56 protein-coding genes and 3 tRNA genes are annotated in these 54,336 nt (G+C 63.5%); 22 read left to right on the top strand and 37 right to left on the bottom strand.

Annotated elements, in window-relative coordinates:
* Positions 1 to 101 precede the first annotated feature (101 nt).
* Together AC4OR5_RS23745 and bamJ are read left to right on the top strand one after the other, a co-directional pair.
* Entirely contained in the window at positions 102 to 407 is a 306-nt protein-coding gene (locus AC4OR5_RS23745; protein WP_003094771.1) for a DUF6482 family protein, read from the top strand.
* Between the two features lie 84 nt (positions 408 to 491).
* Complete coding sequence (gene bamJ, locus AC4OR5_RS23740; protein ID WP_003094769.1) at positions 492 to 1,109, top strand: BamJ family beta-barrel-assembly machinery protein; 618 nt, start codon at positions 492 to 494, stop codon at positions 1,107 to 1,109.
* Between the two features lie 69 nt (positions 1,110 to 1,178).
* Here bamJ and AC4OR5_RS23735 read toward each other — a convergent pair whose 3' ends face one another.
* The 3 genes from AC4OR5_RS23735 to AC4OR5_RS23725 all read right to left on the bottom strand — a co-directional run bounded on the left by AC4OR5_RS23735 (position 1,179) and on the right by AC4OR5_RS23725 (position 4,879).
* Positions 1,179 to 3,206 (bottom strand): c-type cytochrome, encoded by a 2,028-nt coding sequence (locus tag AC4OR5_RS23735; RefSeq protein WP_021264110.1) that lies wholly within the window; start codon positions 3,204 to 3,206, stop codon positions 1,179 to 1,181.
* A 342-nt stretch (positions 3,207 to 3,548) separates the two neighbouring features.
* Entirely contained in the window at positions 3,549 to 3,773 is a 225-nt protein-coding gene (locus tag AC4OR5_RS23730) for a PA4570 family protein (protein ID WP_003094765.1), read from the bottom strand.
* A gap of 137 nt (positions 3,774 to 3,910) precedes the next feature.
* Positions 3,911 to 4,879, bottom strand: a complete 969-nt coding sequence (locus AC4OR5_RS23725; RefSeq protein WP_003094763.1) for a polyprenyl synthetase family protein — start codon at positions 4,877 to 4,879, stop codon at positions 3,911 to 3,913.
* Between the two features lie 240 nt (positions 4,880 to 5,119).
* On the opposite strand from AC4OR5_RS23725, the gene rplU reads away from it, so the two are divergent.
* The 5 genes from rplU to AC4OR5_RS23700 all read left to right on the top strand — a co-directional run bounded on the left by rplU (position 5,120) and on the right by AC4OR5_RS23700 (position 8,739).
* Positions 5,120 to 5,431, top strand: a complete 312-nt coding sequence (gene rplU / locus AC4OR5_RS23720) for a 50S ribosomal protein L21 (RefSeq protein WP_003094761.1) — start codon at positions 5,120 to 5,122, stop codon at positions 5,429 to 5,431.
* A 23-nt stretch (positions 5,432 to 5,454) separates the two neighbouring features.
* On the top strand, positions 5,455 to 5,712 hold the full coding sequence (rpmA, locus tag AC4OR5_RS23715; RefSeq protein ID WP_003094760.1) for a 50S ribosomal protein L27: 258 nt from the start codon (positions 5,455 to 5,457) through the stop codon (positions 5,710 to 5,712).
* A 141-nt stretch (positions 5,713 to 5,853) separates the two neighbouring features.
* Positions 5,854 to 7,074, top strand: a complete 1,221-nt coding sequence (gene cgtA / locus AC4OR5_RS23710; protein WP_003094758.1) for an Obg family GTPase CgtA — start codon at positions 5,854 to 5,856, stop codon at positions 7,072 to 7,074.
* Positions 7,075 to 7,144: 70 nt separating this feature from the next.
* On the top strand, positions 7,145 to 8,263 hold the full coding sequence (gene proB / locus AC4OR5_RS23705; protein WP_003094756.1) for a glutamate 5-kinase: 1,119 nt from the start codon (positions 7,145 to 7,147) through the stop codon (positions 8,261 to 8,263).
* Positions 8,264 to 8,274: 11 nt separating this feature from the next.
* Positions 8,275 to 8,739 carry a CreA family protein gene (locus AC4OR5_RS23700; protein WP_003094746.1) on the top strand — a complete coding sequence of 155 codons (465 nt, stop codon included), beginning with the start codon at positions 8,275 to 8,277 and terminating at the stop codon, positions 8,737 to 8,739.
* Between the two features lie 66 nt (positions 8,740 to 8,805).
* Here AC4OR5_RS23700 and rpsT read toward each other — a convergent pair whose 3' ends face one another.
* Positions 8,806 to 9,081 (bottom strand): 30S ribosomal protein S20, encoded by a 276-nt coding sequence (gene rpsT, locus AC4OR5_RS23695; RefSeq protein WP_003094744.1) that lies wholly within the window; start codon positions 9,079 to 9,081, stop codon positions 8,806 to 8,808.
* Between the two features lie 283 nt (positions 9,082 to 9,364).
* Here rpsT and murJ point away from each other — a divergent pair, with 283 nt between their 5' ends.
* The 6 genes from murJ to ispH all read left to right on the top strand — a co-directional run bounded on the left by murJ (position 9,365) and on the right by ispH (position 16,758).
* Positions 9,365 to 10,903: a murein biosynthesis integral membrane protein MurJ gene (murJ, locus tag AC4OR5_RS23690; protein WP_023435611.1), complete on the top strand. Its 1,539-nt coding sequence runs from the start codon at positions 9,365 to 9,367 to the stop codon at positions 10,901 to 10,903.
* Positions 10,904 to 10,999: 96 nt separating this feature from the next.
* Positions 11,000 to 11,938, top strand: coding sequence for a bifunctional riboflavin kinase/FAD synthetase (ribF, locus tag AC4OR5_RS23685; protein ID WP_003094732.1), 939 nt, complete (start codon positions 11,000 to 11,002; stop codon positions 11,936 to 11,938).
* 23 nt (positions 11,939 to 11,961) lie between these two features.
* The gene (ileS, locus tag AC4OR5_RS23680; protein WP_003094730.1) at positions 11,962 to 14,793 is read left to right on the top strand and encodes an isoleucine--tRNA ligase; all 2,832 of its coding nucleotides are present in this window, start codon (positions 11,962 to 11,964) and stop codon (positions 14,791 to 14,793) included.
* Positions 14,786 to 15,295, top strand: a complete 510-nt coding sequence (lspA, locus tag AC4OR5_RS23675) for a signal peptidase II (protein ID WP_003094728.1) — start codon at positions 14,786 to 14,788, stop codon at positions 15,293 to 15,295. Before ileS ends, lspA begins: the two co-directional genes overlap by 8 nt.
* Positions 15,288 to 15,728 carry an FKBP-type peptidyl-prolyl cis-trans isomerase gene (gene fkpB / locus AC4OR5_RS23670; protein ID WP_003094726.1) on the top strand — a complete coding sequence of 147 codons (441 nt, stop codon included), beginning with the start codon at positions 15,288 to 15,290 and terminating at the stop codon, positions 15,726 to 15,728. The genes lspA and fkpB overlap by 8 nt, the downstream gene beginning before the upstream one ends.
* A gap of 85 nt (positions 15,729 to 15,813) precedes the next feature.
* Complete coding sequence (ispH, locus tag AC4OR5_RS23665) at positions 15,814 to 16,758, top strand: 4-hydroxy-3-methylbut-2-enyl diphosphate reductase (protein ID WP_003134939.1); 945 nt, start codon at positions 15,814 to 15,816, stop codon at positions 16,756 to 16,758.
* 50 nt (positions 16,759 to 16,808) lie between these two features.
* On the opposite strand, the gene pilE is transcribed toward ispH, so the two are convergent.
* The 8 genes from pilE to AC4OR5_RS23625 form a co-directional block, all read right to left on the bottom strand.
* A complete protein-coding gene (gene pilE, locus AC4OR5_RS23660; RefSeq protein ID WP_003094721.1) occupies positions 16,809 to 17,234 on the bottom strand; it encodes a type 4a pilus minor pilin PilE in 426 nt (141 codons plus the stop codon).
* The gene (pilY2, locus tag AC4OR5_RS23655; RefSeq protein ID WP_021264112.1) at positions 17,231 to 17,578 is read right to left on the bottom strand and encodes a type 4a fimbrial biogenesis protein PilY2; all 348 of its coding nucleotides are present in this window, start codon (positions 17,576 to 17,578) and stop codon (positions 17,231 to 17,233) included. Before pilY2 ends, pilE begins: the two co-directional genes overlap by 4 nt.
* A gap of 1 nt (position 17,579) precedes the next feature.
* Positions 17,580 to 21,071 (bottom strand): type 4a pilus biogenesis protein PilY1, encoded by a 3,492-nt coding sequence (gene pilY1 / locus AC4OR5_RS23650; protein ID WP_033956576.1) that lies wholly within the window; start codon positions 21,069 to 21,071, stop codon positions 17,580 to 17,582.
* An 11-nt stretch (positions 21,072 to 21,082) separates the two neighbouring features.
* Positions 21,083 to 21,670, bottom strand: coding sequence for a type 4a pilus minor pilin PilX (gene pilX, locus AC4OR5_RS23645; RefSeq protein ID WP_003094700.1), 588 nt, complete (start codon positions 21,668 to 21,670; stop codon positions 21,083 to 21,085).
* A complete protein-coding gene (gene pilW / locus AC4OR5_RS23640) occupies positions 21,667 to 22,491 on the bottom strand; it encodes a type 4a pilus minor pilin PilW (RefSeq protein ID WP_058160261.1) in 825 nt (274 codons plus the stop codon). Before pilW ends, pilX begins: the two co-directional genes overlap by 4 nt.
* Entirely contained in the window at positions 22,488 to 23,045 is a 558-nt protein-coding gene (pilV, locus tag AC4OR5_RS23635; RefSeq protein WP_003094697.1) for a type 4a pilus minor pilin PilV, read from the bottom strand. Before pilV ends, pilW begins: the two co-directional genes overlap by 4 nt.
* The gene (locus AC4OR5_RS23630; RefSeq protein WP_003110423.1) at positions 23,036 to 23,542 is read right to left on the bottom strand and encodes a GspH/FimT family pseudopilin; all 507 of its coding nucleotides are present in this window, start codon (positions 23,540 to 23,542) and stop codon (positions 23,036 to 23,038) included. The genes pilV and AC4OR5_RS23630 overlap by 10 nt, the downstream gene beginning before the upstream one ends.
* 105 nt (positions 23,543 to 23,647) lie before the next feature.
* Positions 23,648 to 24,157 (bottom strand): GspH/FimT family pseudopilin, encoded by a 510-nt coding sequence (locus tag AC4OR5_RS23625; RefSeq protein ID WP_015503652.1) that lies wholly within the window; start codon positions 24,155 to 24,157, stop codon positions 23,648 to 23,650.
* A 134-nt stretch (positions 24,158 to 24,291) separates the two neighbouring features.
* Here AC4OR5_RS23625 and thiO point away from each other — a divergent pair, with 134 nt between their 5' ends.
* Entirely contained in the window at positions 24,292 to 25,386 is a 1,095-nt protein-coding gene (gene thiO / locus AC4OR5_RS23620; RefSeq protein WP_058160265.1) for a glycine oxidase ThiO, read from the top strand.
* 45 nt (positions 25,387 to 25,431) lie between these two features.
* On the opposite strand, the gene pilR is transcribed toward thiO, so the two are convergent.
* From pilR to AC4OR5_RS23600, 4 genes are all read right to left on the bottom strand, one after another.
* On the bottom strand, positions 25,432 to 26,769 hold the full coding sequence (pilR, locus tag AC4OR5_RS23615; RefSeq protein WP_003094694.1) for a two-component system response regulator PilR: 1,338 nt from the start codon (positions 26,767 to 26,769) through the stop codon (positions 25,432 to 25,434).
* A gap of 14 nt (positions 26,770 to 26,783) precedes the next feature.
* On the bottom strand, positions 26,784 to 28,376 hold the full coding sequence (gene pilS / locus AC4OR5_RS23610; RefSeq protein WP_058160260.1) for a two-component system sensor histidine kinase PilS: 1,593 nt from the start codon (positions 28,374 to 28,376) through the stop codon (positions 26,784 to 26,786).
* On the bottom strand, positions 28,366 to 28,611 hold the full coding sequence (locus tag AC4OR5_RS23605; RefSeq protein WP_014603563.1) for a PP0621 family protein: 246 nt from the start codon (positions 28,609 to 28,611) through the stop codon (positions 28,366 to 28,368). Before AC4OR5_RS23605 ends, pilS begins: the two co-directional genes overlap by 11 nt.
* A gap of 156 nt (positions 28,612 to 28,767) precedes the next feature.
* On the bottom strand, positions 28,768 to 29,793 hold the full coding sequence (locus AC4OR5_RS23600; RefSeq protein WP_003102590.1) for an outer membrane protein assembly factor BamD: 1,026 nt from the start codon (positions 29,791 to 29,793) through the stop codon (positions 28,768 to 28,770).
* Positions 29,794 to 29,938: 145 nt separating this feature from the next.
* Here AC4OR5_RS23600 and rluD point away from each other — a divergent pair, with 145 nt between their 5' ends.
* The 6 genes from rluD (at position 29,939) to AC4OR5_RS23570 (ending at position 34,828) form a co-directional block, all read left to right on the top strand.
* Positions 29,939 to 30,901 (top strand): 23S rRNA pseudouridine(1911/1915/1917) synthase RluD, encoded by a 963-nt coding sequence (gene rluD / locus AC4OR5_RS23595; protein WP_003094686.1) that lies wholly within the window; start codon positions 29,939 to 29,941, stop codon positions 30,899 to 30,901.
* Positions 30,898 to 31,626, top strand: a complete 729-nt coding sequence (pgeF, locus tag AC4OR5_RS23590) for a peptidoglycan editing factor PgeF (RefSeq protein WP_023435616.1) — start codon at positions 30,898 to 30,900, stop codon at positions 31,624 to 31,626. The genes rluD and pgeF overlap by 4 nt, the downstream gene beginning before the upstream one ends.
* A gap of 155 nt (positions 31,627 to 31,781) precedes the next feature.
* Entirely contained in the window at positions 31,782 to 34,346 is a 2,565-nt protein-coding gene (gene clpB / locus AC4OR5_RS23585) for an ATP-dependent chaperone ClpB (RefSeq protein WP_003094682.1), read from the top strand.
* Between the two features lie 234 nt (positions 34,347 to 34,580).
* Positions 34,581 to 34,656, top strand: a tRNA-Asn gene (locus tag AC4OR5_RS23580).
* Between the two features lie 9 nt (positions 34,657 to 34,665).
* Positions 34,666 to 34,742 (top strand) — tRNA-Pro (locus AC4OR5_RS23575).
* Positions 34,743 to 34,752: 10 nt separating this feature from the next.
* Positions 34,753 to 34,828, top strand: a tRNA-Lys gene (locus AC4OR5_RS23570).
* Positions 34,829 to 35,182: 354 nt separating this feature from the next.
* Here the strand turns inward: AC4OR5_RS23570 and AC4OR5_RS23565 are convergent.
* From AC4OR5_RS23565 to AC4OR5_RS23550, 4 genes are all read right to left on the bottom strand, one after another.
* Positions 35,183 to 36,532, bottom strand: a complete 1,350-nt coding sequence (locus AC4OR5_RS23565; RefSeq protein ID WP_012076887.1) for a site-specific integrase — start codon at positions 36,530 to 36,532, stop codon at positions 35,183 to 35,185.
* On the bottom strand, positions 36,529 to 38,448 hold the full coding sequence (gene mobH / locus AC4OR5_RS23560; protein WP_023110953.1) for a MobH family relaxase: 1,920 nt from the start codon (positions 38,446 to 38,448) through the stop codon (positions 36,529 to 36,531). Before mobH ends, AC4OR5_RS23565 begins: the two co-directional genes overlap by 4 nt.
* A gap of 328 nt (positions 38,449 to 38,776) precedes the next feature.
* On the bottom strand, positions 38,777 to 39,127 hold the full coding sequence (locus AC4OR5_RS23555; protein WP_003117088.1) for a type II toxin-antitoxin system RelE/ParE family toxin: 351 nt from the start codon (positions 39,125 to 39,127) through the stop codon (positions 38,777 to 38,779).
* Between the two features lie 3 nt (positions 39,128 to 39,130).
* Positions 39,131 to 39,403 (bottom strand): type II toxin-antitoxin system ParD family antitoxin, encoded by a 273-nt coding sequence (locus AC4OR5_RS23550; protein ID WP_003086148.1) that lies wholly within the window; start codon positions 39,401 to 39,403, stop codon positions 39,131 to 39,133.
* Positions 39,404 to 39,521: 118 nt separating this feature from the next.
* Here AC4OR5_RS23550 and AC4OR5_RS23545 point away from each other — a divergent pair, with 118 nt between their 5' ends.
* Entirely contained in the window at positions 39,522 to 39,872 is a 351-nt protein-coding gene (locus AC4OR5_RS23545) for a DUF3742 family protein (RefSeq protein WP_023110952.1), read from the top strand.
* Positions 39,873 to 39,906: 34 nt separating this feature from the next.
* Here AC4OR5_RS23545 and AC4OR5_RS23540 read toward each other — a convergent pair whose 3' ends face one another.
* The 5 genes from AC4OR5_RS23540 to AC4OR5_RS23520 are packed head-to-tail and all read right to left on the bottom strand — an operon-like array spanning position 39,907 to position 44,573.
* The gene (locus AC4OR5_RS23540) at positions 39,907 to 41,451 is read right to left on the bottom strand and encodes a conjugal transfer protein TraG N-terminal domain-containing protein (protein WP_023110951.1); all 1,545 of its coding nucleotides are present in this window, start codon (positions 41,449 to 41,451) and stop codon (positions 39,907 to 39,909) included.
* A complete protein-coding gene (locus AC4OR5_RS23535) occupies positions 41,448 to 41,804 on the bottom strand; it encodes a hypothetical protein (RefSeq protein ID WP_023110950.1) in 357 nt (118 codons plus the stop codon). Before AC4OR5_RS23535 ends, AC4OR5_RS23540 begins: the two co-directional genes overlap by 4 nt.
* Positions 41,804 to 43,186, bottom strand: a complete 1,383-nt coding sequence (locus AC4OR5_RS23530; RefSeq protein WP_033987979.1) for an integrating conjugative element protein — start codon at positions 43,184 to 43,186, stop codon at positions 41,804 to 41,806. Before AC4OR5_RS23530 ends, AC4OR5_RS23535 begins: the two co-directional genes overlap by 1 nt.
* A gap of 17 nt (positions 43,187 to 43,203) precedes the next feature.
* Complete coding sequence (locus AC4OR5_RS23525; RefSeq protein ID WP_023110947.1) at positions 43,204 to 44,142, bottom strand: TIGR03756 family integrating conjugative element protein; 939 nt, start codon at positions 44,140 to 44,142, stop codon at positions 43,204 to 43,206.
* Positions 44,142 to 44,573, bottom strand: a complete 432-nt coding sequence (locus AC4OR5_RS23520) for a TIGR03757 family integrating conjugative element protein (RefSeq protein WP_015503381.1) — start codon at positions 44,571 to 44,573, stop codon at positions 44,142 to 44,144. The genes AC4OR5_RS23525 and AC4OR5_RS23520 overlap by 1 nt, the downstream gene beginning before the upstream one ends.
* Before the next feature lie 208 nt (positions 44,574 to 44,781).
* Between AC4OR5_RS23520 and AC4OR5_RS23515 the strand changes: the two genes are divergently transcribed.
* Positions 44,782 to 45,000, top strand: a complete 219-nt coding sequence (locus AC4OR5_RS23515) for a hypothetical protein (RefSeq protein ID WP_004347910.1) — start codon at positions 44,782 to 44,784, stop codon at positions 44,998 to 45,000.
* On the opposite strand, the gene AC4OR5_RS23510 is transcribed toward AC4OR5_RS23515, so the two are convergent.
* From AC4OR5_RS23510 to AC4OR5_RS23455, 12 genes are all read right to left on the bottom strand, one after another.
* Entirely contained in the window at positions 44,997 to 45,656 is a 660-nt protein-coding gene (locus AC4OR5_RS23510; protein WP_011666760.1) for a DsbA family protein, read from the bottom strand. The genes AC4OR5_RS23515 and AC4OR5_RS23510 overlap by 4 nt on opposite strands.
* Positions 45,653 to 45,937 carry a hypothetical protein gene (locus AC4OR5_RS23505; protein WP_003086159.1) on the bottom strand — a complete coding sequence of 95 codons (285 nt, stop codon included), beginning with the start codon at positions 45,935 to 45,937 and terminating at the stop codon, positions 45,653 to 45,655. The genes AC4OR5_RS23510 and AC4OR5_RS23505 overlap by 4 nt, the downstream gene beginning before the upstream one ends.
* Positions 45,934 to 48,876, bottom strand: a complete 2,943-nt coding sequence (locus tag AC4OR5_RS23500; RefSeq protein ID WP_020751100.1) for a conjugative transfer ATPase — start codon at positions 48,874 to 48,876, stop codon at positions 45,934 to 45,936. The genes AC4OR5_RS23505 and AC4OR5_RS23500 overlap by 4 nt, the downstream gene beginning before the upstream one ends.
* Positions 48,876 to 49,319 carry a TIGR03751 family conjugal transfer lipoprotein gene (locus AC4OR5_RS23495; protein ID WP_020751099.1) on the bottom strand — a complete coding sequence of 148 codons (444 nt, stop codon included), beginning with the start codon at positions 49,317 to 49,319 and terminating at the stop codon, positions 48,876 to 48,878. The genes AC4OR5_RS23500 and AC4OR5_RS23495 overlap by 1 nt, the downstream gene beginning before the upstream one ends.
* Positions 49,297 to 50,802 (bottom strand): TIGR03752 family integrating conjugative element protein, encoded by a 1,506-nt coding sequence (locus AC4OR5_RS23490; RefSeq protein ID WP_020751098.1) that lies wholly within the window; start codon positions 50,800 to 50,802, stop codon positions 49,297 to 49,299. The genes AC4OR5_RS23495 and AC4OR5_RS23490 overlap by 23 nt, the downstream gene beginning before the upstream one ends.
* Positions 50,786 to 51,670, bottom strand: coding sequence for a TIGR03749 family integrating conjugative element protein (locus AC4OR5_RS23485; RefSeq protein ID WP_003109401.1), 885 nt, complete (start codon positions 51,668 to 51,670; stop codon positions 50,786 to 50,788). Before AC4OR5_RS23485 ends, AC4OR5_RS23490 begins: the two co-directional genes overlap by 17 nt.
* Positions 51,667 to 52,326, bottom strand: coding sequence for a PFL_4703 family integrating conjugative element protein (locus AC4OR5_RS23480; protein WP_003109400.1), 660 nt, complete (start codon positions 52,324 to 52,326; stop codon positions 51,667 to 51,669). Before AC4OR5_RS23480 ends, AC4OR5_RS23485 begins: the two co-directional genes overlap by 4 nt.
* Positions 52,323 to 52,709, bottom strand: coding sequence for a TIGR03750 family conjugal transfer protein (locus AC4OR5_RS23475; protein ID WP_003109399.1), 387 nt, complete (start codon positions 52,707 to 52,709; stop codon positions 52,323 to 52,325). Before AC4OR5_RS23475 ends, AC4OR5_RS23480 begins: the two co-directional genes overlap by 4 nt.
* 10 nt (positions 52,710 to 52,719) lie before the next feature.
* On the bottom strand, positions 52,720 to 53,076 hold the full coding sequence (locus tag AC4OR5_RS23470) for a TIGR03745 family integrating conjugative element membrane protein (RefSeq protein ID WP_003109398.1): 357 nt from the start codon (positions 53,074 to 53,076) through the stop codon (positions 52,720 to 52,722).
* 17 nt (positions 53,077 to 53,093) lie between these two features.
* A complete protein-coding gene (locus AC4OR5_RS23465) occupies positions 53,094 to 53,333 on the bottom strand; it encodes a TIGR03758 family integrating conjugative element protein (protein ID WP_023443559.1) in 240 nt (79 codons plus the stop codon).
* On the bottom strand, positions 53,330 to 53,668 hold the full coding sequence (locus AC4OR5_RS23460; RefSeq protein WP_020751097.1) for an integrative conjugative element protein, RAQPRD family: 339 nt from the start codon (positions 53,666 to 53,668) through the stop codon (positions 53,330 to 53,332). The genes AC4OR5_RS23465 and AC4OR5_RS23460 overlap by 4 nt, the downstream gene beginning before the upstream one ends.
* Positions 53,669 to 53,760: 92 nt before the next feature.
* The gene (locus AC4OR5_RS23455) at positions 53,761 to 54,060 is read right to left on the bottom strand and encodes a DUF4177 domain-containing protein (RefSeq protein WP_003109393.1); all 300 of its coding nucleotides are present in this window, start codon (positions 54,058 to 54,060) and stop codon (positions 53,761 to 53,763) included.
* Positions 54,061 to 54,336 lie beyond the last annotated feature (276 nt).

Raw genomic sequence — 54,336 nt, 5'->3', positions numbered from 1 at the left:
CGGCCGGACGATGCCGGGAATCGGGCCGGCGCTGTCGGGACCGAGGCGGTTGGCGGAAAGCTGGAGGCTTCCGCTGCCTGCGCAACCTCGAGAGGTTCGCGATGAACATGCAGGATCTCGCCGGCCGGGTCCAGGCCGGACATATCGACGCCTTGCACCTGGTGTCGCTGGAGGGTGGCATCTATGTCCTGGAGGCGCAGATGGGCGGCCGCGCCTATCCGGTGGAGGACGATCTCGGCCAGCCGGTCAGCCTGCGCTCCGTGGAGCATGCGCGCCAGGTACTGCGCGGGCTGGACAGGGTTCCGGTGGAGTTGGTGTGCGCCGATGTCGATGACGAGATGTGTGGCCTCCTGGCCGAGTCGGGTTCGTTTATCGGCGGGCTGCCGCTGTCGATCCGCCAGGGTTGAGCACAAGCGGCTGCGCCGGTAGGGGGGAAGGGCCTTCTGTGCTAGGCTGGCCGCCCTTTTTCGACCCCACAGCGGAGCACCGCCATGAGCGAACTCAACCTGACCACTGACGAAGCCCGTGTCAGCTACGGCATCGGCCGTCAACTGGGCGACCAACTGCGCGAGAATCCGGTTCCAGGCATGACCCTGGACGCAGTCCTGGCCGGCCTGTCCGATGCGTTCGCAGGTATCGACAGCCGGGTTTCCGGCGAGGCGCTGTCGGCCAGCTTCCAGGTGATCCGCGAACGCATGCAGGCCGAAGCCCAGGCCAAGGCCGAAGCCGCCGCTGGCGAAGGCCGCGCCTACCTGGCCGAGAACGCCAAGCGCGAAGGCGTGACCGTGCTGCCGTCGGGCCTGCAGTTCGAGGTGCTGAGCACTGGCGAGGGCGCCAAGCCTTCCCGCGAGGATACCGTGCGCACCCACTACCACGGCACCCTGATCGACGGCACCGTATTCGACAGCTCCTACCAGCGCGGCCAGCCGGCCGAGTTCCCGGTGGGCGGCGTGATCGCCGGCTGGGTCGAAGCGCTGCAACTGATGAACGCCGGCTCCAAGTGGCGCCTGCACGTACCGAGCGAACTGGCCTATGGCGGCCAGGCCGTCGGCAGCATTCCCCCGCACAGCGTGCTGGTGTTCGACGTCGAACTGCTGGAAATCCTCTGAGGCGCATCGGCCCCAGGAAGGAGTGAAACGCCCCGTCGACGCATCGACGGGGCGTTTTTCATTGCGGCATCAGTAGCGGGCATCCAGCGGACGCTTGTCCTTCGGCCAGTCCTTGATCTTGTCCGGGAAGTCCGGGCGTGGCTGGTGCGAAAAGTACTCCGCGACGTCCACTGCGTCCTGGTCGCTGAGGCCGCCCTGGCCGAGCGGGAAGCGTTCCTGGAAGCCGATCGGCATGTTGTGCTTGACGAAGGCGGCAGCGGTGAAGGTCCGCGCCATGCCGGCGCCGATATTGAACGACTCGTCGCCCCACAGCGGTGGGAAGAGCATCTCGCCGGCGCTGTTCCTCAGCCCCTCGCCATTCTCGCCATGACACACCGCGCATTGTCGGGCGTAGACCTTGCGGCCGTTCTCCGGGTCGGGCTTCAGCGCCGGGTCGACCTTGCCGACGCCGCGGCCGGCGACCTTGTCCTGCGGCCGGGTGTTGTTCTTCATCCAGTCGAAGTAGGCCACCATCGCCTGCATGTCGGCAGAGTCCGGCGGCAGAGGCTTACCGTTCATCGAGCGCCGGAAGCAGCCGTTGATGCGCTCCTCCAGGCCGATGACCTTGCCCGCCCGGGGCGCGTAGCTGGGGAAGAACGCCGAGACGCCGACGAAGGGCGAGCCGTCGGCTACGGTTCCGGCGTTCAGGTGGCAACTGGTGCAGTTCAACTGGTTGCCGACGTTCGCCGGCAGCAGCTCGCGGGTCTCCAGGTGCAGGCGCATGCCGCGTACCACCTGTTCGGCGTTCGGCGCCGCGAGCATGTCCGCCAGGCGTGGAGAGACGAAGGTCGTGGCCGGGCCGTTGCCGGCCTCGATCTGCTGGCGCAGTTTCTTCACCTGGCCGGCATCGATCGACGAACCCTGGTTGCCCCAACTGCTGCGGACGAAGCTGAGGATTTCGGCGATTTCGCGGTCTTCCAGCTGGGCGAAGCCGGGCATGGTGTAGACCCGCGAGTGGGTTGCGGTCTCCGCGGTTTTCCAGCCGGTAAGGGTGATATGCAGTAGCGTGCTCGGGTTGGCCGAAGCGACCGTGGGGTTGCCGGCCAGCGGCGGGAACATACCCGGGACGCCGCTGCCGTCCTTGCGGTGGCAGTCGGAGCAGAACTGCGCGTAGCCGAGACCGCCCCGCGAGCTGTACAGGTCGACCGGTGCTGCCAGTGGGCGTTCGCTGTCGGGCATGGGCAGGTCGTCCTTGCCGGCCGGCAGGGACTTCAGGTAGCTGGCGATGGCCAGCAGATCGTCGTCGCTGAAGTGCTGGGTGCTGTGGTGGATGACATCGGTCATGCTGCCGGACACCGTGGCGAAGCGGTTCTGCCCGGTCTTCAGCAACTGCACGGTGTCCTCCACCGTCCACAGGTTGCGCAGGCTCAGCGCTTGCCATTGTTCGACGGTTTCGCCGGCGAGGTAGAGCTGCCCGGAACGACCGGCTTCGCTCATGGCTTTTTCCTGGAAGGCGATGCCGCGCGGAGTATGGCAGGCGCCGCAGTGGCCGAGCCCCTGTACCAGGTAGGCGCCGCGGTTGATCGCCGGGTCCGCGTCGCTGGAGGGCGTGAACGGCGCGTCGTCGAGGAACGCCCAGTTCCACAGCGACAGGCCCCAGCGCTGGTTGAACGGCCAGCTCATCGCGCTCGGCGTATTCGCCTGGGTGACGGGTTGCACGCCGTGCATCAGGTAGGCGTACAGCGCACGCATGTCTTCTTCGCTGATCTTGGCGTAGGACGGGTAGGGCATCGCCGGATAGAGATTCACTCCCTCGGCGGTCACCCCCTTGCGCATGGCGCGGTCGAACTCTTCGAAGCTGTAGCGGCCGATGCCGGTCTCCCGGTCGGGAGTGATGTTGGTCGAGTAGATGGTACCCATTGGCGTCTTCAGCTCCAGGCCGCCGGCCATCGGCGCACCCTGCGGGCCGGTATGGCAGGCGATGCAGTCGCCGAGCTGGGCCACGTAGCGGCCTTTTTCGATGAGCGCAGCGTCCGTGGTCGGTTCGCTGGCATGGAGCAGGGGAACGATGGAGCACAGCGCGCCGAGCAAGCCGAGGCGCGGGAAAGAAGCAGGCATTTCCTCATCCTTAGGCGTAGGCCTGGGGCGGTCCCCTCGGCCACGGTCCATTCTTTTTTTCGTTATGCGGCCGTCGACAGGACGACGGTCACGCCGCTGTTGTAACGGCTTTCAGGCGAGGTCGGCTTGATGTGGATCAGGCAGGAATCCCTATCGCGGCGAGGGGCTGCCGGCGTGCTCGGGCGAGGCGTTGCGGAAAGACCGGGACATGAGGAAAGTGACTCCGGGAAGGTCGTCCGTGACCTTCCCGGAACCGGCCGGAGGCGCCTTTGCCTCCGTTCGTGCGATCCGCCTCCCGGGCAGCGGCGCACGGATGACGCGTCCTGGCGTCATCGCAAAGGCTCAGCGCAGGGCGCGGGCGTAGCAGAAGAGGAACAGGTTGCGTACCAGCTCCTTGAGGATCAGCGGTTCGCTCGAGTTCAACTCGTGCAGGTCCAGGCCGCCCTGGTCACGCAGTTCGTCCAGCGCGTCTTCTTCCAGGACTGCGCAGATTTCCCCGGTTTCCCGGTGCAGGATCCGCAGGTAGGGGTGTGGCCGATCAAGCCAGGCATCGATCAAATAAGTCATGGCGCTCATCTCCGTGACAAGACTGTGAGATGAGAATAATTCTTATTATCGTAATAGCAAGTCTTGATCGTGCCTTTCGTCGCAAAACGAAAACGCCGCCGTGAAAACGGCGGCGTTCGTCACAAGTCGAGCCCGGTTCAGTGGGTACGGGCGACAGCGAATTCGCTGAGTTCGACCAGGGCGGAGCGGTATTCGTTGTCCGGCAGCGTATCCAGGCAGGCGATGGCGCGGGCGGCGTAGTCGCGGGCGAGGTTGGCGGTATAGTCCAGGGCGCCGGCTGCCTCGACGGCGGCACAGACGCTCTCCAGGTCCTGGCTGCCACCTTGCTGGATGGCTTTGCGTACCAGCGCGGCCTGTTCCTCGGTGCCGTCGCGCATGGTGACGATCAGCGGCAGGGTGGGCTTGCCTTCGGCGAGGTCGTCGCCGACGTTCTTGCCGAGGGTCGCGGCGTCGCCGCGGTAGTCGAGCAGGTCGTCCACCAGCTGGAAGGCGATTCCCAGGTAGTCGCCGAAGCGGCGCAGTGCCTCGGACTGTTCCTCGCCGGCCTGGCACAGCGCGGCGGCGCTGTGGGTCGAGGCCTCGAAAAGCATCGCGGTCTTGCCGCGGATCACTTCCATGTAGGTCTCTTCGGTAGTGCTGGCGTCGCGTACCTTGGACAATTGCAGCACTTCGCCCTCGGCGATCACCCGGGTGGCCTGGGATATGATGCGCATGACCGGCATGGAACCCAGCTCGACCATCATTTCGAAGGAGCGGGCATAAAGGAAGTCGCCTACCAGCACGCTCGGCGCGTTGCCCCACAGGGCATTGGCGGTGGAGCGGCCGCGGCGCAGGCCGGAGGCGTCGACGACGTCGTCGTGCAGCAGAGTGGAGGTGTGCAGGAATTCGATGGTGGCGGCCAGCAGGCAGAGGTCGTCGCCCTTGTAGCCCAGGGTCTTGCCGGCGAGCAGGACCAGCAGCGGACGCAGGCGCTTGCCGCCGGCGGAGATGATGTAGTCGCCGATCTTTTCCACCAGGGGAACGCGGGAGGTGAGTTGGCGACGGATGATCCCGTCGACGGCGGTGAAATCTTCCGCCACCACGCGGTAGAAGGCCTGGGGTTGCATCAGTGACAATAGCTCCACAAAGATTGCGCGGCATGCTAGGTGGCAGGGGGGGGACTGTCAAGGAAAGGCCCGTGGCACTTGCCTCGGCCTGGACCTTTCCGTACAATCGCGGGCCCTGAACTTCCTTGGCATACCCTGCCTTACGCAATTGCACGGGCGTCCGATCCGACCCCATGCAGCCATGCCGGCCGATTCCTACTTCTATAAAGCGTCGGGTGAGCAGGTTTAACGGAGATACACATGTACGCAGTGATTGTTACCGGTGGCAAGCAGCACAAAGTCACCGAAGGCGAATTCCTCAAGGTCGAGAAACTCGACGTCGCTACCGGCGAAGCGATCGATTTCGACCGCGTCCTGCTGGTTGCCAATGGCGAAGACGTGAAAATCGGCCTGCCGGTCGTCGAAGGTGCGAAGGTTACCGCTGAAGTGGTTTCCCACGGCCGTCACGACAAGGTCCGCATCATCAAGTTCCGCCGTCGTAAGCACCACATGAAGCGTCAGGGCCACCGCCAGTGGTTCACTGAAATCAAGATCACCGGCATTCAGGCCTAATTCCTTTCTGGAGGATATGACTCATGGCACACAAAAAAGCTGGCGGTTCTACCCGCAACGGCCGCGACTCAGAAAGTAAACGCCTTGGCGTGAAACTGTTCGGCGGCCAGGCTGTAAAGGCTGGCAACATCCTGGTTCGTCAGCGCGGCACCAAATTCCACGCCGGTTACGGCGTTGGCCTGGGCAAGGACCACACCCTGTTCGCGAAAGTGGACGGCGTGGTCAAGTTTGAGACCAAAGGCGCCTTTGGTCGCAAATACGTGAGCATCGTTGCTGCCTAAGCAATAGCTCGCTGAAAAAGCCCTGTCTCGCGACGGGGCTTTTTTGTTTCTGCGCCGGCTTCCGGCCATGCCCTGCTTTCGGGGCATCCTGTATCCTATGTTTTTTTCTGTTAACCCGCCCTCGTGGTGGGAGGCATATCCATGAAATTCGTCGATGAAGTATCAATCCACGTGAAAGCCGGTGACGGCGGCAATGGCCTCATGAGCTTTCGTCGCGAGAAGTTCATCGAAAAGGGCGGTCCCAACGGCGGCGACGGTGGCGACGGCGGTTCCATCTACCTGGAAGCCGACGTCAACCTGAACACCCTGGTCGACTATCGCTACACCCGCCGTTTCGATGCCCAGCGCGGCGAGAACGGCGGCAGCAAGGACTGCACCGGGGCCAAGGGCGACGACCTGATCCTGCCGGTGCCGGTCGGTACTACCGTGATCGACGCCAATACCCAGGAGATCATCGGCGACCTGACCGAGCCCGGTCAGCGGCTGATGGTCGCTCAGGGCGGCTGGCATGGCCTCGGTAACACCCGTTTCAAATCCAGTACCAATCGGGCGCCGCGCCAGACCACCCCGGGCAAGCCGGGTGAGGCGCGCGACCTCAAGCTGGAACTGAAGGTGCTGGCCGACGTCGGCCTGCTGGGACTGCCGAATGCCGGCAAGAGCACTTTCATCCGTGCAGTGTCCGCGGCCAAGCCGAAGGTGGCCGACTATCCGTTCACCACCCTGGTGCCGAACCTCGGCGTAGTCAGCGTCGGTCGCTACAAGAGCTTCGTGGTCGCCGACATTCCCGGCCTGATCGAAGGTGCCGCCGAAGGCGCCGGGCTGGGCATCCGCTTCCTCAAGCATCTGGCGCGGACCCGTATCCTCCTGCATCTGGTGGACATGGCGCCGCTGGACGAAAGCGATCCGGCAGATGCCGCCGAGGTCATCGTTCGCGAGCTGGGTCGCTTCAGTCCGGCGCTGACCGAGCGCGAGCGCTGGCTGGTGCTGAACAAGATGGACCAGATCCTCGATCCGGCCGAGCGCGAGGCGCGCAAGCAGGCGGTGATCGAGCGGTTGGGCTGGGAAGGCCCGGTCTATGTGATCTCCGCCCTGGAGCGCGATGGCACCGAGGCGCTCAGCCAGGACATCATGCGCTATCTTGACGAGCGTACCCTGCGCCTGGAAGAAGATCCGCAGTATGCCGAGGAACTGGCCGAACTCGACCGGCGTATCGAGGACGAGGCGCGGGCCCGTCTGCAGGCCCTGGACGATGCGCGCGCGCTGCGGCGTTCGGGTCTGAAGAACGCCGGTGCGGTGGATGACGATGATTTCGATGATGAGGAAGACGACGGCGACGGTCCGGAGATCTTCTACGTTCCCTGATGGCGTGATACCCCGCCGGGCGGGCCGGCGGGGCTGAAGAGTCGAAGCCTGGGCTTCTAAGGTTGAGGGTATGCGGGACAAGGTGACTGGCGCGCGGCGCTGGGTGGTGAAGATCGGTAGCGCCCTGCTGACGGCCGATGGCCGTGGGCTGGATCGCAATGCCATGGCCGTTTGGGTCGAGCAGATGGTGGCGCTGCATTGCGCCGGCATCGAGCTGGTGCTGGTGTCGTCCGGCGCCGTCGCCGCCGGTATGAGCCGCCTGGGCTGGGTGTCCCGACCTAGCGCGATGCACGAACTCCAGGCCGCCGCCTCGGTGGGACAGATGGGGTTGGTGCAGGCCTGGGAGTCCAGCTTCGCCCTGCATGGCCTGCAGACCGCCCAGGTGTTGCTGACCCATGACGACCTCTCCGACCGCAAGCGCTACCTGAACGCCCGCAGCACCCTGCGGACCCTGGTCGAGCTGGGCGTGGTCCCGGTGATCAACGAGAACGACACGGTGGTCACCGACGAGATCCGCTTCGGCGACAACGACACCCTGGCGGCACTGGTGGCCAACCTGGTCGAGGCCGACCTGCTGGTGATCCTTACCGATCGCGACGGTATGTTCGACGCCGATCCGCGCAACAATCCCGATGCCCAGCTGATCTACGAGGCGCGTGCCGACGATCCGCAGCTCGATGCGGTGGCTGGCGGCAGTGCCGGCGCCCTGGGGCGCGGCGGAATGCAGACCAAGCTGCGGGCGGCGCGCCTGGCGGCGCGTTCCGGCGGGCATACGGTGATCGTCGGCGGGCGTATCGAGCGTGTCCTCGATCGCCTGCGCGCCGGCGAACGCCTCGGCACCCTGTTGACCCCTGATCGCAGTCGCAAGGCGGCGCGCAAGCAGTGGCTGGCCGGCCACTTGCAGATGCGCGGCACCCTGGTGCTAGACGATGGGGCGGTGAAGGCGGTGAGCCAGGATCACAAGAGCCTGTTGCCGGTTGGGGTCAAGGCGGTCCAGGGCAGCTTCCGTCGCGGCGAGATGGTGGTCTGTGTGGACCAGGGCGGGCGCGAAGTGGCGCGCGGCCTGGTCAACTACAGTGCGCTGGAGGCGCAGAAGATCCTCGGTCAGCCGACGGATGCCATCGAGGCCTTGCTCGGTTACGTGGATGGGCCGGAGCTGGTGCATCGCGACAATCTGGTTCTGGTCTGAGGAGAGGGCGAATGCGCAAGCTCGCGGGGTTGCTGGGTGGTCTGCTGCTGTTGCCGGCGCTTGCCGGGGCGGAGGAGATCGGCGAGGTTTCCACGGTGTTCAAGTGGGTCGGGCCGAACGACAAGATTGTCGTCGAGGCTTTCGACGATCCCAAGGTGCAGGGCGTGACCTGCTATCTGTCGCGCGCCAAGACCGGTGGGGTCAAGGGCGGCCTGGGACTGGCGGAGGATCGCGCCGAGGCGTCGATCGCCTGTCGCCAGGTGGGGCCGATCCAGTTCAGTGGCGAACTCAAGGATGGCGAAGAGGTGTTCAAGCAGCGCACTTCGCTGGTGTTCAAAAGCATGCAGGTGGTGCGCTTCTTCGATCGCAAGCGCAATGCCTTGGTCTATCTGGTCTACAGCGACCGGGTGATCGAGGGCAGTCCGCAGAACGCGGTGACGGCGATTCCCCTCATGCCCTGGCCGACCGCTCGCTGAGGCGAGCGAGTCGCGGGCAATAAAAAACCGGCCATTGGCCGGTTTTTTATTCGAGCAAGGCGTGCCTTAGGCGGCAGCGGTGCTGAGGGCCTTGATGTGGCCGCTCAGACGGCTCTTGTGACGAGCAGCCTTGTTCTTGTGGATGATGCCTTTGTCAGCCATGCGGTCGATCACCGGTACAGCGGCGGTGAAGGCGGCCTGGGCTTTTTCCAGGTCCTTGGCGTCGATGGCTTTCACGACGTTCTTGATGTAGGTGCGCACCATGGAGCGCAGGCTGGCGTTGTGGCTGCGACGCTTCTCAGCCTGTTTGGCGCGTTTTTTGGCGGAAGGTGTGTTGGCCACCGTCGAGCTCCTCGAAAAAAACTGGGTAAATAGCGAACAAATTAAGGCCGCGAATAATGCCGTCGCCTCCAGGGGTTGTCAAGGGGCTGCGTATGCGGCCGGAAAGATCGGCGACGGATGTCGCCTGCTTTCTTGCGGGTGATTTATTCCGGCGCGCATTCTACACTCGGCGCGCCCTTGCGGACCGCCGTTCGGCGGCGAGGGCGTACTCGCGCGATGAACCGGCCCGGCCGGTCGCGGTCTTGGACAGGATCAATTTCGACATGCCGGCAGCCCGACATCCATGAATCTTCTCAAATCATTGGCGGCGGTGAGTTCCATCACCATGCTGTCGCGGGTCCTCGGTTTCGTCCGCGATACCATCCTGGCGCGGATCTTCGGTGCCGGCCTCGCCACCGACGCCTTTTTCGTCGCCTTCAAGCTGCCCAACCTGTTGCGGCGGATCTTCGCCGAAGGGGCGTTTTCCCAGGCTTTCGTGCCGATCCTGGCAGAGTACAAGAACCAGCAGGGCGAGGAGGCGACGCGGACCTTCATCGCTTACGTTTCCGGCTTGCTCACGCTGGTGCTGGCGCTGGTCACGGCGCTCGGCATCCTCGCTGCACCCTGGGTTATCTGGGTCACCGCGCCGGGCTTCGCCGATACCCCGGAAAAGTTCGCCCTGACCACCGACCTGCTGCGGGTGACCTTTCCTTATATATTGCTGATCTCGCTGTCGTCCCTGGCCGGCGCGATCCTCAACACCTGGAACCGCTTCTCGGTGCCGGCCTTCGTGCCGACCCTGCTGAACGTCGCAATGATCGGCTTCGCGCTGTTCCTCACGCCTTATTTCGATCCGCCGGTCATGGTGCTGGGCTGGGCGGTGCTGGCCGGCGGCCTGTTGCAGCTCCTCTATCAGCTGCCGCACCTGAGGAAGATCGGCATGCTCGTGCTGCCGCGCCTGAACCTCAGGGACAGCGGCGTCTGGCGGGTGATGAAGCTGATGCTGCCGGCGATCCTGGGGGTCTCGGTGAGCCAGATCTCGCTGATCATCAACACCATCTTCGCTTCGTTCCTGGCAGCCGGTTCGGTGTCCTGGATGTACTACGCCGACCGCCTGATGGAGCTGCCTTCCGGCGTATTGGGCGTGGCGCTGGGGACGATCCTCCTGCCGATGCTGGCGAAGACCTATTCGAACAAGGATCGCCATGAGTACTCGCGCCTGCTCGACTGGGGCCTGCGCCTGTGCTTCCTGCTGGTGCTGCCGTGTTCGCTGGCCCTGGCGATCCTCGCCGAACCTCTGACCGTCTCGCTGTTCCAGTACGGCAAGTTCACCACGGTGGACGCGGCGATGACCCAGCGCGCGCTGGTCGCTTACTCCGTCGGCCTGCTCGGCATCATCCTGGTCAAGGTTCTGGCGCCGGGCTTCTATGCCCAGCAGAACATCCGTACGCCAGTGAAGATCGCGCTCTTCACCCTGGTTTCCACCCAGCTGATGAACCTGGCCTTCATCGGCCCGCTTCAGCATGCCGGCCTGGCCCTGTCCATCGGCCTGGCGGCCTGCCTGAATGCCGGGCTGCTCTACTGGCAACTGCGCAAGCAGCGTCTGTACCTGCCGCAACCGGGCTGGGCGAAGTTCCTGGTCAAGCTGGTGGTCGCGGTGCTGGTGATGTCGGCGGTGCTGCTGGCCACGATGCACTGGCTGCCGGCCTGGGAGCAGGGCGCCATGCTGGAGCGATTCCTGCGCCTCGGCCTGCTGGTGGTTGCCGGTCTCCTGGCCTATTTCGGTATGCTCGCGCTGCTGGGTTTCCGCCTGCGCGACTTTTCCCGTCGGGCGGTGCTGTGAAGCGCGTCCGGGCTGGCGGCGGGATCATGCCGTTTTGCCTGTTGTCCGGCGCCCGGTACGCGTATAATCGACCACTTTCTGAGCAATAAGCGTGCTATGCAGCTGCTTCGCGGACTACACAACCTGCAGCCCCTGGCCGGGGGCTGCGTCGCCACCATCGGTAACTTCGACGGCGTCCACCTCGGGCACCAGGCTATCCTGGCGCGTCTGCGCGAGCGCTCGCTGGAGCTGGGCGTACCCAGCTGCGTGGTGATTTTCGAGCCGCAGCCGCGCGAGTTCTTCTCCCCCGATTCGGCGCCGGTGCGTCTGACCCGCCTGCGCGAGAAACTCGAGTTGCTGCGTGGGCAGGGCGTCGACGTGGTGCTCTGCCTGGCCTTCAACCGCCGCTTGCGCGAGCTGTCGGCAGCCGAGTTCGTCCGCCAGGTCCTGGTCGATGGACTGGCGGTGCGGCACCTTGAAGTGGGCGACGATTTCCGTTTCGGCTGCGACCGCTCCGGTGACTTCGCCTTCCTGGTGAACGCCAGTCGCGAGCAGGGGTTCACCGTCGAGGCGGCCGCCACCGTCGAACTGGACGGCGTGCGGGTGAGCAGCACGCGGGTCCGCCAGGCCCTGGCCGAGGGCGACCTGCATCTCGCCGGGCGCCTTCTGGGGCGTCCCTTCAGCCTGAGCGGACGGGTCCTGCATGGACAGAAACTCGGCCGGCAACTGGGCTCGCCCACGGCCAACATTCAACTGAAACGGCGCAAGGCGCCGTTGAACGGGGTCTACCTGGTCAGTACGCTGGTCGATGGTCAGCGTTGCCAGGGGGTGGCGAACATCGGCACCCGCCCTTCGGTGAACGGCGACGGCCGTCCCCATCTGGAAGTGCACCTGCTCGATTTCGCCGGCGATCTATACGGCCGGCATCTGCAGGTGACCTTCCACCAGAAGCTGCGCGACGAGCAGCGTTTTGCCTCCCTGGAGGCACTCAAGGCGGCGATTCTCGCGGATATCGCCGCCGCCCGGGCCTACTGGCTGGGCCAACCGCTTGATTGAAGAGATCCTGAACAGGCCCTGAGATGACCGACTACAAAGCGACGCTAAACCTTCCGGAAACCGCCTTCCCAATGAAAGCCGGCCTGCCCCAGCGCGAGCCGGAAACCCTGAAGTTCTGGAACGACATCGGTCTGTACCAGAAGCTGCGGGCCATTGGCGGCGACCGTCCGAAGTTCGTCCTGCACGATGGCCCTCCGTACGCCAACGGCAGCATTCACATCGGTCACGCGGTCAACAAGATTCTCAAGGACATCATTGTCCGCTCCAAGACCCTGGCGGGCTACGACGCGCCCTATGTGCCGGGCTGGGATTGCCACGGCCTGCCCATCGAGCACAAGGTCGAGACCACCCACGGCAAGAATCTTCCGGCGGACAAGACCCGCGAACTGTGCCGCGAATACGCAGCCGAGCAGATCGAAGGGCAGAAGGCCGACTTCATCCGCCTGGGCGTGCTCGGCGAGTGGGACAACCCCTACAAGACCATGAATTTCGCCAACGAGGCGAACGAAATCCGCGCCCTCGCGGAAATGGTCAAGCAGGACTTCGTGTTCAAGGGCCTGAAGCCGGTCAACTGGTGCTTCGACTGTGGTTCGGCGCTGGCCGAGGCTGAGGTCGAGTACGCCGACAAGAAGTCGCCGACCATCGACGTCGGCTTCCCGGTGGCGGATGCTGACAAGCTGGCCGCGGCCTTCGGCCTGGCGGCCCTGGACAAGCCGGCGCAGATCGTCATCTGGACCACCACGCCCTGGACCATCCCGGCCAACCAGGCGCTGAACGTGCATCCGGAGATCGACTACGCGCTGGTCGATGCCGGCGATCGCTACCTGGTGCTGGCCGAGGCCCTGGTCGAGTCCTGCCTGGCGCGCTACCAGCGCGAGGGCAAGGTGGTCGCCACCGCCAAGGGCGAGGCGCTGGAACTGATCAACTTCCGCCATCCGTTCTACGAGCGCCTGTCGCCGGTCTACCTGGCCGACTACGTGGCCCTCGATGCCGGCACCGGTATCGTCCACTCGTCGCCGGCCTACGGCGAAGACGACTTCTATACCTGCAAGCGCTACGGGATGAGCAACGACGACATCCTCAGCCCGGTGCAGAGCAACGGCGTCTACGTCGACTCGTTGCCGTTCTTCGGCGGCCAGTTCATCTGGAAGGCCAACCCCAACGTGGTGGCCAAGCTGGAAGAGGTCGGCAGCCTGCTGGCCCACGAAACCATCAATCACAGCTACATGCACTGCTGGCGGCACAAGACGCCGCTGATCTATCGCGCCACCGCGCAGTGGTTCGTCGGCATGGACAAGCAGCCCAGGCAGGGTGCTTCCCTGCGCGAGCGAGCGCTGGAAGCCATCACCCAGACCGAATTCGTCCCGGGCTGGGGCCAGGCGCGCCTGCACGGAATGATCGCCGGGCGTCCCGACTGGTGCATCTCGCGCCAGCGCAACTGGGGCGTACCGATCCCGTTCTTCCTGCACAAGGCCAGCGGCGAACTGCATCCACGCACCGTGGAGCTGATGGAAGAGGTCGCGCAGCGAGTCGAGAAGGAAGGCATCGAAGCCTGGTTCAAGCTCGACGCCGCCGAGTTGCTCGGCGAGGAGGCCGCGCAGTACGACAAGATCAACGACACCCTGGACGTCTGGTTCGACTCCGGCACCACCCACTGGCACGTGCTGCGTGGTTCCCACCGGATCGGCCATGCCAGCGGCCCGGTCGCCGATCTCTACCTGGAAGGTTCCGACCAGCACCGCGGCTGGTTCCACTCCTCGCTGCTGACCGGCTGCGCGATCGACAACCATGCGCCGTACCGCCAGTTGCTGACCCACGGTTTCACCGTCGACGAGTCCGGCCGCAAGATGTCCAAGTCACTGGGCAATACCGTGGTGCCGCAGACCGTCATCGATACCCTGGGCGCCGACATCCTGCGCCTGTGGGTAGCCTCGACCGATTACTCGGGCGAGATCGCGGTATCCCAGCAGATTCTCCAGCGCAGCGCCGATGCCTACCGGCGGATCCGCAATACCACGCGCTTCCTGCTGTCCAACCTGAACGGTTTCGATCCGGCCACGGATCTGCTGCCGCCCCAGGAAATGCTGGCCCTGGATCGCTGGGCGGTCGATCGTGCCCTGCTCTTGCAGCGCGAGATCGAAGAGGCGTACCGCGAGTACCGCTTCTGGAACGTCTATTCCAAGGTGCACAACTTCTGCGTACAGGAGCTGGGCGGGTTCTACCTGGACATCATCAAGGACCGCCAGTACACCACCGGCGCCAACAGCGTCGCCCGGCGCTCCTGCCAGACCGCACTGTTCCACATCGCCGAGGCCCTCGTACGCTGGATCGCCCCGATCCTGGCGTTCACCGCCGAGGAAGTCTGGAAGTTCCTGCCCGGCGAGCGCGCCGAGTCGGTAATGCTCGCCACCTGGTACGACGGCCTCAGCGAACTGCCGGCCGACGTGACGCTGAATCGCCAGTACTGGGAGCAGGTCATGGCGGTGAAGGCCGCGGTCAACAAGGAGCTGGAGAACCAGCGCGCGGCCAAGGCCGTGGGCGGCAACCTGCAGGCCGAAGTCACCCTGTATGCGGAAGACGCGCTGCAGGCCCAATTGGCCAAGCTGGGCAACGAGCTACGCTTCGTCCTGATCACCTCGACCGCGACCCTGGCGCCGCTGTCGGCGGCTCCGGCCGACGCGGTGGACAGCGAAGTCGCCGGCCTCAAGCTGAAAGTGGTCAAGTCGACCCACGCCAAGTGCGGTCGTTGCTGGCACCATCGCGAGGACGTCGGTCAGCACGCTGCGCATCCTGACCTGTGTGGTCGCTGCATCGAGAACATCGAAGGCAGCGGCGAGGTTCGCCACTATGCCTGAGGTCGATCGTTTCGGGCGCTTGCCCTGGCTGTGGATCACCGTGCTGGTGTTCGTCCTCGACCAGCTCAGCAAGGCGTTCTTCCAGGCCGAACTGAGCATGTACCAGCAGATCGTGGTGATCCCCGATTTGTTCAGTTGGACCCTGGCCTACAACACCGGTGCTGCCTTCAGCTTCCTGGCCGACAGCTCGGGCTGGCAGCGCTGGCTGTTCGCCCTGATCGCCATCGTCGTCAGCGCGATCCTGGTGGTCTGGCTGAAACGCCTGAAGAAGGGCGAGACCTGGTTGGCCATCGCCCTGGCGCTGGTGCTCGGTGGCGCCCTGGGCAACCTCTACGACCGCATGGTCCTTGGCCACGTGGTGGACTTCATCCTGGTGCACTGGCAGAACCGCTGGTACTTCCCGGCGTTCAACCTGGCCGATAGCGCCATCACCGTCGGCGCCGTCATGCTGGCGCTCGACATGTTCAGATCGAAGAAATCCGGAGAAGCCGCCCATGGCTGAGTCGACCCGCATTGGCCAGGAGAGCCGCGTCACCCTGCATTTCGCCCTCAAGCTGGAGGACGGCAACGTCGTCGACAGCACCTTCGACAAGCAGCCGGCCTCGTTCAAGGTCGGCGACGGCAACCTGCTGCCGGGCTTCGAACAGGCGCTGTTCGGCTTGAAGACCGGCGACAAGCGGACCCTGACCATTCTTCCCGAGCAGGGTTTCGGCCAGCCGAATCCGCAGAACGTGCAGATCATGCCGCGCGACCAGTTCCAGGACATGGAGCTGGCCGAGGGCCTGCTGGTGATCTTCAACGACGCGGCCAAGACCGAACTGCCGGGCGTGGTCAAGGCGTTCGATGAGCAGCAGGTGACCGTCGACTTCAATCATCCGCTGGCCGGCAAGACCCTGGCCTTCGAAGTCGAGATCATCGACGTCCAGCCGGCCTGAACCGTCGGTCGCTGCGCCCTTCCCAAGCGGGGAGGGCGGTAGCAAGGTTCATTCGTCCAATCACCGCGTCGCCCACGAGACCGCCATGCAAATCAAACTCGCCAATCCCCGCGGCTTCTGCGCCGGCGTGGATCGCGCCATCGAGATCGTCAACCGTGCCCTCGATGTCTTCGGCCCGCCGATCTACGTGCGTCACGAGGTGGTGCACAACAAGTTCGTCGTGGACAACCTGCGCCAGCGCGGCGCCATCTTCGTCGAGGAACTCGATCAGGTGCCGGACAACGTCATCGTCATCTTCAGCGCCCACGGCGTTTCCCAGGCGGTCCGCAAGGAAGCCGAGGGGCGCGGCCTGAAGGTTTTCGACGCGACCTGCCCGCTGGTGACCAAGGTGCACATGGAAGTGGTGCGCTACAGCCGCGACGGCCACGAATGCGTGCTGATCGGGCATGAAGGGCACCCCGAGGTGGAAGGCACCATGGGCCAGTACGATGCCAGCAACGGCGGTGCCATCTACCTGGTGGAGGACGAGGCCGACGTCGCCGCGCTGGAGGTGCGCAAGCCCGAAGCCCTGCACTACGTGACCCAGACCACCCTGTCGATGGACGACACCTCGAAGGTCATCGATGCCCTGCGCGCCAAGTTCCCGCAGATCCAGGGGCCGCGCAAGAACGACATCTGCTATGCCACCCAGAACCGCCAGGATGCCGTGAAGGAACTGGCTGACCAGTGCGACATGGTCCTGGTGGTGGGCAGCCCCAACAGTTCCAACTCCAACCGCCTGCGCGAACTCGCCGAGCGGATGGGCACGCCGGCCTACCTGATCGACGGTGCCGAGGACATGCAACGCGGCTGGTTCGACGGTGTGCGTCGCATCGGAATCACCGCAGGCGCTTCCGCGCCGGAAGTGCTGGTGCGCGGCGTGATCGCCCAGCTACGCGAGTGGGGGGCGTCGGAGGAACAGGAACTGGACGGGCGAGAGGAGAACATTACCTTCTCGATGCCCAAGGAACTGCGGGTCAAGGCTTTGTGAACCGTGCGCAATGAATGAAAGAGCCCCTCTCGTAGAGGGGCTCTTTCGTTTCAGCGCCAGCAGTCGTTGACGGTGCTGTTGTTGCCGGTCTTGCCGGCTGCGCCGCGTTCGCCGAGCTGATTGAGGGTCAGCTTGCCGCAGGTCTTGTCGCGGGTCTGCGAGTTGATCGGCGTGGCGGTCAGGGTATAGGTGGTGCTGGTGGGCGTCGCTATGGTGAGGTTGTACAGGTTGTTCGGCGAGTTGGCCGAACTCATGCCCAGCTTGGCCACGTCCTTGGTGTAGCCGACCCCGGGGTTCTGCGAGTAGTAGCGTTCCTGGCGCGCGGCCGCGTCCGAGAGCAGCGCCTGGCCCTCGGTGCGGTTGGAGCGGATCACGTAGTTCTGGTAGCTGGGAATGGCGATGCCGAGGAGGATGCCGATCACCGCCACTACCACCACCATTTCCAGCAACGTGAAGCCCTTCTGTCTTGTCCTCATCGGGGCTGCTCCTCCCCGTCCTGGCGGGGCTGTTCTTTCTCGATCATCTCGGCCAGCTCCTGTTCGCTCATCTGTTTGTGAATGTAGATATCGGTGATGGTGGACCACGGCTGGCTGACGGTGCCAGAGTAGGACACCACGGAGCCCGGCTTGACCTGGAACAGGCTGGGCATGCCGTTCCTGACGGTGCTGTTGGGAAGGCGGTAGAGCCGGTGGTCGATGTCCACCAGGTTCTTCTCGACCTGGACTTCGAAGACCACGCCGGCGCCTTCGAAGGTCTGGGGTTCTTCGGCCCAGCAGTGACCGGGGACGGCCAGGGCCAGCAGCAGGGACAGCGCTTTCATATCAGTTCTTTCCTTCGATGGGGCGCCAGTTCTGGCGGCCACGGGTGTTCGGTCCGGGGTTCACGGTCAGGCATTCGCCCGAGGAGCAGACTTCCGGATTGCCCTGTTCGTTGGTGCTCAGCGTCAAGCCTCCCAGGCCTTTCTGCTCGGTGCCGGATACCGCGACGTTCTGCTTGTTGTAGCTGTAGTCGGATTTCGAGTCCACGACGCCCTGGCGTGCCAGGTCGAACACGGTGAAGCTGGTGCGACCGCCGGTATAGGGATCGAGGCCATAGGTCCAGTTGCTGGCGCCGTCGGCACAGGGGTCATCGTTCGGGGTGATGGTTTGCAGCAGCACCACCTGGCCGATGGCGATCATGTCCTCGATCAGCATCTCGCCCTTCAGGGTGCCGTTGACCATGAAGTCCAGATACCAGCCGGACTGCTTGGTGCTGCCGTCATTGTTCAGCCAGTTGACCGGGTTCTGACTGGCGATGCGAATGGTGCGAGCGGTCGAGGCGAAGGTCGAGTCGGCCTGCAGGTCAAGGGTCTGTTGCTGCAGGTTGCCGCGCGTCAGTCGGGGTGTGCTGCCCGCGGCTTCGCCCTTGGTCTGCTGGTCCCAGATGCCGTAGAGCGTCTGGGCGCGGCTGGTATCGGCCCGGGCGTCGCTGTTCTCGAAGTACTTGCCGGTGCCGAAGATCACGATGTAGCCCTTGCGTGTCGGATGGCGAACCAGTGAGGGCGCGGCGGTGATCGCTTGCGCCGCGCCAGCGGAGTCGACCGCCGAATAGAGCGGCTGGCCACCGAAAGACACCTTGAAGCTCGAGGCCACCGCCGGGCCGTCGTTGGCTCGGCTGAACGGATCGTCCTGGTTGACCTTGCCGGCGATCAGGTCGAAGCGCCAGAGGTTGCCTTGCAGGTCGCCGGCGTAGGCGTAGTCGGCTACGCCGTCGCTGTTGTTGTCTGCCAGGCGAGGGCTGGATAGACCGTTAGGTACGCCGGTCCTGCCGGTGACTTCCAGTTTGCGGGTGATGGCCCCGGTCTCCAGATCGATGATCAGCAGCGCGGCCTTGTCGTTCAGGCTGGAATAACCGTTTCCGGTAACCACGGCCCACTTGCCGTTGTGCAGCCGGGCGACCGTGGGTTTGGGGAAGCTGTAGCCCAGGTCGGGCTCCTGGTCCACGCCGATTTCCCAGAGCAGCTTGATGTTGGCGGGGTCGGTCACGTCGAGGGCGAACAGGCCCTTGCCGCCGGCACGCAGGCTGCCGATCAGCACGGTATGCCAGGCGCCGCCGAAGAAGGCGTCGGCGACCACCGGCGAGCCGTCGACGTAGAACTGGTGGGCGCCGCCCTGGTAGCCGCGGGCGGTCAACTTGTGGAGCTTCTCGAAGACCGCGCTTGGGATGAAGGCGAAGGTCTCGTTACCGTCGGTATCGAAACCGTGCAGCATGCCGTCGTTGGCGCCGACGTATACCCGCGGGGCACGGGTTTTCTGTGCTTCTGCGAACGTGGAGTAGTTGCCGCTGGGCTCGATCGGCTGGGCCAGGTAGGTCAGGTACTGGGCCTTGCCGACCGTCGCCGGCGAAGAGTTGATGATATCGCCGAGGATCGAGTTGCGGGTGCGGAAGTTGTCGCTGTTCTCCTTGCTGCGATCGCCGCGCAGGAAGGCCACGCGGTCCTGGCCCTTGGTGTCGGCGACATCGTTGCGGTCCGGATCGCGGTTCAACTGCCGCTTCTGGTCGGCGCTGAGGCTGCCCCAGGTGAACTCCTTGAGGCCCGAGGTACCGGATCCGGCCATCATGATCTTGCGGCCAGCTCCACCGTTGGGCATCGCGTCGAGGATGCTCTGCGCGCTCCACAGCTTGGTCTGCACGGTGGCCTTGTCCTGGGTGGTCAGGCTGTAGCGGGTCAGGTCGCCAGCCCAGTTCTTGTCGCTGGCGAAGCTGGTCTGGTAGGCGAAGCGGGTCAGCTTGTCGCCAGTGTCGTCTTCCTGCAGGGACGAGCTGATGGCGGGGCGGGATGCCGGCAGGTCCTTGCCCGAAATTCGGTTGAGGATGTCCTGGAAGGCCGCGACCAGTTGGTCCGGCGAGTCGGCGCTGAAGAACTCGCCCCGGGAGTTCACTGCGGCGTGCCACAGGTCATAGACGTTGTTGCTATGGTTATTCGAAGCGTTCGGCCAGTTGAGGCGCCCGGCGGCGATTTCGTCATAGCCGCCGGAGTAGGTGGAACCCTCCCACTTCGGGCTGGTGAGGCTGGTGGTCAGGCCCAGGCCCAGGGTGTAGGTCACCATGTGTTGCCAGGTCGCCGGGTCGTTGCGCGGATTCCAGTATTCCGCCGAGGGATTGGCCTGGTCCGGGTAGGGAATGTACGGCTTGATATTGTCGTCGATATCCGGCCGGGCATCGGTGGCCCAGTAATGGAAGGCCTGGTCGGCCAGGGTATTGGACGCAGCATCCCTGTAAGGCGTCTGGCTGCTGTAGCTCTTGCCATCGGGGAGGCTACGACTCGTGCTGTCGGCATTGCCTACGCTGGCCGAGTCGTTGTTCCAGAGACCATCGGTCATCAGAATGTGATAGCTGCCACGGCAGCTGTATTCCGGCGAGGCCTGGGTACCAGGTCGATAGGCATAGGGGCCGTTGACGCCTGTCTTCTTGAGAAACTCCCCTGCTCGAGTCATGGCCTGACGCAGCGGAGTACCACCTCCGACCGACAGGTTCTCCAGCCAGTTGAAGAAGTTCACCCGATGCTGCCCGGTGAAGTCTCTCAGGTAGTTGTTGTAACAGTTACTGGAGCCACTGCCGATCAGGCACGAGGAACTGTTCAGTAGTTGCCAACTGATCCGGGCGTTTTCAGGCAGGCTGTAGAACGCCAGGTTAGCGGCGGTCTGGGTGGCCAGGGCGCGGGTACGATAGAAGGAGTACCAGTTGGCGAAGTTCTGCTGCTGGGCCGCGCCGCTGATTTCCACACGGGTGTAGCAACTCGAAGTGGTGAGGCTGCAACCGCGGCCCCCGCTGTATTGGTAGTAGAAGGCAGGAGCCCCGTACCAGTCGATGCTGGACTCGGTGCCTGCTCCCGATCCGCCCTGGTACTGCACCGTTGGCCTGTAGTCACGGGAAAGGTTTACCCGGCCTTCCTGAGTGAAACCGTTGCGCCATGCCGCGGTGAAGCTGGGCTTGGAATAGTCCTGCACCTGGATCTGGCCATTGGAAAGGGTCACCTTTTTCGGCAGCTTGTACTGGGTATTCGGATCGAAGTACATCGGGTTGTAGCTGTTCGACGCGAAATAGACGTTGTTGCGGCTGTTGACCAGGCTATCCGGTGCATAGGCATAAGCCATACTGCCCGAGTCGTCGAGCGTCACCAGCATGTTCGGGGCGACGCCCTGGATCAGCATCAGCGGCTGCTGGCTGACCGACAGGGCGGCGGCGTGGGTGGTCTGGGCGGAGAGCAGGACGGCGCCGCTGAGCGCGGCTGCCAGCGAGGTCTTGCCGATCTGGTGGAGTGCCGATTTCATGCGAGGCTCGATCAGTTGGTGTAGAGACGGGCGAGAACGGTCTGCAGGACGGTTTCGCTGTTGGTCTGGTTGCGCGCGACGCTATTGGTCTCGTAGTAGAAGGTGCCGATGCCGCGCATCAGGTTGCCGTATTCGGGGCTTTCCGCTTCGTTGACCTGGCCGCCCGAGGGAATAGGCAGGTTGTTCCACTGCACGCTGTAGAGCGTGCCCGCGGTGGTCGCGCTGGTGATGTCGCTGCCGCGGTAACTCATCCAGGTATTGGCGATGCCCTTCAGCACGCCGACCGGATTCTGGTGGGTGTCCGCCAGCTTCAGGTTCAGCGCGGCGAGGTCCAGCAGGCAGGGGCGGGCCACGTTGTCGGCCCTACAACCGGTGCCGGGCTCCGGCGGACGCAGGGTGTTGACGAAGCGCCGCTCGCCTTCGCGGAGTCCGGACTCGGCGGCGTTCTGCAAGCGAGTCTGTTCGATGACGTTGCCGGTGATGCGGCTTTCCAGTACCACTTCGCGCATGCTCGAGACCGCCAGCAGGGTGACGATCACCAGGATCGCCAGGGCGATGACCAGCGTGGCGCCGCGCTGTTGTGCAGGGAAGTTGTTCATGGCACGAGATTCCTGAGTGTCTGGCTGCCCTTGGCGATCTGGTAGAGGCGGTCCTTGTCGTTGCCTTGCAGGCTGGTCTTGGACGAGGGGTAGAGCGTGATCCAGTCGTCCAGGGTCTTGCTGTCGCCCTGGCGCAGGTTCTTGTCGCTGGCCATCAGCGCGGAGTAGCGCAGGGCACGCACCGGACGGTCGGCGATGTTGGCTTGTTCGACGAAGCTTTCCACTTCGCGTTTGCCGGCCATGGTCGGGCCGACGCCGTACTCGAGCTTGAAGTCGACCAGGCCGCTGACGATCTCCTGGCCTTTTTCCTTGATTGTCTGCGCGGAGCAGGCGAGGCTGCCGGGGACATCGGCGGTCGCGGGAACGAACAGAACGCGTGCGGTGATGGCCTGGGCGGTAGCGAATGGATCGCTGGGGGTGGTGATCGAGTTGCCTTCGCAGTCGTAGGCTTCGCCTGGCGCCGGTTGATAGCGGTAGCAGAATCCGCTCTGGCCGGCCTTGACCACGGCGGGCACCAGGGTCGAGCCGGCTTTGAATGCCTCGCAATAGGCGTTTTTCTGCTGCGCCGGGAAGGCAAACTCGTTGGGGTCGTCCGCACGTCGACGGAAACCCACCTTGGCCAGTTGCTGGTCCAGGAACATCATGGCGAAGCGTCCGTTTTCCTGGTTGCCTGCCTGGCCTTGCTGGAACAGGTAGTTGCGCTTGTTGTCCAGGTAGATCTGGGTAATCCCGAGAATCAGGAAGCTGCTGATGGCGAGGGCCACCAGTAGTTCGATCATGGACAGGCCCGATTGCCGTCGGGAGCGGTTGTTCATGCTCATGGCTCGACCCTGAGGGTGTAGTAGCAGAGGGAGGTGTCGGCGCTGCTGTCGGCGGCGTTGACGCAGGCGCCTTGCTTGCCGCGCCAGGCCAGGCGGATTTCCAGCATGGAGCCCTTGCCGTCGCAGTCGCCCGGCTTCGAGCTGCGGCAGATGTAGTAGTCGCTCTTCAGCAGGTCGCCAGCGCCTGGCAGTTCGTTCTTCACCTGTTCCGCCCAGCATCCCAGGCGGTCCTTGATCGCGTCGGGCAATGGCGTGCAGGAGGACGGCGCGGTGGGGAACGCCGACCCCTTGGCCTTGAAGAAGTCGGATTGCGTGGCCATCTGGTCCTTGACGTCGTACAGCGCCTTCGGGCTCGCCCGCATGCTTTCCAGCAGGTTGCTGCCGAGCATGGCTGCCTTGTTGCGCTCGACCGAGTCGGCGGTGTACTGGATGGTCTTGCCCTGCATGGCGATCATGCCCAGCACGCCGATGCTGATCAGCAGCAGGGCGACCAGCACTTCGATCATGCTGAAGCCGGATTGGTACAGCGGCTTGTGCCGCGATTTCAATAGCATGACTGAGGCGCCTTGGAGGAAGGTTCGAGTTGGATCCGGCCGGCCTGGCTGATGCTCAGCACGCGGCCGCCGTCGGTCTTGCCGTTCTGGCAGATGGCGAAGGTTCGTTCCGTTGGCGGTACGAGGGTACCGTTGGCCGTGAAGGTCAGATGTTCCACGGCGCTCTTTTCCTTCGCTGTCAGCGTGGCGGCACGGAAGCCGTCGTGTTTGCGCAGGGGCGCGGCGATCGAGCCGGAGGCCAGGACACCTATGCTCAGGCCCTTGCCCCAGTCCTTGTCCTTCAGCGCCTGGATGCTGATCGCGCGCCTCTGGGACACGGCTTCGCTGCGAGCGTACTGCAGCATCGCATTGAGTTCCTCGGCGGCGCTCTGCAGTTCGTTGCGTTCTGTCAGCTGCTTGAAGCTCGGAATGGCGAAGCTCGCCATGATGGCCAGCAGGACGACGATGATCAGCAACTCGATCAGGGTGAAGCCGGTCGAGTTGGAACGATATGACATGCGGTTGCTCCAGGGGGTCTACGCCTGGAAAGCATGCCAAACGGGCCTGGGAGCGTCTTGCGGTCGTTGACGGTCGGCCCGTGGGGCAGGACAACTGGTCCATGATCATCCGGAAGTGCTGCATAGCTCACGTTTCTCCCGGTTCTCCCTGGCGCTCGCGGTACGGAGCCGGCCCTGCCGGTTGAGGATCAGTTGCCAGGCAACGGTATGCCTTCCGCAGAGCAGAAACCGCCCGTTGTGAATGTTGAGCTGGCCGCTGGGGAGGAACCTGAGGTGGTTCGAACGGTTCCAGCGGAGCCTTTCCTTCTTTGCAAGCGCGCGTCCCACGAGAAGCCGTTCCCCACCGTCTTCCGCAAGCAGCCAGCCCTCTCCCCAGTCGCTGCCGCAGTGACGGCCATCGGTCGACGGACAGAGCGTCACCGCGCGCTGGTAGGCGACGGCATGCGCTCTGCCCAGCTGGATGCTCGCACTCAGTTCGTGCAACACGCTTCGCTGGCGATTGCCGTCCAGCCAGGCTGCCATCCCGGGCAGCGCGAGGCTTCCCAGTATCCCCAGCAGAGCCAGCGCAAACAGCAGCTCGGTGAGCGTGAACGCTCTCTGCGACCTTTCGACCATGGCAGGCGGTCCTTTTGCTCGTATCATTCCGCGATGGTCGTATCTCGCCGGACTTTCCCCGTTGCCTCAATCAGCAGCGGGATGAGGCGTATGACCGACTTTTCTGCAACCCCTGTGTGATCGTGGAGGCCCTGGTGTCGGAAAGAGTTGTGGTAGTGGGCGCTGGCGTCATCGGCCTGTTGACCGCCCGGGAGCTGGCGCTTGCCGGACTGCGGGTGACCCTGGTGGAGCGGGGCGAGAGTGGGCGTGAGGCATCCTGGGCGGGAGGCGGGATCGTCTCGCCGCTCTATCCGTGGCGTTACAGCCCGGCGGTGACCGCCCTGGCGCACTGGTCGCAGGACTTCTACCCGGCCCTGGGGCAGCGTTTGCTCGACGAGACCGGGCTCGATCCCGAGGTCCATACCGTTGGCCTGTACTGGCTGGACCTGGACGACCAGACCGAGGCACTGCAGTGGGCACGCAACCACACCCGGCCGTTGAAGGAAGTGCCGATCGAGGAGGCCTACGCGGCGGTGCCCGGGCTGGGCGCAGGCTTCCAGCGGGCGGTCTACATGTCGGGCGTGGCCAATGTGCGCAATCCTCGCCTGGCGCGCTCATTGCGGGCATCCCTGCAACAATTCGCCAATCTCGAGTTGCATGAACAGACGGAGGTGCGCGGCTGGTTGCGCGACGGCGATCGAGTGGTCGGCGTGGCGACCTCGCGTGGCGAGATCCGTGGCGACAAGGTGCTGCTGGCGGCGGGCGCCTGGAGCGGCGAGTTGTTGAAGCCGCTTGGCCTGGAACTGCCCGTGGTGCCGGTGAAAGGGCAGATGATCCTCTACAAGTGCGCGGCGGATTTCCTGCCGCGCATGGTGCTGGCCAAGGGGCGCTACGCGATTCCGCGGCGCGACGGCCACATCCTGATTGGCAGCACCTTGGAACATTCGGGCTTCGACAAGACGCCGACCGACGAGGCGCTGGAAAGCCTCAGGGCGTCTGCGGCAGAACTGTTGCCGGACCTGGCGGACATGCAGCCGGTGGCCCACTGGGCAGGGTTGCGCCCGGGCTCTCCCGAAGGCATCCCCTATATCGGTCCGGTGCCTGGCTTCGACGGGCTCTGGCTGAATACCGGGCACTACCGCAACGGGCTGGTCCTGGCGCCGGCGTCGTGCCGTCTGCTGGCGGATCTCATGAGCGGGCGGGAACCGATCATCGACCCGGCCCCCTACGCCCCGGCTGGTCGCCTCTGAGGAGCGAAAACCAAAAGGCCTGTCTTCGGACAGGCCTTTTCATTTTCAGTCGATGCCCAGCTTTTTCAGGCGATAGCGCATCGAGCGGAACGTCAGGCCCAGGCGCTGGGCCGCGGCGGTGCGGTTCCAGCGGGTCTCCTCGAGCGCCTGCATGATCAGCTTGCGTTCGATGTCTTCCAGGTAGTCCTCGAGGTTGTCGATTTCGCTCAGGCTCGCCGCGCCTTCCTGGCTGGCACCCGGCGCATCGGCCAGGCGCAGGTCGTGAGGCTGGATCTGGTCGTCTTCGCACAGGGTGTAGGCGCGCTCCAGCATGTTTTCCAGCTCGCGGACGTTGCCCGGGAAGCGGTAGTTCTTCAGCTTTTCCTGTGCGTCGCCGGTCAGCCTGGCGGCCGGCAGGCCGGTGTCGCCGGCCAGGCGCTTGAGGATGCGTTCGGCGAGCAGCGGGATGTCCTCGCGGCGTTCGCGCAGCGGCGGTACGCGCAGCTCGATGACGTTGAGGCGGTAGTAGAGGTCCTGGCGGAAGCGCCCGGCGCCGACTTCGGCGGCGAGGTCCTTGTGGGTGGCGCAGAGGATGCGCACGTCGACGGCGACCTCCTGCTGGCCGCCGACCGCGCGCACGGCCTTTTCCTGGATCGCCCGGAGCAGTTTGACCTGCATGGCCATCGGCAGGTCGGCGACTTCGTCGAGGAACAGGGTGCCGCCGCTGGCGGCCTGGAACAGGCCCTGCTTGTCTTCGATAGCGCCAGTGAAGCTGCCTTTCTTGTGGCCGAAGAACTCGCTTTCCATCAGCTCGGAGGGAATCGCGCCGCAGTTCACCGGCACGAACGGCCGCTCGATACGTGGGCCCTGCTCGTGGATCAGGCGCGCCACCAGTTCCTTGCCGCTGCCGGACTCGCCACTGATGTAGACCGGCGCCTGGCTGCGCGCCAGCTTGCCGATCTGGTTGCGCAGGGCGCGCATCGGCGGCGACTCGCCGAGCAGGCGGTTGTCCACCGGCGCTTCCTCGGCTTCCGGGTTGCGCAAGCGCAGGGCGGTTGCCACCAGCTCCCGCAAGCGACCGAGGTCGACCGGTTTGGTGAGGAAGTCGAAGGCACCGGCCTTGAGCGCCTGGATCGCGGTATCCAGGCTGCCGTACGCGGTGATCATGGCCACCGGGGTCTGTGGATGGCGCTGCTGGATGTACTGGACCAGATCGAGGCCGCTGCCGTCCGGCAGGCGCATGTCGGTGAGGCACAGGTCGAACGGCTCGCGGGCCAGCAACTCGCGGGCTTCCTTGACGTTGCGGGCGCTGCGGGTGTCCAGTTTCATGCGGCCGAGAGTGATTTCCAGCAGTTCGCGGATATCCGGTTCATCGTCGACGATCAGGGCTTTTTGTCGGCTCATGCGTGCGGCTTCCGTCAGCTGAGTTTGCGCGGGTGGGCGAAGGTGATGCGGAAGCAGCCGCCGCCTTCCTCGCGATTGCGGTAGTCGATCCGTGCCTGGTTGCTCTCGCAGAGTTCGCGGGAGAGATAGAGGCCCAGGCCGGTGCCTTTGCTTTCTGTAGTAAAGAAGGGTTCGAACAGGTTGTTCAATTTGTCCGTCGGTACGCCGGGACCGTCGTCGATGACTTCCAGCACCGGCAGGTCGCTCTCCGGGTCGCGCGCGAGGCTCAGCCAGACCTGGCCGCGCCCGTGCGCCTGGGCGCTGTAGCGAAGACCGTTCTGCACCAGGTTGCTCAGCACCTGGTTCAACTGGTGTGGGTCCATGCGGGTCTGGATGTCGCCGGCACCGAGCTGCAGGTGCAGTTCGCTGTCGTTGCGCAGCCTGCCGGGATATTCGTCGACGAACCGCTGAAGCCACTCCTTCAGGTCGAGCTGCTGCGGTTCGGCCTGGCGGCGACGGGAGAGCTGCAGGACGTTCTCGATGACCAGGTTCATCCGCTTCGACTGGTCCTGGATGATCTGCGTCAGCCGTCGGTCCGGGGCATCCAGTTCCTCTGACTCCTGCAGCAGTTGGGCGGCGTGGCTGATCGCGCCCAGCGGGTTGCGGATCTCATGGGCGATGCCGGCGGTCAGGCGGCCGAGACCGGCCAGCTTCATCTGCTGCGCCTGCTGGGCGATCTGCGAAATGTCTTCGAGGAAGATCAGCACGTGCTGGTCGTCTTCGCGGTTGAGGCTGATAAAGCTGGGTTGCACCGTCGGGCCGTCCGGCACCACCTTGAGCGTCGGCGGACGGAGGCTGGGATTCAGGCGCCATTGCTTCATGCAGTGCATCAGCATCGGGCTGTGGCGGCCGAGGCTGGCGCCCTGCACGTCGTCCTGCCTGAGCAGGCCGAGGGCGGCCTGGTTGGCGAGGAGGATGGCCTGACGGCTATCGACCACGAGGATGCCGGTGCGCATGCGCTGCAGGATCAATGCGTTGAGTTCCTCCAGGTTGGCGACCGTCTCGGCGCGTTCTTCGGCCAGCGTTTCGGTCTGCTCCTGGCGCCGCACCAGGGCCTGGATCACCAGCGCGGCGGCGAAGCACAGGGTGCCGAGGCCGCCGGCCTGGACGTAGTGGTTGGTGGCGTCCGGACTGCTCAGGCTGAGGAAGAAGGTCAGGTAGAGCAGGCCGAGGCTGGCCGCCGCCGCGATGACCAGGCCGATGCGCCCGCGCAGCAGGATGTTGGCAATGGCCACCGCCACCACCAGCAGGCTGCCGATGCCGCTGGGCACGCCGCCACCTGCGTAGAACAGGCCGCAAAGCATCAGCACGTCGGTGAGCGCGAGGATGAAGATCGGCAGCAATTGCCGCGACGGCGGTAGGAACAGCGCGACCAGGATGTTGAAGACCAGGTAGCACCAACTGCCGACATGGAACAGTTCAGGGTGGACGAGCTTGAGGACCTGATCTTCCAGTTCGCTGGAGATCAGCAGGACCAGTACCAGGCCGATGGTCAGGCGGTACAGGTGGTACAGACGGAGGATGCGTTGCCCCTGCTCCTCGCTCAGCCGTAGCCGTTCAGCGCGCACGGTCGCCCTGGTCCTGGCGCAGGTGCGCCTGGCTGCAATACCAGCGTTGTTCGTGGGCGAGGGCGTTGGCCTGCGGCACGTGGACGCCGCAATGGGCGCAGCGGACCATCGGCGATGCGCCCGGCTCGTCCTGCGGACGTTGCTGCTGGCGCGGAGTGGGACGGGTAAAGCGACGCCAGAGCCAGAACGCGATGGCGATCAGGGCGATCCAGAACAGGAGGCGGAAAAGGCCCATGGTGATCTCGGAGGCTGGAGAAAGCTGCAGTTTAGCCAAGCCGCCGGCTCGATCCCAGCCGGGAAAGTCCAGGCTGTGCGGCGTTTGGCGCTGGGAGAGGCATGGCGGCGGGCAAAAAGAAGGGAGGCCTGCGCCTCCCTTCGGTGTTTCGTGCGATCAGTCGAAGAGACCGAAGGTCATGTAGCTCCACCAGGAGCGACCGGAGTCCTCGTCGTCATCGCTCTCCGGCTTCTCGTCGTCGGCGCTGTGATCCTGGTTTTCCGGCTTCAGTTCGGCGGGGATCTCCCGCTCGGCATCCTCGTACTGCTTGATCACGTCCTTGGCGGCCTGGGTTTCCATGTGCGGCGGCGGCTCGCCGCCTTCGATCAGGCCCAGGGTGGCCTTGGCCAGCCAGGAGCGGGTGTCGGCCTCGCTTTCGCGGGCGACGAACTCGCCATCCTTGAGGCTGGCGTTATCCGGATAGTTCAGCTTGAGGGTTTCCAGGCTGGTGCTGGCCAGGTCGTCGAGACCCAGGCGACGGTAGGCTTCGACCATGATCGCCAGGCCATCGCCGACGGCCGGGGTTTCCTGGAAGTTCTCCACCACGTAGCGACCGCGGTTGGCGGCGGCGACATAGGCCTGGCGCTTCAGGTAGTAGTGGCCGACGTGCACTTCGTAGGCCGCCAGCAGGTTGCGCAGGTACACCATGCGCGCCTTGGCGTCCGGGGCGTAGCGGCTGTTGGGGAAGCGGCTGGTGAGCTGGGCGAACTCGTTGAAGGAGTCGCGGGCGGCGCCCGGGTCGCGCTTGGTCATGTCCAGCGGCAGGAAGCGCGCCAGCAGGCCGCGGTCTTGGTCGAAGGAGGACAGGCCCTTGAGGTAGTAGGCGTAGTCGACGTTGGGGTGCTGCGGATGCAGGCGGATGAAGCGTTCGGCGGCGGCGCGGGCGGCTTCGGGCTCCATGTTCTTGTAGTTGGCGTAGATCAGCTCGAGCTGGGCCTGCTCGGCGTAGCGGCCGAAGGGATAGCGCGACTCGAGGGCTTTCAGCTTGGTGACGGCGCTGTTGTAGCTCTTGTTGTTGAGGTCGTCCTGCGCCTGCTGGTACAGCTGGCTCTCGCTCAGGTTCTCGTCGACAGTCTCCTTGTTCGAGGAGCAGGCTGCGGTGAGGGCGAGGATGGCGATCAGCAGCAGGTGTTTCACTTGCATGGCGGCTTGCGTCCCTGGGACGGTCGGCTTGGCCTCAACCGTCTGTTATGATTGGCGCCCCAGGCACCCCCTGGGACAAAGACCCCGTATTTAACCACAGCGCGTAGCCGATTCCAAAAGCCGCGCTGAGCATCGTCTCCTACTCATGTCCGATATGATTCAACGCGCGGCCGAGGTGCCGTTCGAGCTGGGTGGCCAGCGTCTCGACCAGATCGCCGCCCAGCTTTTTCCCGAACACTCCCGCTCCCGTCTGGCCGGCTGGATCAAGGACGGTCGCCTGACCGTCGACGGCGCCGTGCTGCGCCCGCGCGACATCGTCCACAGCGGCGCGCAACTGGTCCTGGAGGCCGAGCAGGAAGCCCAGGGCGAGTGGCTCGCACAGGACATCGAGCTGGAAATCGTCTACGAGGACGAGCACATCCTGGTGATCGACAAGCCCGCCGGCCTGGTGGTCCATCCGGCTGCCGGCCATCAGGACGGCACCCTGCTGAATGCCTTGCTCTACCATGTCCCGGACATCGCCAATGTGCCGCGCGCCGGGATCGTCCACCGGCTGGACAAGGACACGACCGGCCTGATGGTGGTGGCCAAGACGCTGGAGGCTCATACCAAGCTGGTGGCGCAACTGCAGGCGCGGTCGGTCAGCCGCATCTACGAGGCGATCGTGATCGGCGTGATCACCTCCGGCGGCACCATCGATGCGCCGATCGGACGGCATGGCGTGCAGCGGCAGAAGATGGCGGTGGTCGACGCCGGCAAGGTGGCGGTCAGCCATTACCGCGTGCTGGAACGCTTCCGTGCGCACACCCATACCCGGGTCAAGCTGGAGACCGGGCGTACCCACCAGATCCGCGTGCACATGAGCCATATCGGCTATCCCCTGGTCGGCGATCCGGTCTACGGTGGGCGCTTCAGGATTCCCCCGGTGGCCAGCCAGACCCTGGTCCAGACTCTTCGCGAATTCCCCCGGCAGGCGCTGCACGCGCGCTTCCTCGAACTGGATCACCCGGCCACCGGCGTGCGCATGAAGTGGGAGTCGCCGCTGCCGGAAGACTTCCTCTGGCTGCTCAGCCTGTTGCGCCAGGATCGCGAGGCGTTCGTCGGATGAACGCCTGGCTGACCCCCGACTGGCCGGCGCCGGCCCGTGTGCGGGCCTGCGTGACCACGCGCAGCGGCGGGGTCAGCCAGGCACCCTTCGACAGTCTGAACCTTGGCGCCCACGTCGACGACGATCCGCGCGCCGTGGAAGAAAACCGCCAACGCCTGACCGAGCGCCTGGAATGCCGGCCGAGCTGGTTGGAACAGGTGCACGGAGTGACGGTGGTGGAGGCCGACCCGAGCCGGGTGCCGAGGGCCGACGCCAGTTGGAGCGCGATGCCGGGCGTTGCCTGTACGATCATGACCGCCGACTGCCTGCCGGCGTTGTTCTGCGACCGCTCGGGCACCCGCGTGGCCGCGGCCCATGCCGGCTGGCGCGGGCTGGCGGCGGGCGTGCTGGAGGCGACGGTGGACAGCCTGGGCGTGCCCGGCGACGAACTGCTGGTCTGGCTGGGGCCGGCGATCGGCCCGCAGGCCTTCGAGGTCGGCGGCGAGGTCCGCGATGCATTCGTCGCTGCGCACGCCGAGGCGCGCTCGGCTTTCGTACCTAGCGCCAATCCGGGCCGCTTCATGGCCGACATCTACCGACTCGCGCGGATCCGCCTGGGCGCCCATGGCGTCACCGCCGTGCATGGCGGCGGCTTGTGCACCTTCAGCGATACCGAGCGCTTCTATTCCTACCGCCGCTCGTCGCGTACCGGCCGTTTTGCCAGCCTGGTCTGGCTCCAGGACTAGGCACGCGCAGGTTATCCGGCGGCAACTGACCGATGTCACGGCCCGGTCGCTTGAACCGCGGAAAATCGCCCTTATCTATTGAGTCATCTCGGCGGGCTTTTCTTCATCAGGAACACCCATCGTTCCGGCCCGCTCTATAGAAGGAAGGACGACCCATGCGAATAGACCGTTTGACCAGCAAGCTGCAACTGGCGCTCTCCGACGCCCAGTCCCTGGCCGTTGGCCATGACCATCCGGCCATCGAGCCGGTGCACCTGCTTTCCGCCCTGCTCGAGCAGCAAGGCGGTTCGATCAAGCCCCTGCTGATGCAGGTCGGCTTCGATATCGCCGCCCTGCGCAGCGGCCTCAACAAAGAACTCGACGCGCTGCCGAAGATCCAGAGCCCGACCGGCGACGTGAACCTGTCCCAGGATCTCGCACGCCTGCTCAACCAGGCTGACCGCCTGGCCCAGCAGAAGGGCGACCAGTTCATCTCCAGCGAGCTGGTATTGCTGGCCGCGATGGACGAGAACACCAGGCTCGGCAAGCTGCTGCTCGGCCAGGGTGTGTCGCGCAAGGCGCTGGAGAATGCCGTGGCCAACCTGCGCGGCGGCGAAGCGGTGAACGACCCGAACGTCGAGGAGTCGCGCCAGGCGCTGGACAAGTACACCGTCGACATGACCAAGCGCGCCGAGGAAGGCAAGCTCGACCCGGTGATCGGTCGCGACGACGAGATCCGCCGGACCATCCAGGTCCTGCAGCGGCGGACCAAGAACAACCCGGTGCTGATCGGCGAACCCGGCGTCGGCAAGACCGCCATCGTCGAGGGCCTGGCCCAGCGCATCATCAACGGCGAAGTGCCGGACGGCCTCAAGGACAAGCGCCTGCTGGCCCTGGACATGGGGGCGCTGATCGCCGGTGCCAAGTTCCGCGGCGAGTTCGAGGAACGCCTGAAGGCGGTCCTCAACGAACTGGGCAAGCAGGAAGGTCGGGTCATCCTGTTCATCGACGAACTGCACACCATGGTCGGCGCCGGCAAGGCGGAAGGCGCCATGGACGCCGGCAACATGCTCAAGCCGGCTCTGGCGCGCGGCGAGCTGCACTGCGTCGGTGCTACTACCCTCGACGAGTATCGCCAGTACATCGAGAAGGATGCCGCGCTGGAGCGCCGCTTCCAGAAGGTGCTGGTGGACGAGCCGAGCGAGGAAGACACCATCGCCATCCTCCGTGGCCTCAAGGAACGCTATGAAGTGCACCACGGGGTGAGCATCACCGACGGCGCGATCATCGCCGCGGCCAAGCTGTCGCACCGCTACATCACCGATCGGCAACTGCCGGACAAGGCCATCGACCTGATCGATGAGGCCGCCAGCCGCATCCGCATGGAGATCGACTCCAAGCCGGAGGAGCTGGATCGTCTCGACCGTCGCCTGATCCAGCTGAAGATCGAGCGCGAGGCGCTGAAGAAGGAAGACGACGAAGCCACCAGGAAGCGCCTGGCCAAGCTGGAGGAGGATATCGTCAAGCTCGAGCGCGAATACGCCGACCTCGAGGAGATCTGGAAGTCCGAGAAGGCCGAGGTACAGGGCTCGGCGCAGATCCAGCAGAAGATCGAGCAGGCCAAGCAGGAGATGGAGGCGGCGCGGCGCAAGGGCGACCTCGAGAGCATGGCGCGCATCCAGTACCAGACCATCCCGGACCTGGAACGCAGCCTGCAGATGGTCGACCAGCACGGCAAGACCGAGAACCAGTTGCTGCGCAACAAGGTGACCGACGAGGAAATCGCCGAGGTGGTTTCCAAGTGGACCGGTATCCCGGTGTCGAAGATGCTCGAGGGCGAGCGCGAGAAGCTGCTGCGCATGGAGCAGGAGCTGCATCGGCGAGTGATCGGCCAGGACGAGGCGGTAGTCGCCGTGTCCAACGCCGTGCGCCGTTCGCGCGCCGGCCTCGCCGATCCGAACCGGCCGAGCGGCTCGTTCCTTTTCCTCGGCCCGACCGGGGTGGGCAAGACCGAGTTGTGCAAGGCGCTTGCCGAGTTCCTCTTCGATACCGAGGAGGCGCTGGTGCGGATCGATATGTCCGAGTTCATGGAGAAACACTCGGTGGCCCGCCTGATCGGCGCGCCTCCGGGCTACGTCGGCTTCGAGGAAGGTGGCTACCTGACCGAGGCGATCCGCCGCAAGCCCTACTCGGTGGTGCTGCTGGACGAGGTGGAGAAGGCCCATCCGGATGTATTCAACATTCTCCTCCAGGTGCTCGAGGACGGACGCCTGACCGACAGTCACGGGCGTACGGTGGACTTCCGCAACACCGTGGTGGTGATGACCTCCAACCTCGGTTCGGCGCAGATCCAGGAGCTGGCCGGCGACCGCGAGGCGCAACGTGCCGCAGTGATGGACGCGGTCAATGCGCACTTCCGTCCGGAATTCATCAACCGGATCGACGAAGTGGTGGTGTTCGAGCCGCTGGCTCGCGAGCAGATCGCCGGCATCGCCGAGATCCAGCTCGGTCGCCTGCGCAAGCGCCTGGCCGAGCGCGAGCTGAGCCTGGAACTGAGCCAGGAGGCGCTGGACAAGCTGATTGCCGTCGGCTTCGACCCGGTCTATGGCGCACGCCCGCTGAAGCGGGCCATCCAGCGCTGGATCGAGAACCCGCTGGCGCAACTGATCCTGGCCGGCAAATTCGCGCCGGGTGCCAGTATCTCGGCGAAGGTGGAAGGCGACGAGATCGTCTTCGCCTGACCTCTTCGTGGACGGACAGGGAAAGCCCCGCTTCGGCGGGGCTTTTTCATGGGCGTCCGGTAGGCGCGAGAGCGCTGCCCCATGCAGTGGAAGGGCCGTTTTGCCGCTCGTGGAAAAAGAAGAAAAACTTTTTGGATCAGAGGGTTGACATGCCCGCGCGCATCCGTAAAATGGCGCGCCTCTGAGACGCGAATCCAGCAACACCGGAAGCGTCCAGGGTTGGAAGAAAGACGTTCCGCGATAGCTCAGTCGGTAGAGCAAATGACTGTTAATCATTGGGTCCCTGGTTCGAGTCCAGGTCGCGGAGCCAACTTCCAATCGGGGTATAGCGCAGTCCGGTAGCGCGCCTGCTTTGGGAGCAGGATGTCGGGAGTTCGAATCTCTCTACCCCGACCACCTCATACTTGGGTCGTTAGCTCAGTCGGTAGAGCAGTTGGCTTTTAACCAATTGGTCGTAGGTTCGAATCCTACACGACCCACCACTTTGAAAAGCGGGTGTGATGATAGCGGGTGAAGAAGCCAAGCGCATATTAGCCGCACGCAGCCGTCTGCCGCGAACATTAGGCCCCCTCTGGCATGATGTCAATATGAGATAACCCACCGTAATTGGTGGGTTTCTTCGTTTTTGGGCCCCTGATTCCTTCTGACAGACGTGCCAAAACGCCCCCGGTGTAATCAGCGATTAAAGGGGGTAGATGAGCGGGCACACCGCTGTACACGTCTCCGCCAGCATGTTGACGCCTGGAAACCGGATGCTCTCGGCCATTCCCGTCTTTCTACCGGGCGGGCGATCGAGTTACAACGGGCTTACCGCTCGTCGGAAAGCTGCCTGCATTTCATCGTGCTAGGTAATCCCGCTTTGGCTGGCACTCCCCCCACCGGGGTGAGCGCCCCTGTTCCGGCCTCGCCGCGGTCATTACCGCTGAGGCAGAGCGTGCCATGTACTGCGCTATCAAGCCCATCACGACCGTCTGCTCGAAGCGCTCTGGCGGTGGCGAAGCCCTGCTCTCGACACCAAGACACGGCATCTCGCTGATGACAGGAGGGGGAAGAGACAAGCGCGTCACTGGTTGAGCCGACTCCGGCGCACGAGCACGGGCGGCAGGCCGTGCAGCCCGCGTTGCCGATGGTTGCTTGGCGCGTGAAGAGGGTGGCTGTGCAGCCGATGGCTGCTCGGAGCGAGAAGGCGGAACCGGCGCGGCAGCCTGTGGCGAGCGGCTGTAGTCGATTTTGTGCCGGTGTCTCAACGCATCGTGCGCTTGTCGCCTTTCGTCGAGCACGGCCTGCATCTGATCCAGGTCCACTTCGATGTAGCTCATCGTCGTTTGAATGTTCGAGTGGTTCAGCAGGCTCTTGGCGACATGGATGTTTCGCTTGGGCTGCTTCATCAGGTCACTCGCCAGCGTATGCCTGAAGCGATGCGGTGTCATGCGCACGCCGACTTTCTCCGTCAGCTTCCGGTACATGGCTTCGACCTGATCGCTGTTCATTTCCTGGCGCGAGTAATGGGGCGAGAAGCGATTGACGTTGAACAATTGATCCGTGCTCTTGATTCCCGCAGTCTCGGCTTCATTCAGGAGTCGATGTATGTGGGGAGCCATGCCGTCAGTGATGGGGATGGAGAATTCCCGGTGGGTCTTTTCCGTCTCGCCGCGCACCACGATGATTCGGTTGTCCCACTGCACGTCGCATTTGCGAATGCACAGCAGGGCATTGAGGCGGATGCCGGTATCGTAGAACGTCTCGAAGACGCATCGCCAGAACCAGGCCGGGGTGATCTGGGCGCGCTCGCCCGTACAGTGCTCGGAGCTCTCCTGTACTTTTAGCCAGGCCCGTGCGTTCTGTATGGCATCGAGCGCCACGGTTTTACTGGGTCGCTTCGGTGGAATCACGCCGGTTTTATTGAAAGGATTCACCTGGGTGTGCGTCAACAGTTCGGACTCGATGGCATGTCCCCAGATGGTGCGCAGGTGGCTCGAATAGGTGTTCCAGCTCCGCTTGGACAATCCCTGCTCCAGGACTTCGCGGCGCCATTCCAGTATGTTGCGGTGGGTTATCTCCTGTACGGAGACGGCTGGGCCGAAGTGGCGGATCAGGGCGCGAGCAGCTGACCGGTAGGTCTTCTGGCTGGCCTCGCGTAAGTCATGCGCGAGGAGGTACTCCTCGGTGAGCTGAAGCGGGGTCATTGTGCACCCCCTTCAGCATCGTTGATGACGGTAAGGCTTGGGTTGTCCAGGGGCTGCTCAGGGAACAGCAAGGTCGGATCCTGGAGCAGATAGGCCTTGAGTTCTTTCGTCTTGCGCGGACCTGATACCTTGATGGTCCAGATGTTCAGGTTCTTACTGGTCTTCCGGTGTAGACCCTGTTTCTCGAACGCGCGCTGCACCAGCTTCCAACCGGTCGTTTCCTTGGCCTGAGCCAGCTTTTCGAGCTCTGGGTGCTCCTGGACATAACGCTTGAAGATTCCTGGCGTGACCAGCATGGCGGTCCCGTCGACGGTATGCACCAAGGCTTTGGTGTCGTTGATGAACAGGCGGCGGGCCACGATGCCAGCTTTCATCCAGCCAACGAATCCCTGTCCCAGATCAGTGCTTCTGCTAGGCATAAATATGTCTTCAACTGTTTCGGGAGCGCAATCTGCTGGCTCCGCGGTTCCTAATGGCTGCTGTAGGTTCTCCTCCCCGCGAGTGTTCGTAGGAGAAGCAGCCGGCGAGTCGTGGCTAGTGTCTAGCTCTTCTGGTGGCGAATTGATATTACCAAGAAGTGCATACAAATCGTCTGTTTCTTCCTGATCATCAGTTGAGGGTTTCGCAATCGCCCGCATCTCATTTGGCGGATTCGCAACGCTCGGCGCAGGTTGGCGGAGCGTCATCTTGGCTTCTGGTACCTGTAGCTGTTCAACCGGTTCGTTGGGGATTTCGCAGGTTGTTTCCGACTTTTCCGTGGAGGTGTTTCCATCTGCAACGACGAGTGATCCGCTGTAGGGGGCGGGACGCTCGGCAGGGTCTGTCCAGATCAGGGCTGGAGCAATCTTGAGCAGCGTGAACTTGTTTCTCCATCCAGCACCGTTGTCTACCGTGGCCGTCCAAATGGCCTTGTCCTCGGCATTTGTCAGGATGACGGCTTGGTCCTGGAGCATGTTGAGGAACGGCGCGTTGGAGGAGGGCACCCCCTCGATACCCTGGGCTAGCAGGTAGGCTCTCAGTTGATCGGCTGCAGGCTTGCTTACCAGCCAGAGTGCGTCCTGGGTCAGCCATCCATCGGACGGACCGCCAGGTTGATTCAGCTTGAACTTGTCCTTCACCAGGAAGCGAAGGCCGTCTGCCAACTGCCGCTGCAGCGACTGCTTCGGTGCGGCCAGTGCTCGATCAGGATTCCCCCCGAGCTCCTGCGCCACAGACGCCTGGTCTGCCTTCACTATGATCTCGCCGAGGATCCCGGCGTGCTCGTACTGCCCAGCGAACAGGTAGATCAATTGAGCCCACAACTCTGGAAAGCGACTGAGCCAATCGAGTGCAGTGCGCGGTAGCAGTTGGTGGATGAGGAGTGCTGAGGCAGCGCTGTGGAGCTGGTACTCGCGGGGCTTCACGTACTTGAAGCGGTATGGCTGGTTGATCGGTCCGTTCCAAGGGTGCCAGGTGCTGCCGTCCTGTAGCTCAACCTGCAGGTCGACGACGATCTTGCCTATGTCGTGAGCCAGGGCGCCATACGCCGCGGCGGCCGACCAGGCTTCAGCCTGGGCTGACTGTGACTCCGGCGCTGCGCCGATCGGGAGCAGGTAGGTCTGCCGTACCTTGAGTGCGTAGGCCACGATCTCCAGGCCGTGATCGATCATCCCGCCTGGATGGGCATGGTGATGGTTTTCCGAAGCAGGGAGCTGCTGGACCAGCTCGGCATAGTTGGCCAGTGGCCGCCGATAGATCTCCTCGAATTGCTGCTTGGATAGCGAGGCACGTTGCCAGATGTTCTCCAGCAGCTGCCGGCGGCGAGGCGTGCCGAGTAGTTCCATACTGCTCAGAGGAGGGAGGAATCCCCCTGGGGCAGCTTTGGTAGGTGGGGTGGGGGACGGCTTCCTGGAGATCCAGGAAAGGAGTTGAAACATGGGAAGCTCCATGACGATTCATGGAGCGGGCTTTTCCGCCAGATCGGGGCTGGCAACAACGATAAAACAACGGTAGCGGGGAAGGGTATTTTGTTGGCAATATGCCATCTTGGTCTTGTGCTTTGCCTGGGAGGAACTGGGCCAGGCTCAACCATGGGGCACCTGCTGGTGGATGTTCACCCGTAGCCTTTTCGTGTTCGCCGGCGCGAACGCAGCCCTTTCTGCCTTCCGGCAGGCCCTTTCGGGTAGGGCTTTTACCCTTGTGAACCATTCCCTTCGCCCTTCAAGCCCATTTCCCCTTTGGGCCATTTGCTCCTGCTACAGCTGCTCATCGTTGGGGTAGGTGCTGATCCAGATCCATGGAGTCGTGAAGCACGCGAACCACCTCGAGCACCTGGTCTGTCGCCACCCGGTAGAAGACGAAGTGCCTGGGCCGAACAACCTTACCGACATTGGGCATCGAGCGGCAGTAAACGAGGTGGATGCTGCGCAGCCCAGCTCCCAGTTCTTCACGGCTGATGCTGCCGACCTGCTGTGGGTCTGTCGCAACCGCTTCCAGCGCTGCGCCGATGAGCGCCTGGTAACGTCGGCGCGCGGCATCGCCGAAGCGGTTGTGGGTGAAGCGCAGGATATCGACGATGTCCGCTTGGGCATCATGGGAGATGCGGTACTTGGCCATGCTTCAGTGGCTCGCCTGGTTGCCGAGCTCGTCGAGGTATTGGGCCAGGTCGTCGCTGGTGATCTCGTCGTACTCGCCGCGTTCCAGTTGCATCAGCCCACTGGATGTTGCGTTGCGGAGGGCTTCGAGCTTGGCGCTATTCTGGGCTTCTTGTTGCAGCAGCAGGCGCAAGCCTGCCCGGATGACTTCGCTGCGATTCTGATAGCGGCCGGTCTCCACCAGCTCGTTGATATCCTGCTCCAGCGGATCGGGAAGGACGACGTTTCGAGTTGCCATGAGGTGCTCCAGTCGGCAGATAGCTAGTGGCATAATATGCCATAAGGCTTGCCAGATCATCTTTTTTGGCGTATAGGTGATAGCAGGATGCCTCCCTTTGGGAGCCAGGAGATTGATGATGAACGCACACGCCAACAAAGGTTTTGCCTCCCGGATCGGTTTTGGTCTGGGTACGCTTGTGCGTTTCTGCCTGCATGATCGTCGGCCTGCAGTGCGCTGGGTCAAGCGAACCTGCCTGGTCGTGGTGCTGTTCGTTATCTTTGCTCAGAACTTTACCTGGCTGGCCAGCGCTTTCATGACTTTGATGTCGTTTGGACTGATCGGATTTGCTTTAGTAAAAGGGGATGTGAAGTTAATGTCAGCTAATCGTGATGAAGATAAGGCAAGCTTATTTGATCACGATAATGGCTACCGTGATGGTCTATCTGGCTATGGTCATTATATTAATGGTATGCGTGTCGATGAGTGAGGTTTGGCCTGGTCGAACCAGGCCAAGTTCAGCATTAGTTACCTTTCTGGATGCCGCTAGATACTGTTTTTATACCTGTCTCAGCAAGGTCTCCTGCCCTTGCTCCCGCTTTGCCAACAGCGTCTGTTCCAGCTTGAAGTCCACTTAAGACAGAGCCTACGCTTATCCCTGCCCAGCCTATAGCAGTTATCCACAGCATGGGCAATATAACGAACATTGCCCCCATCACGAAGTTCAATATTGCATCTTGAGTCGCCGTATTCAGCCCCATGACTGGGTCAAATGAAAGGTGCGGTGATCCTGAGCCATAGAAGGCATCAAGTATCGTGCTGTCGATATATCTGGCTAACTGAAACCAGAAGTCGACGAACATCATCGCGAAGAACACCACTGTCATGGTCATCGCCACCTGCAACTGGTATGAGCCGATAATCAGGATCATCGGCATGCAGATGACCATGGCCATCTTCAGGAACGACATCACCATAGGCAGCGCCTGGCGCACCATATCCATCGCCGGGAAGTAGGCCAGACTGCCCATTGCCACACCGAGGGTACCTCCGGCGCGAGCCAGTCCATTCCAGGCGGTACCGCCGACCTGTCCGCCGTAATCGGTGTAGACGTTGCCCTTGACCTGGCTGGAGGGTGAAATCACCTGGCGAATGACTGCCTCGGTTACCTCGTCCTGGTTCAGCCATTTCGCCCATTTGAGGAAGCTGGTCATCAGGTCCGGATCCACCTGGTCCTTGATCCGATCACGCAAACCGATCCCTGAGTCAGCCCACCATTGCTTGCAGGTGGGGTAGCCGCCACCACCGCCCACCTGGGGCAGGCCAGCATCGCGGGTGGCGTTGTAGGGCCACGACTGACGGGGACTCTTCGAGTAGTCGGTGTCGTAGTAGCCCGGAGTGTTGAGCAGGTAACGCGAGCCGATCCAGTTCAGGTCCTGCAGCGCCTTGTTGTCCTCGGCGACGGAGCCCAGATCGGGTTGCCGCATGAACAGCCGTGCGCGGGAGGGGCCGTAGCAGTCCCTGGAAAAGTCAGCGACTTCCTGAGCCAGTAGCGGGTTGTTGATCCGGGTGTTGTCCACCTCCATGCGCATCTGCCGCAAGTCTGCCCCGCAGGGGATGGAGGCAACGGCGGCAGCGGTGAAGCCTTTGGACAAGGCATGCATCATTGCCCACCAGATCGGCATATGCGCGCTTTTTCCGGCTAGGCTGCTGAAGGAGGTCGACCAGCCCGTGTCCGCCGGTGCTGGCAGGTTGTACTGGCACTGCTGGGCGCGGGTTTGGTCGAACTGGAGGGTGTCGAAGCTGACGGGGATGAAGGGGATCCCGGCAAACGCCACGACAACGTAGCCCATGTACATCTGGGTTTCGATCCGAGCCAGGGCCAGTACGCCTTTGTTGCCTTCATCGGCGCCTTCACCGCGTACCTTCAGCCACTCGCGAATGACGATAGTGATGAAGGGAATCGCAAAGATGCCGGTATCGGAGATGATGTTCCAGATCCCGTTATTGATAATCCAGCCCAGGAGCGTGAGGTAATACTCCAGGTAGTCATTGGTCATGAAGGTCATGCCGAGGCTCCCGTGTGAAGGTAGGCTTTGCTGAATTCGAGCAAGACGAACAGGAGAACGACCAGCAGCTCGATGCGCAGGATGCGCGGGCGCTGTGCCGCAGGGAATGCTCTCTTCTGTTTCACTTTCAGCCAGCCGAACGCAAGCAGGCCGTACAGACAGAGCCTCCAGGCCAGTAGCGAGTCGTAGTGCTGGTCGCGCCAGGCCTCAAGAGCCTGAATACCGCCGAAGTAGTGCACGGCAACCACGCTGAGAAAAAGGCCGGCCAGCGATAGGAGGAGTAGCATCAGCAGGCCAAGCAGTGTGATGCTCAGCAGCTTGCGCGCAGTGAAAGCTGAGTTTGGCTTGTTCATCAGAGGCGCCCCTCGGATTTACGGTCGGTTTTGGCGGGTTCCTGCAGGCGATCGAGGCGATCGGCATCGGGCGCCGACTCGAACACGCCACTGGACCCTGCGGCGCGCTGTTGCCCGCGCTCGATGACCCGCATGGGCGAATTGCTTGCCAACTCGCGACGGAGTTCCAGTTCGGTCTTGAGATTGGAGATCTCCTGCTGCAGGAGGCTGGTCTGCTGATCGACGGCTTGGGTGGCCAGGCCGTTGGCGGCGACGTTGGGCTCCTTGGCGCCGGCGAACATCAGGCGCTGCAGTAGCAGTGCCTTGCTGAGCACGTCCATCAGGGAGACATCGGACGCCAGGCGGCGCGCCAGGACGTCCTGGTCACGCTCGTCGCGCAGCGCCTCGATGACGCCGCGGGTGATCGGCAAGGCATCGGTGCCGGCCGCAGCCAGGTTCTCTGCGGTTAGTGGTTTCCTCTTCGACAGCAGTTCCTGCAGCGACTGGAGCTTCTTGTCGTAGGTCTCCTGGATCAACGGGGTAAGGCCGACACCTGCCGCCGTCACCGTCTTCTGGCAGCCTTCGCAGGTCTGTTGCTGTTGCTCCCCCAGTACCCGGGTGGCGAATGCGGCGGCTTCCTGGGGGGAGGACCAGGTGTTGCAGACCAGGCCGTTGTTGCAAGTGGCGGAAGGCACTCTCGACGAGTCATTCACCGAGCGGCTGGTCAACAGGTTGTAGCCCGCCCGGGTCACGTCGTTGACGATGCGAATGGGCTTCTGGCCGGAGCCGCCGGCCTTGTCTCCACCGACCCAGGTTACGCCATCGTTACCGCCCTTCTTCTCCACTGCTTCGAGGGCGGATACGGCGTCTTTCCCGCCAGAGGCCAGCGTGGCGCCCAGGGCCTGACCTTCGGCGATTTTCCCCCAGCCGGTCTGCTCGCCAGCGATGTCGGCCATCTTCTCGGCGATCGCTCTGCAAGTCCCTTTCGAACGGTCGTAGTCGATCCGCGCCTGCAGGATGCCATTGGTGATCAGGTTGTAGAGCTGAGGGTTCGCGCGCTGGATGATCAACGCCGGCAGCGACATGACCGCGCCGGTCGCGTTCTGGATGACTGAGCCCATGATGTTCTGGAAACCCTGTGTGGCACCGTTGAGCTGGTTCTCCAGGGTGGTGCTCAGGTTCATGTTTCCGCACATCATGTCGTTGTTCCAGCCGAAGCCGACGCCGATCGAGTCCATCTGGCCGGCGCTGCCCATGCTCACCGCACTGCCGCCGCCAATGCTGTAGAGGACCTCGTCGCTGAGCACCGTGCCGGTCTTGGACACGTTGATCGGGTCGTCGGCCTGGGCAAGTTGCGCTGCGAGCAGCCACATCAGCGCGACCGAGGTGATGTTCATTCGCATGATTCGTCTCCGTGTCCTTATTGGAAGTCGGTACTGCCGAGGAAGATCTGCCCCTTGCGCTGGCAGCAGGAGTAGGGACGCCAGAGCGCCCAGGCGTAATCGCCGTCGACGGCTTGCGTCTTCGGCCCTGAGTTGGGAAACACCGCGCAGTTGAGGCTCAGGGATGGGGTCAGCTCCTGCCATTTCCCGGTCGAGGCATCGCCCTCTTTCAGCTCGCCCGCCGGCCAGTAGCCGTCCTTCGGGGCTGCGCGCATGGGGAGGTAGACGTGGAGCTGGCCGATTCGCGTGGTGATGTCGCCGGCGCGCTGGGCGATGACGGCCGCCGTCTTGTAGTCGTCGGTCTGGTGCAGGAATCCGCTGCGCGGATAGAGGTTCCCCCACATGTCGCCGGAGAAGATTCCACCCACCTCGCGCAGCCCTGGGATCAACGCTTCGGGGTACACCTGCTCGGGAATTCCATGCCGCCAGCCAATGGCGTCCAGTGTGCTGAGGAAGTAGGGCACCAGCGGAAAGGTGGCGCCAGGACAAACGTACCCAGAGGCGCTGGCGAACCGGCTGAACGTGGCCCCGCCAGGATGGCCGATCACATCCGCTTCCTTGAAGCGGCCGATGCTGTTCTCGGCCTTGTAGTTGGTGGTCGCGTCATTGCCGGCCTGGGCGAGTGGATTCGGTGCGCCCAGCGCCGACACCTCGGTCCAGGGGTTGCCCCCGGTATTCGCGTAGCTGGAGACGACTGCGTCAGGCACGTAGTGGCGGACCTTGACCGACGTCTTCACTTTGCAGCCATGCGGGCCGCAGAGCAGCCAGTAACAGATCCCGACGACCTTGTATTCGAGGCACTGAGGGGAAAGGGTGGAGGAGACGATGGCAGCGCTGTTGATCGCGGCCGAGGCCGTGAACGAGAGGCTGAAGGTGGCGGCCGCCGCTGCCAGGCCGCGGAGGTTGAGGCTGGTCATCAGCGCGACCTCCTGGCCTTGGCGATCAGCTCAAGCGCGCGCGAAACATCCGGTTCGCCGTAGACCACGTACTGCCTATCGACTACTACGGCAGGGATCTTCTCGACACCGAGACTCCACGCATCGGCGACGTCTTGTTGTGCCTTGACCAGCTCTGCCTGCAGGCGGCGCCCATCGGGGCTTTGTAGCAATCGCTTAAACGCCGCTTGAGCATGCTGTGGATCCTGGGGCAAGGCGGCAGTCAGTTGCTCTTCGAGGTGTTCCTGGGCGTCCAGAAACAGAACACGCGACGATCCGGTGGCAGAGACCGGATGAGCCTTGTCGGTGATGACCCAGGTTTCGGCCTGGCTCGCGCCGCTCAGCAGTACCAGTAGTACGCCAACGGCCAGCGTTTGTGGCCGCCGGCCAGGGGGGGAGTGATGAAGAGGCATGGGTCTGTACCGGTTCTAGAAAGGTACAGACAGCAGACAGGATCACTTCCGATAGGGCAGCAGGAAATCATCAACTCGTAGGTGGTGTATTTTTTCGAGCCGTGATCGAGCGCTGCCACGTACATAAGTAGGGGTGACGCCTGCATGTCCTGGGTAGCATAATTCCTGTATGTAGCTGGCTAATTGATATTAGGGAGTAGTCGAAGTCATGGAGCGCTTGCTCGAGAGCATTTACATCAATGCTCGGCCGGCAATGGAGTTGAGGCTTAGCCTCACCAGCTCCGGCCGCAAGAGAATGGTAAAGATTGTGGATGGGGAGGAGGTCGAGGTTCTGCCAGGTGAAGTGCAGTGCATCCTGGAGGCCCAAAAGAGGGATGTTGGAATCCTCGCCGATTTCTTAGCCAAGAGTCTCTTGGCGCGACGCTAGAGATCCTTGGCTAGCCAGTCTATCGCCGACAGCAACGTGGTCTCGTCGGCCATGCCTTCAAGCTTCACGCTTCGTCCCGTCTGGTTGTCCCGGATGACGAGGGTCGGGGTCGCTGTAATGCCCTTCGACCGTGCAATGTCGATGTCCAACTTGATATCTGAGTCAATAAGTTCGTTGTCTTTCGCACATTTCTCCAGTCGAGCCTGGTCCAGTTCAGGAAAGTCCAATGTGCCGCCAGGCAGCCCGCCCCCGTTGCCGGCCGACTGAGCGAAGATCGCATCGATAGCGCTCCAGAAGGCTTTGGCGCCGCCTTGGATCCCCGCGCACTCCACCAGGCGAGCCTGGTGGCGGGCCGCCTCGCCATGCATCTGCAGGGGAAGATGGCGCCAAACCAGGTTCACGTCCGGATGGCTGTCTACCCAGCGCTTAAGCCGCGGGGTGTAGACCTTGCAGAAGGGGCACTCCAGGTCGGCGTATTCATTGATCGTCCAGCGCGCTTTCGCATCGCCGTAGAGGCTGTGGTTGGCTGGCAGGCCCTTCACCAGAAGCTCTACCCCTACGGCGGATGCAGCCAGCAAGACCAGCAGCAGCCCCGCCCAGGGCAGGGCGGGACCTTGAAATCGCTTCGCTGCCCAGCCGCCCTTCAACAGTCTCACGCTTGCCTCCGCTGTAGGATTTCCGCACGGTCCACGGCCTCGATGAGCGCCTGTTGGGCCGTATCAGGCTGTGGATGCTGTTGCAGCCATTCATCCAGGAGCTGCTTTATCTGCGGGACTATGTCCCGGCGATCGACCGCCCTCAGTTGAATCTGCTGCAGCTCCTCGATCAGTACAGGAGCGCATATCCTGAGCGTCTGCAGGGCATCTTCTTCGGGGTTCTGCAGGATCTGGGTCAGGTTATCGATCAGGTTCTGGGTCAGCGAATTCAGAGCTCTCATTCGTCCTGGCACTCCACTGCCGGTTGGTCTGGGAAAATAATGGGGAAGGGTGGCAGGCCGCGCGCCTGGTCGAGATCCGCTGCGACCTGCAAGGCCGCCTCGAGCTCGTCGCAGCCGGTGGCTTGCATGATGCTGTAGCGCTGGTTCTTTTCTTCGTTTTCGGTCATGGCCAGGGCCAGGTAGAGACTCGGGGGAACCACACGAAAGAGGTACTCCTTGCCCTTGGCCAGGAGCACGCCCTCGGTGAACTTGCCGCTTTCCTTGCGGGCCGAGAGCATCATCGACTTCTGCGCCGGCGACAGCTCGCGGAACCTGGAGATCTTCTCTACCTCGTCGGGGGGCATGTTCAGGCATAACCACCACTCGATCATGTTCAGCATCGGTGCCCCGGAGGCTGGGATGTCGTCGATGTTCTGGGTGGCGAGCCAGAACCAGGCGCCCAGTTTCCGCCACATCTTGGTGATCTTCATGGCGTAGGGCAGCAGCAGCGGGTGCTTGGTGATGATGTGCCCCTCATCGGTGATCTTGACGATGGGCCGGCCCTTGAACTGGTCGCGTTCGGCGATGTTGTTCACGGTGTTCAGCAGCGAGATGTAGGCGATCCCGAGCTGGGCGGCGTAGCCTTCGCGCGCGTAAGTCGCGAAATCCACCACGGTGAGGTCGGCTTCAGGCCAGGGCGTGCCTTCGCGATTGAACATCTCGCCGTCGGCACCCATGCAGAACATCTGCATGGCTTCCGCCATTTCGGCCAGGCGCGCGCGCCGTTCTGGCGCGGTGCCATCGCTCCTGGAGGCCTCGTAGAGCGCATCGCGCACGTCCTGGGTGAGTACCGTGCGGTTCGCGGCGGCGCAGGTCCTGGCCGCCGCCAGGATCGCCTGGCGGACGGCGCTGCGATCGGCACGGGTCAGGCGCGCGTCTTCCTTCTCTTCGCCGCCGGTAATCATCAGGCGGGCGACGATCTCCATCTCGCCGAGGATGTCTCGCTGGTCGTCCTCGAGGTCGGCCTTGCTGCCCTGGACCGAGTCCGAGGCCTCGATGTCTTCGGCGTCCAGGACCTTCACTTGGTCGGGGCTCTCGACCAGCTTGATGGCGTCCGCGAACGGTGCCAGGCTGACGCCGGAGCCCGGGGCGAGGCGGACCCGGTGGACCGAGAGGCCAAACCGCTTGGCGAAGTCGGCCAGCAGGCCGAAGCTGTTGCCCGCTTCCGCGACGAACATCCGCGGCAGGTACATGGCGAGCATCTGGCAGATGAGGTTGGTCAGGGACGCCGACTTGCCGGAGCCAGTTGGCCCGAAGATGAAGCCGTGGGCATTCATCTGCCGGTCCAGCTTGTTGAACGGGTCGAAGGTCAAGGGTGCGCCGCCACGGTTGAACAGCGTTAAGCCAGGGTGTCCGGTACCGGTGGTACGCCCCCAGATGGGGGACAGGTTGGCGATGTGCTGCGCGAACATCATCTGGGTGTACCACTCCAGGGCCCGCTTTTCGTTCGGATCGAAGTTCGAGGGCAACCAGCGCAGGTAGCTGTTCAGCGGTCCGACTTCGTTCTGCGGTTCGACCGGCACCAAGCCGGCGCCGAGCAGTACGTTGCTCAGGGTGATGCAGCGTTCCTCCAACTGGGTGTGGTCGCGGCCGCGCACGAACAGAGCGATCGCTCCGCGATAGAGCTTGTGCTCCCGGCCGATCAGGCGTCGAACGGTGGCCACGTCCTCGCGGGTGTGGATCGAGGCCTGGGTGTCACCAACGGCCTTTTTCGAGAGCTGTTGCAGATGCCCTTCCAGCATGTCCTGCGGCGTCACGACCATGGTGATGCACAGCAGCGTGTCCTCGGGCATTCGATCGAACAGGGCGTTGAGGCCATCGCCTTTGAGCGTCTCGCCGGTGACGTGGCCTGTCAGCGGCGCTTTGTTCAACTGGTCGACCACAATCACTCGGTGCGGCATGGCATCGAAGAGCCACACGCCCTGGGTGGCATCGGAAACAGGCTGCCTATAGAACAGGTTCTGGGAGAAGTCAGTGCCGTCGGCCAGCGGCAACTCGTCCTGCAGGATCGGTTCGTCCGGCCGGCATACCAGTTCGTAGAAGCGACGTAGATCCGCATCGGTCTTGCCGAGGTGATCCGGATGCGGGTTGAACCAGCGGATCAACCAGTTCCTGATCTCCTGTCCGCCCATGCGCGAAGCGACGATGCCGGCGTTCGCCAGGCCGCCTTGGATACGCTCGCAGATGGATTTCAGATATGCCGCCGGGTCCTGTCCGCGAATCTGCGCATCCGCCTTGCGGATCCGGCGGTAGACCACCATCCGCACGCGCCGCTGTTGTCCTCGCCAGGGCAGTTTGCTGACGGCGGTGTCGACGAACAGTCCGCCCGGCTTCGAAATGCCCTCCAGGTGATGCTTCATGAGCGCCAGGTACATCTCGCTGAAGGCCGATCCTCGCGCTCGAGGATGGACGTACTGCCTCAACTGCTCCTGGAAATTGTCCCAGCTGATCTCGTCCTGGGCGTAGAACTGGACGATCCAGGGCGAGGTTTCGTGCTCGTCGAAGGAGTTCTGCAGGGCTTCTTTCAATGCGTCCCGGGCGTTCTGCATCCAATTGGGATCGCGGCCCTCGGTGCCCAAGGGCACCAGCTCGAAGAACGCGGCGCGCGAACGCCCATCTTCCAGGAGCATCACCTGCTCGTCGGGCAGGTACTCAGCCCAGGGCAGCAGGTCGACGAACGATGGGTCGTGATCGTAGAGGCGTGACGCTTCAGCCTGCGTGGCGCCATTCTTGCTCCCGGTGTTGGGCAGAGGAATACCCATGGCGGCCAGTCGCGCCAGATAGCGTTCAGTCGCTTCTTCCGCAGCCGCTACGTCCAGCGCTCCTGAATCTTCGGGAGCGTCTGCCGGTACCGACTGAGGCTGTGTGCGACCGCGCAGAAGGGTTTGAAAAAGGCCCATCAGTAGTCCTCCGTGCGCTCGCCCGGCATGGCGTACTGGACTCGCTGGTAGAAGGGGAACACGGTGGTATAGCCCGGTACCGGGGCGGGATCGCTGCCGGCCAGGTGCGGGAACACATACATGACCAGGTCGGGATTGGGCAGTCGTTTGAACTGGCTGTGGATCTCGTTGCTGGCCGTGCGGGTGTAGTCGGCCTGGTCGTTCGCGGAGGCAACCTGCTGCGGATCGATCGGGCGCCGCAGCGTTTGCCTGGCATCGAGGAGTAGCCGGCCACGGCTGTTGCCTAACGAGCTGGTTGCACCTTGTTCCCAGACGTCGAGCATGTTGGCCTCGCCGTGGGGCAGCATCTCCTCCTTGCTGGTGGAGCACGCTGAGAGGGTCAGCGCGCAGGCCAGGCCGGCGCAGAAGTGAAGAAGGGGGTTAGTCCAGGTCTGCTGTTGCATGAGCGGCTCCAGAGCTGTAATCGACCTTTCGGCCCTTGAGTTCGTAGTCGATCGCCAGTTGCTGATCGAGATGCACGGCGACGCGCGCGCCCGGTTGCACGTAGACGGCGGCGAAGGCCTCGCCGTACAGCTTGTTCATCCACTGACGGATGTCGCTGACGCCGCCGGAGAGGATGCTGTTGAGGGCCGAGTTGCTGTTGGTTCCGGTCGTCCCGAAGCTGGTGCCGTTGCCGCTGAAGACGGTACTAGTGTTGTTCTCGTCGGCGTCCAGGAGCTTGGCGATGCCGGCCCCGGCAGCCGTGAGTAGGCTCTGATTGCCCAGGTACTCCTTGGCATTGGATCGGCGATCACCGGCGATGCATGGGATGCCGTAGGGGTCGCTGATCCAGCCGAGGCCGCCCTGGATGGTTTTCTGGTCGGCGCTGGCGGTCTGGTTGTTGTTGCTCTGGTTGTCATTCACCTCCTCGGCCGGCGCCGGGAAGGTGCGCACGGTCCCGTCGTTGAACACGAACGTGAGGCTGCGGATCTGCCCACGCACGCAGGAGAGTGTCCAGTCGCCCGAGGCGGTCCCGCTGGCTACCGCGCCGGCGACGCCCGGCAGCTCGATGCCGTTGGCGGTGAGGTTGTCCGGGCCGATGAGGATTTTGAACGGGTAAGGATCATTGACCGTCCCGTCGACCGGCACACGACCGATCAGCGCAGACATGGCCACCGAGCCCATGAGCGTCGAGTTCTGCGGCAGCGTGTAGGTCTTGCGGACGAGCTTGCGGTTTTCCAGGTCGGATCGCTGTTGGCCGACGGGGTGCAGCCCGTCATCGATCCGCTCCAGCGCGTTCTGGCCGCGATCGACGGCGTTGCCGAAGGAGGTCGGGAAGCTGAATCCGCTCGGTTGGGTGGTGGAGCCGGCGGCCAGCGGCTGGCCATTGGCATCGACCGCGCGGGCGTCCTGGGGCTCGATCCAGACGATGTCCGATGACGACGAGCCCGCTCCCTGAAAGTGCTGGCCATCCTCTGGTCGCACGCCGAATCCTACGGGCAGGTCGGTGTCGCCGGTCTCGGGAATGTGGGTTAAGTTCTCGAGCCGTTTCTGTACCTGGTCCAGGATCGTCTGGCTACGGTTCTCCTGCTGTTGCTGCAGCTCCTGGGCGGTGTTGTTGAGCTTCTGCTCGATGTTCTGATCGATGTTGCGCAGGCGGCCCTGCAGGTTCTCATTGGCGGCTTTGAGCGAGTCATTCTCCTGGATCACCTTGCTGATCTGGTCCTTGAGCTGCCGGCTTTCTGCCACGATGGTGCGTAGTGTGTCGGCGGGCGTGTCGCCGTCGATGCCCAGGGTTGCCGCTTCTTCCGACGTTACCGTCGGAGTTGCGGCGCCTTGTGACTGCGCGCTTTCCTTCTTGCCCATCATGCTCACGCCGATCAGGATGGCGCCGATCACGACGGGGATGACCAGCAATTTCAGGAGGGGATTACCGGTCAGCGCCACGACGGCCTCCTTTGGGATCGATCTGGCTGATGGAGGAGGGCAGGAGCGCGTCGGCAAGGCCGCGGCCGCGCGTCACCAGATACACGGTAGTAGTGTCGGAAGCGTCGCCCCGGGCCCCCAAGTACGGGTGCTGGAAGGTCGCGGCGACGAAATTGCCCATCAGGTCCCTGGGATCCAGGGCCAGGTGCTGGGCGTTGGCGTTCTGCAGCTTCACCGCCGTGACGTAGTAGTCGTCCAGCCGCCAGGCGCCCAAGGCGGTAGCCGTGATGGGTAGGCTGGGGAGCAGGGTGGTCAGGTCGAGCTGTCGCTTGACGCGCACCTGACCGACGCCATCCACCGGTTCCACCGTGCGAAGCGGGGCATAGAGCATCTGCGCCGCATAGCGCGTCAGAACCACGGGGACGGGCGTTTCGCGCGGCACGGCCTTCGGTGCTTCTGCCTGCTCGGTCTGTTTCGCTGCTGCCGATGGCTGGGCTTCCCGGGGCTGGCCATAGTGCGGAGCCACGGGCTCGCCGGCGACGATCCTGACCGGCTCGCGCGGCTGTTGGTCGGCCGCTGCCTCGGTGGCGGCGATATCGATGAGCATCTGCTCGCCATTGGTCGCGTCCTGCAGGCGCAGGCGCGCTGGAGGAATCGGCTCGTTGGCGAGCAGGTAGAGCGCGCCGCCGGTACTCTGGACGCGCAACTTGCCCTGCAGGCCCCGAGGAACGCCGACTCGCACGTTCCTGTCGACGAATACAATGCGTTCCTGGCCGACCGTCAACGGAATGGCCAGCGGAATGCGCTCCCAGCGCAGAATCTCCACCGCTTGTGCCAGTGCGGGAAGGGCAAGCATCAGCAAGAGCGTGGCTGTCGACTTCCGGATCATAGACCTCCCTCCCGCTTGATGGGGGCGACCGGCTCCTCGAGTTCGATACGTTGAGGCGTATCGGAGTAGCAGTCCCACTGCAGGCCGAAGGGATTGGTCTCCGGGTCGACGTCGGCGCGGATGACGTGCAACGGGTAGCGGGCCAGCGCCCGCTTGATCTTCTCGCCGGCGTAATACTCCGTGCTGTCCATGTCCAGGTTGACGGTCCAGTCATTGATCGAGTGCTGGATGACTCGTCCATCGCTCTCGCCAATGCCCCGGCCGGGGATTTCCGAGGTGGTGCGCTCGCGCCCCCTGAGTTCGCCGGCGTTACGACGAAACTCGAAGTCCTTCTCCAGGAAGACTTTGCAGGAAGGCGTCAGGTAGGCGGCGTAGCGGAACAGGTTGCCCTTGTAGTCCACCTCGCCGTCCTTGGGCCAACGCTGTACCTGCTGGAAGATGTAGAGGCCAAACGCATAGACGCTTTCCGGCGGAATGTCCCACCACAACCGGGTACTCCCTGAGCGCAGGTCAGGTGGAATATGGACCCAGAGGTCCTTGCGGGCTTCCCAGACGCAGTAGGCCAGCACCACGATGACCATGCACAAGAAGCCGGTGATGAATCGGAAGGTGTTGATGTGAGCCTGCTGTTGCGCGGTGTGTTTTCTGAAACTCATGGGGACTCCGTGCGTCGACTGGTCCAGGCGCCGGAGCGCGTCACCAGGCGACGGTTGCCGAAGACGGGAAAGCGCAGCGTGAGAGCCAACTCCACCTGGCGGTAGAACCAGGTGTCGGGCCGCCCACGCTTCATCCGCCGCAGGACGCGGCTACCGATACCCAGGCCGAGGGCGCCGACCAGCAGCGCGCCCAGTGGAATGCAGGCCGCGTTACCTGCGACCAAGGCAGCCGGGATGCCAAGAACGAACCCGGCTGCTCCGCTGGTGAAGACCGTGATCCACATTTCGTCCGCAGTCAGACCGCCGATGACCACCGGTTGCCGGTTCAAACGGGTCGGCAGGAAGCTGAGGGTCCCATCCTGAAACAGATGTTCTTCGGGCATGGGAAGGCCCTTACATGATGGTGGTGGCTTTGGTGACGAGATAAATGATCAAGATCAGCAGGCCGATGCCTACGGCCACGCCCGCTCCGAGATCCGACCACTTCTTTTTCCCATCATGGATGGCGTGATAGGTGCCGTAGGTATGCCAGGAGACTCCCAGAAAGACAGCCACGCAGATGAGTAGCGCGAGGAGCATCGCTCCGTCATAGCCGAAGTTCTGGATGGTTTGCATGATTCCCGACCCTTCCCCACGGCTAGGGGCCTCGGGTTTGGGGAGTGCAGCCAAGGCGACACCTGGGAGTGCCAAAGAGATGGCTGCCAGGCGCCGGCAGAGGGTGGACAGTTTCTGGAGGGTGAATTTCAGCATGAGTGTCTCCGTATGGGTCAGCTGAGGAGGAAGAAAGAGGTGATGCTGAGGAGGACCACGATCCGTATCGCGGAAACGCCGGCAGTGGCGCTGTCGAGGTTGTTGGTGGCCCAGCCGCGCCAGGTGCTGTACATCGCCCAGGCGGACCACAGCAGAAGGAAGGTCATCGCTGCTCCAATGAACAGCCCCTCGCCGGCCGATGGGGGAAAGCCAGCGGCGGCCTGGAACGCTGATGTTTGGGCTCCACTCATGCTCACGGCATCGGCCCTCCGCGCAGGGTGTAATCCCCAGATAGGTCGGAAGGGTCACGCGGTTGGGCGCGGCTGGGCGTCATGTAGTCCTGCAGGCCTTGGCGGATGCGCTGCAGATCAGCGGCCAGGCGCGAGTAGTCGAAGTAGAAGCGCTGTCCGGGCTCATCGGCACCCTGGGCACTGCGGTGGGCGGTGTCCTCGAGGGCGTTGAGCTGCCGGATCATCACCTCCAGGTTCGCCTGCTCGGAGGCGCTCGCTGCGAAAGCTCCCTGTGCGACCAGCGCACTGCAGGCCAAGACGGCCAGGCAGCTTCGGCGAAGGGATTGATGTGGAGTGTTCACGGCGAATCTCTTGCAGATCAGGGTGCGATCAGCTTGCCGATCGCCCTGATTCCATTCCGCAAGAAATACTCGGCGCGGGGCCGGGGTATTTTTTATGAGGTTGCGCGCTTGAAAAACAGCAGGTAGCTGACGGGCAGAGCGATGCCCCAGGCCCAGCCCTGGGCGTTCTGATTGCCGATCTCGGTTACACCCCGCATGAGTGGCTGAACGCTCACCAGCTCCCAGCCTTCCTGGCCCAGACGCACGACCTCGGCCCAGCGCAGAGGGTTGAGCAAGGCGTGGTCGTCGGGTTCCAAGGTGTCTTCTTTGTGTTTGAACATCGCGACGCCCTTGGTGAGGGTTTTATAGGGAATGTCGATGTTCTCGACATGGTATTCGAAGGTCTGCTTCATGACGTGCTCCTGGAGTGGTTCGAGTAGAACCGCACGGTTTCAAGAGCAGGAGGAGGGCCTCAACCGAAAATACTAGGCCTAGCACCAGTGAATTTCTGGTGGTTGGCGGGTTTAGAGACACGTATGGACGTCTGGGTGTATATTTCATATATATTTCGGGTATCCGGATTATCTGGTTGGTATGCGAGAGAGAAAGGTGGCCGACAAACTCAACCCACAACGGATTAGCTGGTTGATGGCTCGCTCAGTACGCTCACTTGCTAGAGAGCAGATACT

This window comes from Pseudomonas sp. YA1, from assembly GCF_058680555.1.
Note: the sequence above shows the minus strand (reverse complement) of the source record. Positions and strands in the feature narration are given on the sequence as shown.

Excerpts from the sequence above, each read along its gene's own strand:
- rluD (WP_003094686.1), top strand. The coding sequence starts at position 29,939 with ATGTCCGATATGATTCAACGCGCGGCCGAGGTGCCGTTCGAGCTGGGT.
- clpB (WP_003094682.1), top strand. The coding sequence starts at position 31,782 with ATGCGAATAGACCGTTTGACCAGCAAGCTGCAACTGGCGCTCTCCGAC.
- cgtA (WP_003094758.1), top strand. The coding sequence starts at position 5,854 with ATGAAATTCGTCGATGAAGTATCAATCCACGTGAAAGCCGGTGACGGC.
- AC4OR5_RS23455 (WP_003109393.1), bottom strand. The coding sequence starts at position 54,060 with ATGAAGCAGACCTTCGAATACCATGTCGAGAACATCGACATTCCCTAT.
- AC4OR5_RS23540 (WP_023110951.1), bottom strand. The coding sequence starts at position 41,451 with ATGACCTTCATGACCAATGACTACCTGGAGTATTACCTCACGCTCCTG.
- ribF (WP_003094732.1), top strand. The coding sequence starts at position 11,000 with ATGCAGCTGCTTCGCGGACTACACAACCTGCAGCCCCTGGCCGGGGGC.
- pilW (WP_058160261.1), bottom strand. The coding sequence starts at position 22,491 with ATGAGCATGAACAACCGCTCCCGACGGCAATCGGGCCTGTCCATGATC.
- AC4OR5_RS23555 (WP_003117088.1), bottom strand. The coding sequence starts at position 39,127 with ATGGCCAAGTACCGCATCTCCCATGATGCCCAAGCGGACATCGTCGAT.
- AC4OR5_RS23515 (WP_004347910.1), top strand. The coding sequence starts at position 44,782 with ATGGAGCGCTTGCTCGAGAGCATTTACATCAATGCTCGGCCGGCAATG.
- AC4OR5_RS23485 (WP_003109401.1), bottom strand. The coding sequence starts at position 51,670 with ATGATCCGGAAGTCGACAGCCACGCTCTTGCTGATGCTTGCCCTTCCC.
- mobH (WP_023110953.1), bottom strand. The coding sequence starts at position 38,448 with ATGTTTCAACTCCTTTCCTGGATCTCCAGGAAGCCGTCCCCCACCCCA.
- AC4OR5_RS23500 (WP_020751100.1), bottom strand. The coding sequence starts at position 48,876 with ATGGGCCTTTTTCAAACCCTTCTGCGCGGTCGCACACAGCCTCAGTCG.
- AC4OR5_RS23725 (WP_003094763.1), bottom strand. The coding sequence starts at position 4,879 with ATGCAACCCCAGGCCTTCTACCGCGTGGTGGCGGAAGATTTCACCGCC.
- AC4OR5_RS23470 (WP_003109398.1), bottom strand. The coding sequence starts at position 53,076 with ATGCTGAAATTCACCCTCCAGAAACTGTCCACCCTCTGCCGGCGCCTG.
- AC4OR5_RS23530 (WP_033987979.1), bottom strand. The coding sequence starts at position 43,186 with ATGCGAATGAACATCACCTCGGTCGCGCTGATGTGGCTGCTCGCAGCG.
- pilR (WP_003094694.1), bottom strand. The coding sequence starts at position 26,769 with ATGAGCCGACAAAAAGCCCTGATCGTCGACGATGAACCGGATATCCGC.
- AC4OR5_RS23730 (WP_003094765.1), bottom strand. The coding sequence starts at position 3,773 with ATGACTTATTTGATCGATGCCTGGCTTGATCGGCCACACCCCTACCTG.
- proB (WP_003094756.1), top strand. The coding sequence starts at position 7,145 with ATGCGGGACAAGGTGACTGGCGCGCGGCGCTGGGTGGTGAAGATCGGT.
- AC4OR5_RS23520 (WP_015503381.1), bottom strand. The coding sequence starts at position 44,573 with ATGCCTCTTCATCACTCCCCCCCTGGCCGGCGGCCACAAACGCTGGCC.
- AC4OR5_RS23735 (WP_021264110.1), bottom strand. The coding sequence starts at position 3,206 with ATGCCTGCTTCTTTCCCGCGCCTCGGCTTGCTCGGCGCGCTGTGCTCC.
- AC4OR5_RS23495 (WP_020751099.1), bottom strand. The coding sequence starts at position 49,319 with ATGCAACAGCAGACCTGGACTAACCCCCTTCTTCACTTCTGCGCCGGC.
- lspA (WP_003094728.1), top strand. The coding sequence starts at position 14,786 with ATGCCTGAGGTCGATCGTTTCGGGCGCTTGCCCTGGCTGTGGATCACC.
- ispH (WP_003134939.1), top strand. The coding sequence starts at position 15,814 with ATGCAAATCAAACTCGCCAATCCCCGCGGCTTCTGCGCCGGCGTGGAT.
- pgeF (WP_023435616.1), top strand. The coding sequence starts at position 30,898 with ATGAACGCCTGGCTGACCCCCGACTGGCCGGCGCCGGCCCGTGTGCGG.
- rpmA (WP_003094760.1), top strand. The coding sequence starts at position 5,455 with ATGGCACACAAAAAAGCTGGCGGTTCTACCCGCAACGGCCGCGACTCA.
- rplU (WP_003094761.1), top strand. The coding sequence starts at position 5,120 with ATGTACGCAGTGATTGTTACCGGTGGCAAGCAGCACAAAGTCACCGAA.
- AC4OR5_RS23625 (WP_015503652.1), bottom strand. The coding sequence starts at position 24,157 with ATGGTCGAAAGGTCGCAGAGAGCGTTCACGCTCACCGAGCTGCTGTTT.
- AC4OR5_RS23600 (WP_003102590.1), bottom strand. The coding sequence starts at position 29,793 with ATGCAAGTGAAACACCTGCTGCTGATCGCCATCCTCGCCCTCACCGCA.
- AC4OR5_RS23535 (WP_023110950.1), bottom strand. The coding sequence starts at position 41,804 with ATGAACAAGCCAAACTCAGCTTTCACTGCGCGCAAGCTGCTGAGCATC.
- AC4OR5_RS23505 (WP_003086159.1), bottom strand. The coding sequence starts at position 45,937 with ATGAGAGCTCTGAATTCGCTGACCCAGAACCTGATCGATAACCTGACC.
- AC4OR5_RS23525 (WP_023110947.1), bottom strand. The coding sequence starts at position 44,142 with ATGACCAGCCTCAACCTCCGCGGCCTGGCAGCGGCGGCCGCCACCTTC.
- pilX (WP_003094700.1), bottom strand. The coding sequence starts at position 21,670 with ATGAACAACTTCCCTGCACAACAGCGCGGCGCCACGCTGGTCATCGCC.
- AC4OR5_RS23475 (WP_003109399.1), bottom strand. The coding sequence starts at position 52,709 with ATGCCCGAAGAACATCTGTTTCAGGATGGGACCCTCAGCTTCCTGCCG.
- bamJ (WP_003094769.1), top strand. The coding sequence starts at position 492 with ATGAGCGAACTCAACCTGACCACTGACGAAGCCCGTGTCAGCTACGGC.
- pilE (WP_003094721.1), bottom strand. The coding sequence starts at position 17,234 with ATGAGGACAAGACAGAAGGGCTTCACGTTGCTGGAAATGGTGGTGGTA.
- AC4OR5_RS23630 (WP_003110423.1), bottom strand. The coding sequence starts at position 23,542 with ATGTCATATCGTTCCAACTCGACCGGCTTCACCCTGATCGAGTTGCTG.
- fkpB (WP_003094726.1), top strand. The coding sequence starts at position 15,288 with ATGGCTGAGTCGACCCGCATTGGCCAGGAGAGCCGCGTCACCCTGCAT.
- murJ (WP_023435611.1), top strand. The coding sequence starts at position 9,365 with ATGAATCTTCTCAAATCATTGGCGGCGGTGAGTTCCATCACCATGCTG.
- AC4OR5_RS23550 (WP_003086148.1), bottom strand. The coding sequence starts at position 39,403 with ATGGCAACTCGAAACGTCGTCCTTCCCGATCCGCTGGAGCAGGATATC.
- AC4OR5_RS23700 (WP_003094746.1), top strand. The coding sequence starts at position 8,275 with ATGCGCAAGCTCGCGGGGTTGCTGGGTGGTCTGCTGCTGTTGCCGGCG.
- AC4OR5_RS23480 (WP_003109400.1), bottom strand. The coding sequence starts at position 52,326 with ATGAGTTTCAGAAAACACACCGCGCAACAGCAGGCTCACATCAACACC.
- AC4OR5_RS23565 (WP_012076887.1), bottom strand. The coding sequence starts at position 36,532 with ATGACCCCGCTTCAGCTCACCGAGGAGTACCTCCTCGCGCATGACTTA.
- AC4OR5_RS23745 (WP_003094771.1), top strand. The coding sequence starts at position 102 with ATGAACATGCAGGATCTCGCCGGCCGGGTCCAGGCCGGACATATCGAC.
- ileS (WP_003094730.1), top strand. The coding sequence starts at position 11,962 with ATGACCGACTACAAAGCGACGCTAAACCTTCCGGAAACCGCCTTCCCA.
- pilY1 (WP_033956576.1), bottom strand. The coding sequence starts at position 21,071 with ATGAAATCGGCACTCCACCAGATCGGCAAGACCTCGCTGGCAGCCGCG.
- pilY2 (WP_021264112.1), bottom strand. The coding sequence starts at position 17,578 with ATGAAAGCGCTGTCCCTGCTGCTGGCCCTGGCCGTCCCCGGTCACTGC.
- AC4OR5_RS23545 (WP_023110952.1), top strand. The coding sequence starts at position 39,522 with ATGAACGCACACGCCAACAAAGGTTTTGCCTCCCGGATCGGTTTTGGT.
- pilV (WP_003094697.1), bottom strand. The coding sequence starts at position 23,045 with ATGCTATTGAAATCGCGGCACAAGCCGCTGTACCAATCCGGCTTCAGC.
- AC4OR5_RS23605 (WP_014603563.1), bottom strand. The coding sequence starts at position 28,611 with ATGGGCCTTTTCCGCCTCCTGTTCTGGATCGCCCTGATCGCCATCGCG.